49 protein-coding genes, 1 tRNA gene and 2 riboswitches are annotated in these 51,126 nt (G+C 63.6%); of the genes, 35 read left to right on the top strand and 15 right to left on the bottom strand.

Annotated features, from left to right (window positions below; all coding sequences use genetic code 11):
* Positions 1-452 (top strand): precorrin-6A/cobalt-precorrin-6A reductase (locus AC0L3D_RS15025; protein WP_473644794.1); only part of this gene is annotated, 452 nt, incomplete at its 5' end.
* On the opposite strand, the gene AC0L3D_RS15020 is transcribed toward AC0L3D_RS15025, so the two are convergent.
* The 8 genes from AC0L3D_RS15020 to AC0L3D_RS14985 all read right to left on the bottom strand — a co-directional run bounded on the left by AC0L3D_RS15020 (position 416) and on the right by AC0L3D_RS14985 (position 10,738).
* The gene (locus tag AC0L3D_RS15020; RefSeq protein WP_473644792.1) at positions 416-1,180 is read right to left on the bottom strand and encodes a precorrin-3B C(17)-methyltransferase; all 765 of its coding nucleotides are present in this window, start codon (positions 1,178-1,180) and stop codon (positions 416-418) included. The two genes, AC0L3D_RS15025 and AC0L3D_RS15020, sit on opposite strands and share 37 nt — an antisense overlap.
* Positions 1,177-1,935 (bottom strand): precorrin-2 C(20)-methyltransferase, encoded by a 759-nt coding sequence (locus AC0L3D_RS15015; protein WP_023798843.1) that lies wholly within the window; start codon positions 1,933-1,935, stop codon positions 1,177-1,179. The genes AC0L3D_RS15020 and AC0L3D_RS15015 overlap by 4 nt, the downstream gene beginning before the upstream one ends.
* A complete protein-coding gene (locus AC0L3D_RS15010) occupies positions 1,932-2,567 on the bottom strand; it encodes a precorrin-8X methylmutase (RefSeq protein WP_473644790.1) in 636 nt (211 codons plus the stop codon). The genes AC0L3D_RS15015 and AC0L3D_RS15010 overlap by 4 nt, the downstream gene beginning before the upstream one ends.
* Before the next feature lie 2 nt (positions 2,568-2,569).
* Complete coding sequence (gene cobG / locus AC0L3D_RS15005; protein WP_473644788.1) at positions 2,570-4,051, bottom strand: precorrin-3B synthase; 1,482 nt, start codon at positions 4,049-4,051, stop codon at positions 2,570-2,572.
* On the bottom strand, positions 4,048-7,539 hold the full coding sequence (locus AC0L3D_RS15000) for a cobaltochelatase subunit CobN (protein WP_473644786.1): 3,492 nt from the start codon (positions 7,537-7,539) through the stop codon (positions 4,048-4,050). Before AC0L3D_RS15000 ends, cobG begins: the two co-directional genes overlap by 4 nt.
* A gap of 18 nt (positions 7,540-7,557) precedes the next feature.
* Positions 7,558-8,595, bottom strand: a complete 1,038-nt coding sequence (gene cobW, locus AC0L3D_RS14995) for a cobalamin biosynthesis protein CobW (RefSeq protein ID WP_473644784.1) — start codon at positions 8,593-8,595, stop codon at positions 7,558-7,560.
* Entirely contained in the window at positions 8,592-9,026 is a 435-nt protein-coding gene (locus AC0L3D_RS14990) for a DUF1636 family protein (protein ID WP_287237307.1), read from the bottom strand. The genes cobW and AC0L3D_RS14990 overlap by 4 nt, the downstream gene beginning before the upstream one ends.
* Before the next feature lie 38 nt (positions 9,027-9,064).
* A riboswitch (cobalamin riboswitch) is annotated at positions 9,065-9,267 on the bottom strand.
* Between the two features lie 271 nt (positions 9,268-9,538).
* A complete protein-coding gene (locus AC0L3D_RS14985) occupies positions 9,539-10,738 on the bottom strand; it encodes a winged helix-turn-helix domain-containing protein (RefSeq protein WP_473644782.1) in 1,200 nt (399 codons plus the stop codon).
* A gap of 332 nt (positions 10,739-11,070) precedes the next feature.
* On the opposite strand from AC0L3D_RS14985, the gene AC0L3D_RS14980 reads away from it, so the two are divergent.
* From AC0L3D_RS14980 to AC0L3D_RS14865, 24 genes are all read left to right on the top strand, one after another.
* Positions 11,071-11,436 (top strand): NADH-quinone oxidoreductase subunit A, encoded by a 366-nt coding sequence (locus AC0L3D_RS14980; RefSeq protein ID WP_128166995.1) that lies wholly within the window; start codon positions 11,071-11,073, stop codon positions 11,434-11,436.
* Positions 11,427-12,008, top strand: a complete 582-nt coding sequence (locus tag AC0L3D_RS14975; RefSeq protein WP_027156092.1) for a NuoB/complex I 20 kDa subunit family protein — start codon at positions 11,427-11,429, stop codon at positions 12,006-12,008. The genes AC0L3D_RS14980 and AC0L3D_RS14975 overlap by 10 nt, the downstream gene beginning before the upstream one ends.
* 5 nt (positions 12,009-12,013) lie before the next feature.
* Positions 12,014-12,616, top strand: coding sequence for an NADH-quinone oxidoreductase subunit C (locus AC0L3D_RS14970; protein WP_473644780.1), 603 nt, complete (start codon positions 12,014-12,016; stop codon positions 12,614-12,616).
* Positions 12,617-12,625: 9 nt separating this feature from the next.
* A complete protein-coding gene (locus AC0L3D_RS14965; protein WP_128166991.1) occupies positions 12,626-13,816 on the top strand; it encodes an NADH-quinone oxidoreductase subunit D in 1,191 nt (396 codons plus the stop codon).
* Positions 13,817-15,148 (top strand): NADH-quinone oxidoreductase subunit E, encoded by a 1,332-nt coding sequence (locus AC0L3D_RS14960; protein ID WP_473644778.1) that lies wholly within the window; start codon positions 13,817-13,819, stop codon positions 15,146-15,148.
* A 10-nt stretch (positions 15,149-15,158) separates the two neighbouring features.
* The gene (nuoF, locus tag AC0L3D_RS14955) at positions 15,159-16,463 is read left to right on the top strand and encodes an NADH-quinone oxidoreductase subunit NuoF (protein WP_027156088.1); all 1,305 of its coding nucleotides are present in this window, start codon (positions 15,159-15,161) and stop codon (positions 16,461-16,463) included.
* Positions 16,464-16,566: 103 nt separating this feature from the next.
* Entirely contained in the window at positions 16,567-17,253 is a 687-nt protein-coding gene (locus AC0L3D_RS14950; protein WP_473644776.1) for an NADH-ubiquinone dehydrogenase, read from the top strand.
* Between the two features lie 8 nt (positions 17,254-17,261).
* Positions 17,262-17,573 carry a pentapeptide repeat-containing protein gene (locus AC0L3D_RS14945; protein ID WP_128180400.1) on the top strand — a complete coding sequence of 104 codons (312 nt, stop codon included), beginning with the start codon at positions 17,262-17,264 and terminating at the stop codon, positions 17,571-17,573.
* Positions 17,573-19,654 carry an NADH-quinone oxidoreductase subunit NuoG gene (gene nuoG, locus AC0L3D_RS14940; RefSeq protein ID WP_473644774.1) on the top strand — a complete coding sequence of 694 codons (2,082 nt, stop codon included), beginning with the start codon at positions 17,573-17,575 and terminating at the stop codon, positions 19,652-19,654. The genes AC0L3D_RS14945 and nuoG overlap by 1 nt, the downstream gene beginning before the upstream one ends.
* Position 19,655: 1 nt before the next feature.
* On the top strand, positions 19,656-20,699 hold the full coding sequence (gene nuoH / locus AC0L3D_RS14935) for an NADH-quinone oxidoreductase subunit NuoH (protein ID WP_473644772.1): 1,044 nt from the start codon (positions 19,656-19,658) through the stop codon (positions 20,697-20,699).
* Positions 20,699-20,950 carry a hypothetical protein gene (locus AC0L3D_RS14930; protein WP_091594332.1) on the top strand — a complete coding sequence of 84 codons (252 nt, stop codon included), beginning with the start codon at positions 20,699-20,701 and terminating at the stop codon, positions 20,948-20,950. Before nuoH ends, AC0L3D_RS14930 begins: the two co-directional genes overlap by 1 nt.
* A complete protein-coding gene (gene nuoI / locus AC0L3D_RS14925) occupies positions 20,947-21,438 on the top strand; it encodes an NADH-quinone oxidoreductase subunit NuoI (protein WP_091594334.1) in 492 nt (163 codons plus the stop codon). The genes AC0L3D_RS14930 and nuoI overlap by 4 nt, the downstream gene beginning before the upstream one ends.
* Before the next feature lie 126 nt (positions 21,439-21,564).
* On the top strand, positions 21,565-22,185 hold the full coding sequence (locus AC0L3D_RS14920) for an NADH-quinone oxidoreductase subunit J (protein ID WP_023798862.1): 621 nt from the start codon (positions 21,565-21,567) through the stop codon (positions 22,183-22,185).
* Between the two features lies 1 nt (position 22,186).
* Positions 22,187-22,495 (top strand): NADH-quinone oxidoreductase subunit NuoK, encoded by a 309-nt coding sequence (nuoK, locus tag AC0L3D_RS14915; protein WP_023798863.1) that lies wholly within the window; start codon positions 22,187-22,189, stop codon positions 22,493-22,495.
* An 11-nt stretch (positions 22,496-22,506) separates the two neighbouring features.
* Complete coding sequence (gene nuoL, locus AC0L3D_RS14910) at positions 22,507-24,480, top strand: NADH-quinone oxidoreductase subunit L (protein WP_473644770.1); 1,974 nt, start codon at positions 22,507-22,509, stop codon at positions 24,478-24,480.
* Positions 24,480-25,985 carry an NADH-quinone oxidoreductase subunit M gene (locus tag AC0L3D_RS14905; protein ID WP_473644768.1) on the top strand — a complete coding sequence of 502 codons (1,506 nt, stop codon included), beginning with the start codon at positions 24,480-24,482 and terminating at the stop codon, positions 25,983-25,985. Before nuoL ends, AC0L3D_RS14905 begins: the two co-directional genes overlap by 1 nt.
* 19 nt (positions 25,986-26,004) lie before the next feature.
* On the top strand, positions 26,005-27,441 hold the full coding sequence (gene nuoN / locus AC0L3D_RS14900; RefSeq protein ID WP_473644767.1) for an NADH-quinone oxidoreductase subunit NuoN: 1,437 nt from the start codon (positions 26,005-26,007) through the stop codon (positions 27,439-27,441).
* 4 nt (positions 27,442-27,445) lie between these two features.
* The gene (locus tag AC0L3D_RS14895) at positions 27,446-28,267 is read left to right on the top strand and encodes a biotin--[acetyl-CoA-carboxylase] ligase (protein ID WP_128173882.1); all 822 of its coding nucleotides are present in this window, start codon (positions 27,446-27,448) and stop codon (positions 28,265-28,267) included.
* A 116-nt stretch (positions 28,268-28,383) separates the two neighbouring features.
* Positions 28,384-30,054, top strand: a complete 1,671-nt coding sequence (locus AC0L3D_RS14890) for a ribonuclease J (RefSeq protein WP_128173881.1) — start codon at positions 28,384-28,386, stop codon at positions 30,052-30,054.
* A gap of 89 nt (positions 30,055-30,143) precedes the next feature.
* Positions 30,144-30,548 carry a methylmalonyl-CoA epimerase gene (gene mce / locus AC0L3D_RS14885; protein WP_473644765.1) on the top strand — a complete coding sequence of 135 codons (405 nt, stop codon included), beginning with the start codon at positions 30,144-30,146 and terminating at the stop codon, positions 30,546-30,548.
* Positions 30,545-30,829 (top strand): DUF1467 family protein, encoded by a 285-nt coding sequence (locus tag AC0L3D_RS14880; protein WP_023798870.1) that lies wholly within the window; start codon positions 30,545-30,547, stop codon positions 30,827-30,829. Before mce ends, AC0L3D_RS14880 begins: the two co-directional genes overlap by 4 nt.
* Before the next feature lie 562 nt (positions 30,830-31,391).
* Positions 31,392-32,720 carry a proline--tRNA ligase gene (proS, locus tag AC0L3D_RS14875; RefSeq protein WP_473644763.1) on the top strand — a complete coding sequence of 443 codons (1,329 nt, stop codon included), beginning with the start codon at positions 31,392-31,394 and terminating at the stop codon, positions 32,718-32,720.
* The gene (locus tag AC0L3D_RS14870; protein ID WP_473644761.1) at positions 32,717-34,003 is read left to right on the top strand and encodes a lipoprotein-releasing ABC transporter permease subunit; all 1,287 of its coding nucleotides are present in this window, start codon (positions 32,717-32,719) and stop codon (positions 34,001-34,003) included. The genes proS and AC0L3D_RS14870 overlap by 4 nt, the downstream gene beginning before the upstream one ends.
* Positions 34,003-34,683 (top strand): ABC transporter ATP-binding protein, encoded by a 681-nt coding sequence (locus AC0L3D_RS14865; protein WP_036269595.1) that lies wholly within the window; start codon positions 34,003-34,005, stop codon positions 34,681-34,683. Before AC0L3D_RS14870 ends, AC0L3D_RS14865 begins: the two co-directional genes overlap by 1 nt.
* A gap of 334 nt (positions 34,684-35,017) precedes the next feature.
* Here AC0L3D_RS14865 and lipB read toward each other — a convergent pair whose 3' ends face one another.
* Entirely contained in the window at positions 35,018-35,761 is a 744-nt protein-coding gene (gene lipB, locus AC0L3D_RS14860) for a lipoyl(octanoyl) transferase LipB (protein WP_023798874.1), read from the bottom strand.
* A gap of 180 nt (positions 35,762-35,941) precedes the next feature.
* On the opposite strand from lipB, the gene AC0L3D_RS14855 reads away from it, so the two are divergent.
* A tRNA-Leu gene (locus AC0L3D_RS14855) sits at positions 35,942-36,026 on the top strand.
* A gap of 281 nt (positions 36,027-36,307) precedes the next feature.
* Here the strand turns inward: AC0L3D_RS14855 and AC0L3D_RS14850 are convergent.
* Positions 36,308-37,237, bottom strand: a complete 930-nt coding sequence (locus AC0L3D_RS14850; RefSeq protein WP_128246485.1) for a dihydrodipicolinate synthase family protein — start codon at positions 37,235-37,237, stop codon at positions 36,308-36,310.
* 410 nt (positions 37,238-37,647) lie between these two features.
* On the opposite strand from AC0L3D_RS14850, the gene AC0L3D_RS14845 reads away from it, so the two are divergent.
* On the top strand, positions 37,648-39,360 hold the full coding sequence (locus AC0L3D_RS14845) for a GH32 C-terminal domain-containing protein (protein ID WP_023798876.1): 1,713 nt from the start codon (positions 37,648-37,650) through the stop codon (positions 39,358-39,360).
* A 22-nt stretch (positions 39,361-39,382) separates the two neighbouring features.
* On the opposite strand, the gene AC0L3D_RS14840 is transcribed toward AC0L3D_RS14845, so the two are convergent.
* Both AC0L3D_RS14840 and AC0L3D_RS14835 read right to left on the bottom strand, forming a co-directional pair.
* Positions 39,383-40,156, bottom strand: a complete 774-nt coding sequence (locus AC0L3D_RS14840; protein WP_473644758.1) for an HAD-IIB family hydrolase — start codon at positions 40,154-40,156, stop codon at positions 39,383-39,385.
* The gene (locus AC0L3D_RS14835) at positions 40,153-41,484 is read right to left on the bottom strand and encodes a glycosyltransferase (protein WP_023798878.1); all 1,332 of its coding nucleotides are present in this window, start codon (positions 41,482-41,484) and stop codon (positions 40,153-40,155) included. The genes AC0L3D_RS14840 and AC0L3D_RS14835 overlap by 4 nt, the downstream gene beginning before the upstream one ends.
* A gap of 397 nt (positions 41,485-41,881) precedes the next feature.
* Here AC0L3D_RS14835 and mgtE point away from each other — a divergent pair, with 397 nt between their 5' ends.
* Positions 41,882-43,294 (top strand): magnesium transporter, encoded by a 1,413-nt coding sequence (mgtE, locus tag AC0L3D_RS14830; RefSeq protein WP_023798879.1) that lies wholly within the window; start codon positions 41,882-41,884, stop codon positions 43,292-43,294.
* Between the two features lie 136 nt (positions 43,295-43,430).
* Positions 43,431-43,817 (top strand): MerR family transcriptional regulator, encoded by a 387-nt coding sequence (locus tag AC0L3D_RS14825; protein WP_023685221.1) that lies wholly within the window; start codon positions 43,431-43,433, stop codon positions 43,815-43,817.
* Positions 43,818-43,917: 100 nt separating this feature from the next.
* Here the strand turns inward: AC0L3D_RS14825 and AC0L3D_RS14820 are convergent, their stop codons facing one another.
* Positions 43,918-44,424 (bottom strand): methyltransferase family protein, encoded by a 507-nt coding sequence (locus AC0L3D_RS14820; RefSeq protein ID WP_051407790.1) that lies wholly within the window; start codon positions 44,422-44,424, stop codon positions 43,918-43,920.
* Complete coding sequence (locus tag AC0L3D_RS14815; protein WP_473627230.1) at positions 44,421-45,413, bottom strand: heparan-alpha-glucosaminide N-acetyltransferase; 993 nt, start codon at positions 45,411-45,413, stop codon at positions 44,421-44,423. Before AC0L3D_RS14815 ends, AC0L3D_RS14820 begins: the two co-directional genes overlap by 4 nt.
* 309 nt (positions 45,414-45,722) lie before the next feature.
* Positions 45,723-45,932, top strand: a riboswitch (cobalamin riboswitch).
* A gap of 37 nt (positions 45,933-45,969) precedes the next feature.
* Between AC0L3D_RS14815 and AC0L3D_RS14810 the strand changes: the two genes are divergently transcribed.
* From AC0L3D_RS14810 to cobO, 4 genes are read left to right on the top strand one after another with little or no spacing between them, the layout of a single operon-like run.
* Positions 45,970-46,149, top strand: coding sequence for a CbtB domain-containing protein (locus AC0L3D_RS14810; protein WP_473627232.1), 180 nt, complete (start codon positions 45,970-45,972; stop codon positions 46,147-46,149).
* Positions 46,150-46,178: 29 nt separating this feature from the next.
* Entirely contained in the window at positions 46,179-46,943 is a 765-nt protein-coding gene (locus AC0L3D_RS14805) for a CbtA family protein (RefSeq protein ID WP_287230283.1), read from the top strand.
* Between the two features lie 22 nt (positions 46,944-46,965).
* A complete protein-coding gene (gene cobU / locus AC0L3D_RS14800) occupies positions 46,966-47,463 on the top strand; it encodes a bifunctional adenosylcobinamide kinase/adenosylcobinamide-phosphate guanylyltransferase (RefSeq protein WP_473644798.1) in 498 nt (165 codons plus the stop codon).
* A gap of 1 nt (position 47,464) precedes the next feature.
* Entirely contained in the window at positions 47,465-48,079 is a 615-nt protein-coding gene (gene cobO / locus AC0L3D_RS14795; protein ID WP_023798885.1) for a cob(I)yrinic acid a,c-diamide adenosyltransferase, read from the top strand.
* A gap of 185 nt (positions 48,080-48,264) precedes the next feature.
* On the opposite strand, the gene cbiB is transcribed toward cobO, so the two are convergent.
* Positions 48,265-49,233, bottom strand: a complete 969-nt coding sequence (gene cbiB, locus AC0L3D_RS14790) for an adenosylcobinamide-phosphate synthase CbiB (RefSeq protein WP_473478096.1) — start codon at positions 49,231-49,233, stop codon at positions 48,265-48,267.
* Between cbiB and cobD the strand changes: the two genes are divergently transcribed.
* Both cobD and AC0L3D_RS14780 read left to right on the top strand, forming a co-directional pair.
* The gene (gene cobD / locus AC0L3D_RS14785; protein ID WP_287230275.1) at positions 49,232-50,272 is read left to right on the top strand and encodes a threonine-phosphate decarboxylase CobD; all 1,041 of its coding nucleotides are present in this window, start codon (positions 49,232-49,234) and stop codon (positions 50,270-50,272) included. The genes cbiB and cobD overlap by 2 nt on opposite strands.
* A gap of 115 nt (positions 50,273-50,387) precedes the next feature.
* The gene (locus AC0L3D_RS14780) at positions 50,388-50,897 is read left to right on the top strand and encodes a tyrosine phosphatase family protein (protein WP_287230272.1); all 510 of its coding nucleotides are present in this window, start codon (positions 50,388-50,390) and stop codon (positions 50,895-50,897) included.
* The last annotated feature ends 229 nt before the right edge of the window (positions 50,898-51,126 follow it).

Raw genomic sequence — 51,126 nt, 5'->3', positions numbered from 1 at the left:
TTCCCATCTATTGGGGGGGGGGGGGGGGGGCGGGCGCGGGCGGGGTCTGCGCGCAAAAAAAGCCCACCCCCCGGGGGCCCCCCTGGCCGGGGGGCGGGCCGGGGGCCGCCGCCTGGGCGGCGCCGCCCCAGCATCATTATCTCATCCGCAGCGTCGATCCGGTCGAGCCAAGGCTCGCTGTGCCCGACGCGACCTATCTCCTGGCGCGCGGGCCGTTCCGGGAAGCCGACGAACGCGCACTGCTTCTGGAACACCGCATCGATATCGTCGTGTCCAAGAACAGCGGCGGCGAGGCGACCTACGGCAAGATCGCCGCAGCGCGGGCGCTCGGCGTCGAGGTGGTCATGATCCGCAGGCCGACGCTGCCGGACGTTGCGTCGGCTGAAACCGTCGAAGCCCTTGCCGCGATGGTCGATCATTTTCTTGGGCCCGCCGCCGAACGCGGCGTGTAGACCAGCGCCGGTCTTTCGCCGCGCTTGATGATCCTGGTTTCCGGCGAGCCGATGATGATGCAGGTCGCCATGTCGGCCTTTTCCGCGTCGGCGGCCGCCAGCAGAAAAATCTCGATGCGCTCGTCGGGACGGCCGGCGGCACGGCCGAAGACGACCGGTGTGGTGCCCGGCAGGATCGCAGTCAGGCATTCGAAGGCGCGGCCAAGCTGCCAGGGGCGCACCTTGCTGATCGGATTGTAGAGCGCGATGACGAAGCCGGCGCCGGCCGCAGCCAGCAGCCGCAATTCGATGAGATCCCATGGTTTTAGATTGTCTGACAACGAGATGGCGCAGAAATCATGGCCGAGCGGCGCGCCGATGCGGGCCGCGACCGCGAGCATTGCGGTGATGCCGGGCAGCATCGAAACGTCAACGGCACGCCATTCGGCCGGGCCGGCCTCGATCGCCTCGCAGACGGCTGCCGCCATGGCAAAGACGCCGGGGTCGCCGCCCGAGACAACGGCGACATTGTGGCCCTGCGCAGCCATTGCCAGCGCGTCCTTGGCGCGGGACAGCTCCTCGCGATTGTCGGAGGCGACGCGGGTCTGGTCCGGGCGCAGGTCGAGCCGGTCGAGATACGGTTTGTAGCCGAAGAAGAATCTTGCCTCGGCGACGGCGCGGCTCGCTTCCGGCGTCACCTGGTCGGCATTGCCGGGCCCAAGGCCGATAACGGTCAGGCGGCCGCTCATGTTTCGGCTCCCAATGCGGCGGCCCGGCCTGACCAGCCGGCGACCAGCACGATGGCGAAGTAGGGCGCGTTGTGGTCCTGCTTGTCGGCCAGCCGCATCGAAACGCCGCCCGGCATGGTGCCGCGCTCGACATAGACGGCACGCGCCAGCTTGTCGGTCGCCTCCAGCGCGCGCCTGATCTTGGGCAGGTTGCGGCCAACCTTCATGATGACGGCAGCATCGGTGTCGGCGAGGCGGCGGGTCAGCTCGAATTCGCTCATCGTGCCCGGCAGCACGGTCAATACATCGTCGCCCTGGACGATCGGCGTTCCGGTGGCCGACCAGCAGCCGGACATGGCAGTGACGCCGGGAATGACCTCTGTTGGAAAGCGGTGCGCCAGCCTGACATGCAGGTGCATGTAGGAGCCGTAGAACAGCGGGTCGCCTTCCGAGAGCACCGCGACCATCCTGCCGGCGCTGAGATGCTCGGCGACCTTTTCGGCCGACTCCTCGTAGAAATCCGCTATCTGCGACCGATAATCGCTGTGATCCTTGTCGATTTCGGTGGTGACGGGATAGAGCAGCGGCAACTCGATCAAATCAGGACGAAAATGCGCGCCGACGATGGCGCGCGCGTTGCTGTTGTTGCCGCGCTTGGCGAAATGCGCCACCACGTCGGCCTCGGCCAGCGCGCGCACGGCCTTGAGCGTCAGCAGCTCGGGGTCGCCGGGACCGGTGCCGACGCCGACAAGCCTGCCTTTTACAATCGCGTTCACAGGCCCGGCCTCGCCAATGCGTTGAGCGCGGCGGCGGTCATGGCGCTGCCGCCCAGCCTGCCGCGCACGATGGCGTAAGGAACGCCGTAGGAATTCTCGGCTAGCGCGTCCTTCGATTCGGCAGCACCGACGAAACCGACTGGCATGCCGATGATGACAGCCGGTTTCGGCGCACCGTCGCGCAGTCTCTCCAGCAGGTAGAAAAGTGCGGTCGGCGCGTTGCCGATGGCGACGACCGAACCGGCTATGCGCTCGCCCCACAGGTCAATGGCTGCGGCCGAACGGGTGTTGCCGATCCTTTTCGCTATGTCGGACGTCCGCGGGTCGCGCAGCGTGCAGATCACCTCGTTGGCGGTCGGCAACCGGGCGCGGGTGATGCCGTGCGAGACCATCTCGGCGTCGCAGAAGATCGGCGCGCCGGCCGCCAGTGCCGCGCGGGCGGCGGCAACAAAAGCTTGCGAAAAAACAAAGTTCTGCGCGGCCTCGACCTGGCCGCAGGCATGGATCATGCGGATGGCAACATCGGCTTCGGCATCGGAAAACCGCGACAGGTCGGCCTCGGCGCGAATGATGGCGAAGGAGCGCTCATAGATCGCCGTGCCGTCATGGATGTAGTCGTAGGGGGCGGGCATGTTCAATCCTGTCGGTAGAGTTCGGTGACACCGGCCGCGCCAAGCCTTGTCAGGCAGGCGGCGGTGGTCTCACCTCGAAATCGTTCTTCGCGGATCGCTGCGGCAATGCGGCCAACGCCGCGCGCGGCGTCATAGCCTGGCCTGTATCCGGCGGGAAGGGCCTTCGCCGTCCCGTCCACGACAAGTCCGGCCCCGTTTTCGCCGCCGACCAGTGTCAGCGCCGCCCGGCCGGGATGGGCACAGCCCTTGGCGCAGCCGGAAATATGGAGGGTGACGGAGGCATCGAGAAGGTCGCGGTTTTCTGCGGCGATGGTCTCGGCGATGTCGCGCGTCGCGATCCGGCCGGAGGCGCAGGCCGGCGCACCGGGGCAAGCGGCGATCCTGGTGCGCGGATCGGCTGCGTCGGTGACGAAGCCGAGGGTGGTGGCGGCCTGCTGGAGCGAGCGGCAGGCGGTCGGGGAGAGGCCGATGAAAAGCAGCGCGCGGCCAGGGGCAAGGCGAATTTCGGCCGCGCCAAGGGTGAGGGCGTATTGGGTGAGTGCGATGATCTTCTCCGCCGGCATGCTGCCGAAGGGCAGGCCGATGCCGAGGGCGATGCCATCTGTCAGATCGAAAATTCCAATGGGGAAGCGAGCCGGCACAGGAAGGCGCTCCACGGTGCCCCCCTCTGTCCTGCCGGACATCTCCCCCTCAAGGGGGGAGATTGCGCTCTGATCTCTGTTTTCGCCAATCTCCGACGCTGCTGAGGAAGAGCCAACGACGAAACCGCCGATCTCCCCCCTTGAGGGGGAGATATCCGGCAGGATAGAGGGGGGTAAGACGCGCCAACTTGCGAGAGATCTTAGCTGCCGCCGCGACAAATCCCTTGCATGGGCTTCGCGGCCTTTTTCGGCAATCATCCTCAGAATTGCGACGGCGATATCGCGGGCAGCATCTTCCTCGACCATAACGAGTAGCGTTGCAGTCTGACTGTCGCCAGCGACAACCACCCGCCACTGCGTTCCGGCGTCAACCCGCACCGCAGCCAGCCGCACATCGGCTGTCACCACATCCATAGCCAACTGTCCACCGCCGTCGACGATCACCGAAACCTTCGGGCCAAGGCGCTGTGCCAGCCCAGCTTCAGCAATTGCCGCACGAATGCGCTCCGCCAACGGGCGCGGGTCGGCGATCTCCTGCGGATCCAGCGCCGCCAGCGGTCCGGTCTCGACCGGCACGCCGGTGCGCACTGCGATGCCGAGCGCGTCGACTTCCATTGCCAGCAGCCGGGCGCTGGCCGGCGTCAGGCCGCGGATCTGCAGGCTGCCACGCGCGGTCACCTCCATGATGCCGTTGCCATGCCGCGATGCGGCTTCACCGAGCCCGATCAAGGATTTCGGCAAGAGTCCTCCAGCGACCGGGTTGAGCCGCACCAGAAGCCCGTCGCCGGTCTGCATCGGCGCGGACAAGGCGGGGCAGGCGCCGCGTCGGGAGAAGGCGTTCATGCCGCCACGCCCAGCGCGCGGGCTTCGGCGATCAGGGCGGCGAGGTCGTCGTCGACAGAATTGCGCAGCGGGTGCCAGAGACCGCGCCGGCGCGCCGACAAAAAACGCTCGGCGATGATTTTCGCGGCCGCCGGGTTTTCGCGCAGGATGAAGGCGCGCACCTCGGGATCGCCGAGATAGGCGTCGTGCACGGCCTCGATCAGCGTGCCCGGTATGGCATGGGTGGTCTCGGTGAAACCGACGAGACGGTCGACCGTCTCGGCGAATTCCGAAGCGCCGCGCGGTCCGTGCCGCATCTGGCCGGCAATGAAGCGCGGGTTGACGGCGCGGGCGCGAACCACCCGAGATACGGCTTCTCCAAGCGAGCGCGGCTTCGGCTTTTGCGGATCCGTGGTGTCGAGGACGATGACGTCGGCGTTCTTGCCAAGCGCTGCAAGCGCCGCCGAAAAACCACCGATGAAAGCGACATCGGCAGAGCCTTCCAAAATGTCGCGGCCGGGGTCGTCTCCGGTATGGACGAGAAGGTCGGCCTCGGCGATACGATCCTCGAAGGCGCCGGGCGCTGAAATCGCTTCGCCCCCGGCGCCGCCATAGGCATGCGAGGTGGCGTCGAGATAGGCGCGACCGATTTCTTCGCGCTTGGCCCAGTCGCCGCTCGACAGCAACGCCTCGACACCGGCGCCGTAGGTACCGGGCGAGGTGCCGAAAATGCGCGGGCTGACCTTGCCATCGGCGCGGGTTTTTGCGGCGAGCGGGTTTTCCGTCGCGTCCTCGTCGCGGGCGGCGACGGCGTCGGCGGCCGCATCGATCAGGGCGATCTGGGTCGGGAACATGTCGCGGAACAGGCCTGAAATGCGCCAGGTGACATCGACGCGCGGGCGGCCAAGGGTGGCCGGCGGCAGCACCTCGATGCCGGTGACGCGGCCGGTGGCGCCGTCCCATTGCGGCCGGCAACCCATCAGCGCCAGGCCTTGCGCGATCTCTTCGCCGCCGGTGCGCAGCGAGGCCGAGCCCCAGAGGTCGATGACCAGCGAGCGCGGCCAGTCGCCATGCGATTGCATGTAGGTGCGCAAGACCTCGTCGGACGCCGCCCTGCCGAGATCGAAGGATGTCGGCGTCGGCATGGTGCGTGGATCCGATGTGAACAGGTTGCGGCCAGTCGGTAGGACATCGCGCCGGCCACGCGCCGGCGCGCCGGCAGGACCGGCAGCGACATGGCGGCCGTCGAGGGCCGCGATCAATGCTGATTTCTCGGCCGCCGCACTTTGCTGGCGCAGCTGATCGGCCTCGCCCTCGGCTGAGCGGCCGTAGATGTGCAGCCCGTCCTTGATGGCGAAGTCCTTGAGGTCGCAGAGCCAGGCGTCGATGCGGCGCAGCGCTTCGTCGGGCGCGTCGGTTCCGGCGACGCCGGCCTCGTAGGCGAGCCCGGTCTTTTTAGCGGTTTCGACAATCAGCCTCGCCAGGCGGTCGCGGCGGCGGCGGTCGAGCCCGTCGGCCTGGGCATATTCGTCGACCAGCCGCTCGAGCTGCTGCTGGTTCTCGTCCAGACCGGCGCCGGTCAAAGGCGGCGGCAGATGGCCGAGGGTGACGGCGGCAATGCGCCGCTTGGCCTGCGCTGCCTCTCCCGGGTTGGAGACGATGAAGGGATAGACGACGGGCAGGGGCCCGGTGACGATCTCGGGAAAACAGGATTCGCTAAGCGCCACTGTCTTGCCGGGCAGCCATTCCAGCGTGCCATGGGCGCCGACATGGACGAGGGCATGGACATCGAGCGCCTTGCGCAGCCACAGGCCAAAGGCGATCAGCGCATGGCGCGGCGGCAGCGTCGGGTCGTGGTAGTCGGCGCGGCGGTTCGTGGAACGCCCGCGGTCGGGGGCGAGTGCTACGGTGATGTTGCCGAAGGTCGCGGCGCGGAAGGGGAAATTTGCGGTGGTAGGCGCTTGAACACCCCCCTTTGTCCTGCCGGACATCTCCCCCTCAAGGGGAGAGATTGCGCTGTCGTCGCTGCTTTCGCCAATTACCGAGGATGTTAAGAAAGAGCCGTCGGCGGAACTGCCGATCTCCCCCCTTGAGGGGGAGATGTCCGGCAGGACAGAGGGGGGCGCCTCGCACCAACCTGTCTCATCTGCCGCATTCCCCCACGCGGCCTCTACCGCAGCGATGGCCGCCGGCGGCAATTCCTTCGACAAGGTCAGATAATCCTCCAACCTCAACCCTCCACCACCACGCTCCAGCATCTCCAGCAATGCACGCGGCGTTTGCGGAATCCCTTCAACGACATAGCCCTGTTCGCTCAGGTCGTGCAGCATCGCCAGCACGCTGGACGGCACGTCGAGGCCGACGGCGTAGCCGGTGCGGCCGGGGGCGCTCGGATAGTCGGGGATCAGGATGGCGAGCTTGCGCTTTTCGCGCGGCGTGCGCTGCAGGCGCACGAACGCCTCGACACGGTTCGCCACCTGGGCGACGCGGTCCGGCTCCGGCCGGTTTGCGAAGGCGCGGAAAGCCAATGCGGGATCGACCTCGCTTTCGCCCTTGAAGGAAACGGCGCCGGCGAGAATGCGGCCGTCGAGTTCCGGCAGGACGATATGCATGGCGAGGTCGGCGGGCGCCAGGCCGCGCTGATTGTCTTGCCAGATATCGCGGCGTGTCGTCGCGACGATGACCTGGAAGACAGGAACGCCGGCGCGGTCGAACGGGGTTTCGACGCCGGGCTCAGCACACGAGGCGAACGCGGTCGCGGTGATGATGGCGGCAGGGTGTAGCGTGGCAAGCGCGATTTCGACAAAGGCGAGCGAGGCCGGGTCCTTGAGGCTGGAGACGAAGATCGGCACGGGGGCCATGCCGCGCTGCCGCAGCGCTTCAAACAATGCGTCGATCGGCGCGACGTCGGCGGCGAGCAGCATCGAGCGGTAGAAGAGAATGGGCACGACGTCCCCCAGTCCCGGTTGATAGTAGCCGGCTTTTGGCACGCTGACAGGTTCAGCGACCGCCACATCTGATCCGGCGAGACTTGCCAGCCTCTGCACCAGCGCCGTCATATTCTCCGGGCCGCCTTCGCGAAAATAGCCGAGCAGGCCGTCGAGCTCCTGGCGCGGCAGCGTCGAGCCTTCGATCAGACGCAAATCCTCGTCGCGGCATTCGCCGGGCAGCAGCGCCAGTTTTATGCCGTGCGCGCGGGCGGTCGAGGCGAGCTGATCGCAGCCGTAGCGCCACCAGTCGTAACCGCCGAGGATGCGAACCAGAACAACCCTGGCGTGCCGGGCGACGCTGTCGATCCACAGATCGACAGACATCGGATGGCGCAGATCGCGCAAGGCGGCCAACCGCATCGACGGCAGGCGATCCGCGTCCGCCTGCCACGCCGCCGCCAGCCCGGCCAGATCGCTGTCGGTGAAGGACAGCGCCACGACATCCGCAGGCGTCTGCCTGAGATCGACAGGCTCGGCAAGATCGTCGAGCGAGGCGGATGTGGTGGTGAGGATGTGCATCGCGGCTCGTGCCTGAGGTCAGCCGGCGAGGATACGCTCGATCGCCGGGCGGTTCAGCCCTTTCAGGCCGATGACGACGAGGCGGGAGCGGCGATCGTCGGCGGCGGTCCAGGCGCGGTCGTAATAGTGGTTGACGCGCGGGCCGACTGCCTGCAGCAACAGCCGCATCGGCTTGCCGCCGACCTCGACGAAGCCTTTTACGCGCAGCACGTTTTCTTCTTCCGCCGCCGTGGCGACACGCAAAGCCAGCTCTTCGGGATTGGCAATCGGCGGAATGTCGATGACGAACGAGTCGAAATCGTCATGCTCGTGATCGAGCTCGTCATCGTGGTGGGTCTTGCGGTTCTCGATGTCGTCCTCTACGGCAAGGCAGAGGCCGAGCAGCACGGAGGGATCGACCTTGCCCTGCGAGGCCGGCACGATCTTCACCGCGCGGGCGGCGTGCTTGCCGATGACGGCATTGGCGCGGGCCGAGCCGGCGGCGTCCATCAGGTCGCTCTTCGACAATATGATCAGGTCGGCGCAGGCGAGCTGGTCCTCGAACACCTCCTCGACCGGATCGTCGTGGTCGAGCGTCTCGTCCTGCGCGCGCTGCGCCTGCAGGGCGTCCATGTCGTTGGCAACGCGGCCTTCGGCCAGCGCCGGTCCGTCGACCACGGCAATGACGCCGTCGACCGTCACCCGGCTCTTCACCGTCGGCCACTGGAAGGCCTGGACCAGCGGCTTGGGCAGGGCCAGCCCGGAGGTTTCGATCAGGATATGGTCGACCCTGGGCGTCAGCGACAGGATCTGGTCGAGCGCCGGGACGAAATCGTCGGCGACGGTGCAGCAGATGCAGCCATTGGCCAGCTCGACGATGTTTTCCTCAGGGCAGGTGTCGATGCCGCATCCCTTAAGAATCTCGCCGTCGATGCCGATGTCGCCGAACTCGTTGACGATGATGGCCAGCCGCTTGCCGCCGGCGTTTTCGAGCAGATGGCGGATCAGCGTCGTCTTGCCGGCTCCGAGGAAGCCGGTGACGACGGTGCAGGGCACGCGCGAGACGGAAGTGGTCATATCTGGTCCTTCAAAAGGTCGAGGGGAGGGATGCGGGCAACGAGGCCGCGCTTCAGGCAATCGGGGCGGCCGCGCCATGGCATGAGGCCGTCGGTCGAGGTGGCGAAGAGTCTTGCGCCGGTGATGAGATCGGCGCCGCTGGTCGCGGTCAAGTCGCCGAAGACATAGCTCCAGCAGCCGTCGCGCAGGATAGCGGCGCTGAGGCGGCGCTTGCAGTTGCCGAGGCATTCGACGCTGCGGATACGGATGTTTTCGCCCGAGGCGGCGCGGCGCGTATCTTCGGCCAACAATTCGCCGGCGCGGGGATGGCCGTCGGAGCCGGTCTCGTCACGGCAGGAGGCGCAGACGATCACGGTGACGTCGGCCAGAGCATCATCATCGCCGGACAATACGCCCGCTGTCTCAGCCGAAAAACTGCTGTCGCGTTCCAAATCAGGCTCCTTGCCCGGAAAACCCGCCAGGCGATCGGATTCTTATGTCCTAGACGGCAGGTCTCCTGGCTCGCGGGTCATCGCCTTGGTGCCGCCTTCCCGGGATTTTCCCAGTGGTTATCGGCCTTGGCTCGTCGCTTACAGTTGCGGGGACAGCCGCGGATTTGAAATCGGATTTCGCACCGCATTCCCTCTTGGCTCCTCCCTTTGCCGAGAGGAGACCGTCTGAACCGGATTTAGGCTTGTGGAGGCAGTCGTGTCAACGCATGCTTCCGACACGGCGATGGAAACGCTTCAGAGCAATTTTGGATGTCGGCGCTGCCCCTCATTGCCCTGCCGGGCATTTCTCCCCGTATAGTGACGGGGAGAAAGAACTGGCCGCAACGGCGGCGCCCCCTCCTGCAACGCTGGCGATTGGCGAAACCATCGATGACAGCGTCCCTCTCCCCGTCTCTATACGGGGAGAGGATGCCGGCAGGCAGGTGAGGGGCGGCGCCGACATCGGCAATCCCTTACGAAACCGCGACATCCGCCAGCGCATGGCCCAGATCCCCCGCAGGCGTCACCTCGATGCGTTCGAGCCCGAGCCAGCCCTGCATCAGCTGCAATTCCTCAAAAAGTTCGGCGGCGGTTTGCGGCGGCGCGCCGGGTTCGGCATAGGCGGCATGGACGCGCAGCACGCCGGCCGGGCGGTCGGCCTTAAGGTCGATGCGCGCCACGATCCTTTCGCCGAGCAGGAACGGCAGCACATAATAGCCGTATTGGCGCTTTTCGGCAGGGGTGTAGATCTCGATGCGATAGTGGAAGTCGAACAGTCTTTCCGTACGCGTCCGTTCGAAGACAACCGGATCGAAGGGAGCGAGCAAGGCGCGCGCCTCGATCTTGCGCGGAAAACGAGCGTCCTTGTGAAGATAAGCGGGCTTGCTCCAGCCTTCGACGGTCACCGGCAAGAGGTCGCCGGCGTCGACCAGTTCCTCGATGCGGCCTTTGATGTCAGCGGGAGAGAGGCGAAAATAGTCGCGCAGGTCGCCTGCTGTCGCGACGCCGTGGGCGCGGGCGGAGATGCGCAGCAATTCGCGGTGCGCATCCTCAGGCGAGGGCACCGGCAGGGCAAGTATTTCCGGCGGCAGCACGCGCTGCGGCAGATCATAAAGCCGCTCGAAGCCGCGACGTGACGCCGTGGTGATGCGGCCGGCCCAGAACAGCCATTCGAAAGCGTGCTTGGCGTCGCTCCAGCCCCACCAGCCGCCGGAGCCTTTCTGGCCTTCCAGGGCGGAAGCGGCGATCGGGCCGCGTTCGACGACCTCGCGATAAATGTCTTCAATGTAGGCGGCGCGCTCGCGGCCCCACTTGGCCAGCCCGTTATACATTTCCTCGCCACGTTCGGCCCGTTCCATGCGCCAGCGCATCAGCGGATAGGTCTCGACCGGCAGAAAGGAGGCTTCGTGCGCCCAATATTCGAAGACTTTGCGCTTGCGCGTCACGGCGGCGTTGTCGAGCAGGGCGAGCGGGTAGGGGCCAAGCCGCGAATAGAGCGGCATATAATGGGCACGCACCACCGCGCTGACGGAATCGATCTGCAGCAGACCGGTCCGGCCAAGCACACGGGCCAGATGGCGGCGATCGGGCGTGCCGTTAGGGCGAGGATCGGCAAACCCCTGTGCGGCAAGCGCGATGCGCCGGGCCATGGCGAGCGAGATTTTTTCCTTCATGCAGACGGCACTCTGTCGGCGTTCGACCAAAGGTGGGAGAGGTGATTCCGCCATGCTAGCAGGGTTTTGGCGGTATCCATGTCAGGAGAGAAAAGTGGAGTAAAAACAGAAGGAAATCAAACAGGAGCGGATCGGACCAGTTTATCCGGATATGCCGTCGAGCACCGTGTTTTGAACAAGGTTTGACTTGCTTCGCCGAAAGCCCTGCGCTAACCCTCGCCGCGTTGCAGCATAGAGCCCCTAAAACGGTTCAGTGGTTAAACTGTCACGCTTCCGCAAGTGGGTCCGGTGCTGTAATCAGAGTGGATTGGCCGCCAACGGAAAGCTGCAGCATGAACGCATTGTTGAGTTCGTACCTGCCCATCGTCCTGTTCATCGGCGTGGCGCTGGTCGTCGGCCTGGCGCTGCTTGCAGCACCCTTCCTGGTGGCCTACCGCAATCCCGATCCGGAAAAGCTTTCCGCTTATGAATGCGGCTTCAACTCGTTTGACGATGCCCGCATGAAGTTCGACATCCGCTTCTACCTGGTGTCGATCCTGTTCATCATCTTCGATCTGGAAGTGGCCTTCCTGTTTCCGTGGGCAGTGTCTTTCGGCCAGATCGGCATGCTCGGCTTCTGGTCGATGATGGTGTTTCTGGCGGTGCTGACCATCGGCTTTGCCTATGAATGGAAGAAAGGAGCGCTGGAATGGGATTGAGCGACAATTCCGGCACGCTCGTCGCGCCGAAGCCAAAAGGCATTCTCGACCCCAGCACCGGAAAGCCGGTGGGGGCGAATGATCCCTTCTTCCTCGAGATCAACAACGAGCTTGCCGACAAGGGCTTTCTCGTCACCTCGACCGAGGCGCTGATCACCTGGGCGCGCAGCGGCTCGCTGATGTTCATGACCTTCGGTCTTGCCTGCTGCGCGGTCGAGATGATCCATACCTCGATGCCGCGCTATGACTCGGAGAGGTTCGGCGTTGCGCCGCGCGCTTCGCCGCGCCAGTCCGATATCATGATCGTCGCCGGCACGCTGACCAACAAGATGGCGCCGGCGCTGCGCAAGGTCTACGACCAGATGCCGGAGCCGCGCTACGTCATCTCGATGGGCTCCTGCGCCAATGGCGGCGGCTACTACCACTATTCCTATTCGGTGGTGCGCGGCTGCGATCGCGTCGTGCCGGTCGACATCTATGTGCCCGGCTGTCCGCCGAGCGCGGAAGCGCTGCTCTACGGCATCCTTCTGTTGCAAAAGAAGATCCGCCGCACCGGCACGATCGAGCGGTGAGCGGGATGATGAGCCTGAATGAACTCTCGACCTATCTCGGCGAGAAGCTGAGCGGCCGGATCGCCGATGCGGTGCTTGCCTATGGCGAACTCACCATCTCGGTCGAGCCGCAGGATCTGATCGAGGTTGTGAGCTTCCTGCGCGACGATCCAAAATGCCAGTTCATCTCGATCATCGACGTCTGCGGCGCCGATTATCCATCGCGGGCCAAGCGCTTCGATGTCGTCTATCACCTGCTGTCGCCGAAGCAGAATATTCGCATCCGCATCAAGGTCCAGGCCGACGAGGAGACGGTGGTGCCGTCGATCACCGGTGTGTTTCCGGGCGCTGACTGGTTCGAACGCGAGACCTACGATCTCTATGGCGTGCTGTTCTCGGGCCACCCCGATTTGCGCAGGATCCTGACCGACTACGGCTTCGAAGGTCATCCGCTGCGCAAGGATTTCCCGCTGACCGGTTTCGTCGAGGTGCGCTACGACGACGAGGCCAAGCGGGTCATCTACGAGCCGGTGGAATTGAAACAGGAATTCCGCAATTTCGATTTTCTCAGCCCTTGGGAGGGGACGGATTACGTCCTTCCAGGCGACGAAAAAGCCAAGACGAATTGAGACGCCAGAATGGCTGAAACCTCCGTCCGCAATTTTAACATCAACTTTGGACCTCAACACCCTGCAGCGCATGGTGTTTTGAGGCTGGTTCTTGAGTTGGACGGCGAAGTCGTCGATCGCGTCGATCCGCATATCGGGCTGTTGCATCGCGGCACCGAGAAGCTGATCGAAGCCAAGACCTATTTGCAGGCCGTGCCCTATCTCGACCGGCTCGACTATTGCGCGCCGATGAACCAGGAGCATGCCTTTGCGCTGGCCGCCGAGCGGTTGCTCGGCATCGAGGTGCCAAAGCGCGGCCAGCTGATCCGCGTGCTCTATTGCGAGATCGGCCGCATCATGTCGCACATCCTCAATGTGACGACACAGGCAATGGATGTCGGCGCGCTGACGCCGCCGCTATGGGGTTTTGTCGAGCGCGAAAAGCTGATGGTGTTTTATGAGCGGGCCAGCGGCTCGCGCATGCATGCCGCCTATTTCCGGCCCGGCGGCGTCCACCAGGACCTGCCGCAGCAGCTGGTCGAGGATATCGGCACGTGGATCGACCCGTTCCTGAAATCGCTCGACGACCTCGACGCGTTGCTCACCGGCAACCGCATCTTCAAGCAGCGCAATGTCGACATCGGCACCGTCTCGCTGGCCGACGCCTGGGCCTGGGGCTTTTCCGGCGTCATGGTGCGCGGCTCCGGTGTCGCTTGGGATCTGCGCAAGTCGCAGCCCTACGAATGCTATGCCGAGATGGATTTCGACATTCCGATCGGCAAGAACGGCGACTGCTACGACCGTTATCTCGTGCGCATGGAAGAGATGCGCCAGTCGGCGAAAATCATGCGCCAGTGCGTCGACCTGCTGCTCGGCAAGGAGGGCACGGGACCGGTGTCGAACCTCGACGGCAAGGTGGTGCCGCCGAAGCGCGCGGCGATGAAGCGCTCGATGGAAGCGCTGATCCATCACTTCAAGCTCTACACCGAGGGCTATCGCGTGCCGGCCGGCGAGGTCTATGCGGCGGTGGAAGCGCCGAAAGGCGAGTTTGGCGTCTACCTGGTCTCGGACGGCACCAACAAGCCCTATCGCTGCAAGCTGCGCGCGCCCGGCTTCGCGCATCTGCAAGCCATGGACTTTTTGTGCCGCGGCCACATGCTGGCCGACGTCACCGCCGTTCTCGGCTCCCTCGACATCGTGTTTGGTGAGGTCGATCGATAAATGTCAGTCCGCCGTCTCGCAGAAGCCAGCCTCCAGCCAGCCTCCTTCGCCTTCAACCGGGCGAATGCGGCGGCGGCGAAGCAATGGATCAACAAATATCCGAAGGGCCGCGAGCAGTCGGCGATCATCCCGTTGCTGATGCTTGCGCAGGAGCAGGAAGGCTGGGTGACCAAGGCTGCGATCGAGACGATCTCCGACATGCTCGGCATGCCCTACATCAGAGGGCTCGAAGTCGCGACCTTCTACACGCAGTACCAGCTCAATCCGGTCGGCACCCGCGCGCATATCCAGGTCTGTGGCACCACGCCCTGCATGCTGCGCGGCTCGGAAGCGCTGATGGACGTGTGCCGTTCGAAAATCCATCACGACCAGTTCCACACCAACGACAAGGGCACGCTGTCGTGGGAAGAGGTCGAATGCCTTGGCGCCTGCGTCAACGCGCCGATGGTGATGATTTTCAAGGACACTTTCGAGGATCTGACGCCGGAGCGGCTTGCCGAGATCATCGACCTCTATGATGCCGGCAAGGGCGCCTCGGTGAAGCCGGGGCCGCAGAACGGCCGCATCACCTCCGAGCCGATCACCGGCCTGACGACGCTGAAGAGCGAAAAGGCAATCCTGAAGACCACCCGCGACAGGGAAGCCAAGGCGGCTGCCAAGGCCGCCAGGGCGGCTGCACCAGCGGCAATTGTCGCTACGCCAGCGGCTCCGGCCGTACAGGCACCGGCGGCCCCCGTTGCGCCGTCGAAAGCCAGCAAGCCGAAGACCGATGCGCCCGAAACCAGCCCGGCGCTGGAGACGCCTTCCCCGGCAAAGGTCGCACCGGAGACGGAAAAGGCGGCGAGCGTCAGAGCACCGCGGCATTCGGCGGCCAATGCCAACAAGGCCGCGCCGCAAGTCGAAAAAGTTTTGAAACAGCGCAGCGGTCCCAAGACCAAGGCTGAGCCGACGGCTGCTTTCAAGGCGCCGGAGTTGAAGGAAGCGCCGATCGGCGCTGCCGGCAAAAAACCCGTCAAGACGACCAGTGCCAAGACGGGCAAACCTTCGCTCGAGGACAAGAACCGTCCGGCCGGCATCGCCAGGCCGGCATTGGTCGACGATCTCAAGCTGATCTCGGGCGTCGGCCCGAATATCGAAGGCACCCTGCATTCACTTGGTATCTTCACCTACGCGCAAGTCGCGTCTTGGAAGAAGGCCGAGCGCGAGTGGGTCGATGGCTATCTCGGTTTCCACGGCCGCATCGAGCGCGAAGACTGGGTCAAGCAGGCCAAGGCGCTGGCCAAGGGCGGGGTCGCCGAATATATCCGCGTTTTCGGCAAGAAACCGGTCTGAGGGACGAACAATGCTTCAGGACAGAGACCGCATCTTCAACAACATCTACGGCCGCTTCGACAAGTCGCTGGCCGGTGCGATGGCGCGCGGCGCCTGGGACAACACGCCCGGCATCATCGCCAAGGGGCGCGACTGGATCGTCAACGAGATGAAGGCGTCAGGCCTGCGCGGCCGCGGCGGCGCCGGCTTCCCGACCGGGCTGAAGTGGTCGTTCATGCCCAAGCAGAGCGACGGCCGGCCGAGCTATCTCGTCGTCAACGCCGACGAATCCGAGCCCGGCACCTGCAAGGACCGCGATATATTGCGCCACGATCCGCATACGCTGGTCGAGGGCTGCCTGATCGCCGGCTTCGCCATGGGCGCGATCGCCGCCTACATCTATGTGCGCGGCGAGTTCATCCGCGAGCGCGAGGCGCTGCAGCGCGCCATCGACGAGGCCTATGCGGCCAAGCTGATCGGCAAGAACAACACGTCCGGCTACGATTTCGACATCTACATGCATCATGGCGCCGGCGCCTATATCTGCGGCGAGGAAACGGCGCTGCTCGAAAGCCTCGAAGGCAAGAAGGGCCAGCCGCGGCTGAAGCCGCCGTTTCCGGCCAATGTCGGCCTCTATGGCTGCCCGACGACGGTCAACAATGTCGAGTCCATCGCGGTGGCGCCGACCATTTTGCGGCGTGGCGCTGCCTGGTTCTCGTCCATTGGCCGGCCCAACAATGTCGGCACCAAGCTGTTCTGCGTTTCGGGCCACGTCAACACGCCGTGCACCGTCGAAGAGGCGATGTCGATCCCGTTCCGCGAGCTGATCGAGACGCATTGCGGCGGCATTCGCGGCGGCTGGGACAATCTGCTGGCGGTCATTCCGGGCGGCGCTTCGGTGCCGCTGGTGCCGGCGGAGCAGATCATCGATGCGCCGATGGATTTCGATGCGCTGCGCGACCTGAAATCGGGTCTCGGCACGGCGGCTGTCATCGTCATGGACAAATCGACCGATATCGTGAAGGCGATCGCCCGGCTTTCCTACTTCTACAAGCACGAGAGCTGCGGCCAGTGCACACCGTGCCGCGAAGGCACCGGCTGGATGTGGCGGGTGATGGAGCGGCTGGTGCGCGGCGAGGCGCAGAAGCGCGAGATCGACATGCTGCTCGACGTGACCAAACAGGTCGAAGGCCACACGATCTGCGCGCTGGGCGATGCGGCGGCGTGGCCGATCCAGGGCCTGATGCGGCATTTCCGCGGCGAGGTGGAGCGGCGTATCGACGAGTTTTCGCGCAATGCGCACCGGGCAGAGCCGGTGATGGTGGCGGCGGAATAGAGAAGAATTTGAAGCGGGCGATTGCCCGATCTGAAGTACGGGCAAGAGCCCGATCTGAGGAAACAGGCCGGGGCATACGGAAGAAACGACCAGGAGACTACCTATGTCGCTGAATTCGAGACCCGAACATTTGATGCCAGATTTGGACCCGTTCGAGAAGATGAACCAGGACCTGACCAGGATGATGCCGATGGCCAGCGCCGTCAATCTCCTGGCGCACCCTGTCGCGGGTGCGGCAGCGATGTCGGCGCTCGGCATCGGGCTTGCCAATCATGCCTTTGGGTTGTGGATGGGCGTGCTCTCGGGCGCCGCCGAGGCCTCGCAGCGGCTCTTGCAGCCGATCGTCGACGATTTCGATGCCAGGGTAGAACGCTTTTCGCAGACAGGGACAAACTCCTCGACCAAGGCGCGCGCGGCGACGAAAACCTTGATCGCCGAGGCGCAGTCCTTCGCCAGGAACGTGAATGACATAGCCGCGAACAGCATGGATGATGCACGCAGCGTGGTGGATGCGGCTGCCGCACCGGCCGGGTTGATGCCGGAGGATTTCAAGCAGCCCAAGGCAATGGATCGTCCGGAAAACCCGGCAGACCTCAAGGCAATATCGGGCATCGGGCCGAAGCTGGAACAGGTGCTGAACGGCTTGGGCATCTGGACCTACGGCCAGATCGCGACATGGACGCCGGAAGAGATCGCCTGGGTCGACGATTATCTGTCGTTCAAGGGCCGCATCGGTCGCGACAACTGGCTTGGCCAGGCAGCGGCGCTGGCCGCAAAGGCCGAGAGGTAGGCGACGCGATGGAGGTCCACGACAGGCGCGATGTTCTCGACGTGCGCAACGCCATCGTCAGCAATTCCAGTTTCGATGACGTCAACATGTCGAACACCCGGTTTCACGACGTCAACCTGTCGGCGGCCAGGATCCACCGCACCAACCTGAGCAACACCAAGGTGGAAGACGCCAATCTTTCGAACGCGTATTTCACCAACGTAAACATGAGCAACGTGAAGATAGAAAACGCGCAGGTTGCGGGCATGATGATCAACGGCATCAGCCTTGAAGACCTGTTCCAGGCATATGAGACGGCGAAGACCGCCGGGGGCAATTGATGGCAAAGCTCAAGGTCGACGGGAAAGAGATTACTGTACCCGACCACTACACGCTGCTGCAGGCAGCCGAGGACGCCGGCGCCGAAGTGCCGCGCTTCTGCTTCCATGAGCGGCTGTCGATCGCCGGCAATTGTCGCATGTGCCTGATCGAGGTGAAGGGTGGGCCGCCCAAGCCGCAGGCGTCCTGCGCCATGGGCGTGCGCGATCTGCGTCCGGGGCCAAATGGCGAAACGCCGGAAATTTTCACCAACACGCCGATGGTCAAGAAGGCCCGGGAAGGCGTGATGGAATTCCTGCTGATCAACCATCCGCTCGATTGCCCGATCTGCGACCAGGGCGGCGAGTGCGACCTGCAGGATCAGGCGATGGCGTTCGGCGTCGATTCCTCGCGCTATCACGAGAACAAGCGGGCGGTCGAAGACAAGTATATCGGGCCGCTGGTCAAGACGATCATGAACCGCTGCATCCATTGCACGCGCTGCGTCCGCTTCACCACCGAAATTGCCGGCATTTCCGAGCTCGGCCTGATCGGCCGCGGCGAGGACGCCGAAATCACCACCTATCTCGAAAGCGCGATGACATCGGAACTGCAGGGCAACGTCATCGACCTTTGCCCGGTCGGCGCGCTGACCTCCAAGCCCTACGCCTTCCAGGCGCGGCCGTGGGAACTGACCAAGACCGAATCCATCGACGTGATGGACGCAGTCGGCTCGGCGATCCGCGTCGATTCCAGAGGCCGCGAGGTGATGCGCATCCTGCCGCGCACCAACGAGGCGGTGAACGAGGAGTGGATTTCCGACAAGACCCGCTTCATCTGGGACGGCTTGCGCACCCAGCGCCTCGACCGGCCATATGTCCGCAAGAACGGCAAGCTGGCCCCGGCAAGCTGGGCCGAGGCTTTTTCCGCGATCAAGGAAGCGGTGTCGAGCACCGCGCCTGACAAGATCGGCGCCATATCAGGCGATCTCGCCGCCGTCGAGGAGATCTATGCGCTGAAGCTGCTGATGGCCTCGCTCGGCTCGAAGAACACCGACTGCCGCCAGGATGGCGCCGCGCTCGATCCGTCGCTCGGCCGGGCAAGCTATCTCTTCAACCCGACCATCGAGGGCATCGAGCAGGCCGACGCGGTGCTGATCATCGGCGCCAATCCGCGCTTCGAGGCGTCCTTGCTCAACGCCCGCATCCGCAAGCGCTGGCGGCTCGGCAACCTGCCGGTCGGCGTCATCGGCGATGTCGGCGATACGCGCTACGACTATGAGCAGCTCGGCGCCGGACCGGAATCGCTGAAGGATTTGGCCGACGGCAACGGCAAATTCTTCCAGGTGCTGAAGCAGGCGACGCATCCGCTTGTCATCGTCGGTCAGGGCGCGCTGTCGCGCTCGGACGGCGCGGCCGTGCTCGGCCAGGCGGCGAAGCTCAGCCTGGCCGTCAATGCCGCGAGAGCCGACTGGAACGGCTTTGCCGTGCTGCACACTGCGGCGGCGCGTATCGGCGGTCTCGATGTCGGCTTCGTGCCGGGCGAGGGCGGCAAGAACGTCGCCGGCATGCTGGGCGATATGGAGGTGCTGTTCCTGCTCGGCGCCGACGAGATCGACATGACCAGGACCGGCGGCGCCTTCGTCGTCTATATCGGCACGCATGGCGACCACGGCGCGCACCGCGCCGACGTCATCCTGCCGGGCGCCGCCTATACCGAAAAATCGGGCACCTACGTCAACACCGAGGGCCGGGTGCAGCAGACCAACCGCGCCGGCTTCGCGCCGGGCGATGCGCGCGAGGACTGGGCGATCCTGCGGGCGCTGTCGGATGTGCTGGGCAAGAGATTGTCGTTCGATTCGCTGCCGCAGCTGCGTGCAAAGCTTTATGGCGAATACCCGCATCTTGCCCGCATCGACCAGGTCGCGGCCGGCAATGCCGACGATATCGCCAAGGTGGCGAAGCTTGGCGGGCGGCTTGGCAAGGGCAGCTTCACCTCGCCGGTCAAGGATTTCTACCTGACCAACCCGATCGCGCGGGCTTCCGCAGTGATGGCGGAGTGCTCGGCGCTGGCGAAAAACGGTTTTAGGCAGGCGGCGGAATAGCATGGACACCTTCTTCTCCTTCTACGTGCTGCCGGCGCTGCTCATCCTGCTGAAGTCGGTCGTGCTGATCGTCGTGCTGTTGATCTTCGTCGCCTACATCCTGTACGCGGACCGCAAGATCTGGGCGGCGGTGCAGTTGCGCCGCGGCCCGAACGTCGTCGGCCCATGGGGCACGCTGCAGGCTTTCGCCGACCTTCTGAAGTTCGTGTTCAAGGAGCCGGTGATTCCGTCCGGCGCCAACAAGGGCGTTTTTCTGCTGGCGCCCTTGGTTTCGGCGGTGCTGGCGATCTCGGCCTGGGCAGTGATCCCGGTCAACGAGGGCTGGGCGATCGCCAACGTCAATGTCGGCATCCTCTACGTCTTCGCCATCTCCTCGCTCGAGGTCTATGGTGTGATCATGGGCGGCTGGGCGTCCAATTCGAAATATCCGTTCCTCGGCGCGCTGCGCTCGGCGGCGCAGATGGTGTCCTACGAGGTCTCGATCGGCTTCGTCATCGTCACAGTGCTGCTTTGCGTCGGCTCGCTCAACCTGTCCGACATCGTGCTGTCGCAGGCGGACGGGCTGGGAACTCGGGTTGGCCTGCCCAACACCTTCCTCGATTGGCATTGGCTGTCGCTGTTCCCGATGTTCGTCATCTTCTTCATCTCGGCGCTGGCCGAAACCAACCGCCCGCCCTTCGACCTTGTGGAAGCCGAATCGGAACTCGTCGCCGGCCATATGGTCGAATATTCGTCGACGCCGTTCCTGCTGTTCTTCCTCGGCGAATATGTCGCCATCGTGCTGATGTGCGCGCTGGCCACCATCCTGTTCCTCGGCGGCTGGCTGCCTCCGTTCGACTTCGCTCCCTTCACCTGGGTGCCGGGGCTGGTCTGGTTCGTGCTCAAGGTCTGCCTGGTGTTCTTCATGATCTCGATGGTGAAGGCTTTTGTGCCGCGCTACCGCTACGACCAGCTGATGCGGCTCGGCTGGAAGGTCTTCCTGCCGATCTCGCTGGCGATGGTGGTGATTGTCGCCGCGTTCCTCAAGATCACGGGGTTTGCGTGATGGGCGATCCGGCAATCCTGGTGCTTGGCGCCGCTGCTGGCGCCTTGGTGGCATGGCTGACGTCTGTTTTCGCGTTGCCGACTGCGCTGCACATGTTTGGGCGTTCAAAAGGGCTCGGCCTGCCCGTTTCCGTCGAGGAAAAGCAAATGCGCGAGCATTTGATCCGTAGACTCTACCTTGTGGTTTCTCCGCTTGCGTGTGGCGTCATGGGCGCCGCGGTCGCGTTGCAAATGTTTGGGGGTGCTGAATGAGCACGCTGTATCAAGCCGCAAAATCGCTGCTGCTGCAGGATTTCGTCAGCGCGTTCTTCCTGTCGATGCGCCAGTTCTTCGCGCCGAAGGAGACGATCAACTATCCGCACGAAAAGGGGCCGACCAGCCCGCGCTTTCGCGGCGAGCATGCGCTGCGCCGCTATCCGAACGGCGAGGAACGCTGCATCGCCTGCAAATTGTGCGAGGCGATCTGCCCGGCGCAGGCGATCACCATCGAGGCCGGCCCGCGCCGCAATGACGGCACCCGCCGCACCGTGCGCTACGACATCGATATGGTGAAGTGCATCTATTGCGGCTTCTGCCAGGAAGCCTGCCCGGTCGACGCAATCGTCGAGGGACCGAATTTCGAGTTCGCGACCGAGACGCGCGAGGAACTTTATTACGACAAGGACAAGCTCTTGGCCAATGGCGACCGCTGGGAGCGCGAACTGGCGCGCAACATCTCGCTGGACGCGCCGTACCGCTGACATTTGACGCATGGACGGGGCGAGAGGCCTCGTTTAAGGAACACGCGGCTTCGGCACCGGAGGCGGAGCCAAGCCACACACCGAACAGGACGAACGTCCTGTTCGGACAGGAACCCGGGGGAACCCATGCTGAATGGACTAGAGGCGGCCTTTTTCTACCTCTTCGCCTTTGTCGCGGTGGCGTCGGCGTTCATGGTCATTTCGGCGCGTAATCCCGTGCATTCTGTGCTGTTCCTGATCCTGACCTTCTTCAATGCCGCTGGCCTGTTCATGCTGACCGGCGCCGAGTTCCTGGCGATGATCCTGCTCGTCGTCTATGTCGGCGCGGTCATGGTGCTGTTCCTGTTCGTCGTCATGATGCTCGACGTCGATTTCGCCGAGATGAAGGAAGGCGCCCTGCAATACGCGCCGATCGGCGCGCTGGTCGGGCTGATCCTGGCGGCTGAGCTGATCGTCGTGCTTGGCGGCTATACGTTCGCGCCGCAACTGGCGGCGACGGTTGCAAAACCCACTCCGGACCTTGCCGCCCGCTCGAACACGGCAGCGCTCGGCGACATCCTCTATACCGACTACCTCTATTATTTCCAGATTGCCGGCCTTGTGCTGCTGGTCGCCATGATCGGCGCCATCGTGCTGACGCTGCGCCACAAGCCGGGCATCAAGCGGCAGTCGATCGCCGCCCAGGTCGGCCGCACGCCGGCAACGGGAATGGAAATCCGCAAGGTCAAGACGGGCGAAGGAATCTGAGATGGTCGTCGGCATCGCACATTATCTGACCGTATCGGCGATCCTGTTCACGCTCGGCGTGTTCGGCATTTTTCTCAACCGCAGGAACATCATCGTCATCCTGATGTCGATCGAGCTGATCCTGCTTGCGGTCAACATCAATTTCGTCGCCTTCTCGGCAGCGCTAGGCGATCTCGTCGGACAGGTGTTCGCGCTGTTCGTGCTGACGGTCGCAGCGGCTGAAGCGGCGATCGGCCTCGCCATTCTCGTCGTCTTCTTCCGCAACCGCGGCTCGATCGCGGTCGAAGACGTGAACATGATGAAGGGTTGACGGAAACCACCATGTATCAGGCCATCGTCTTCCTTCCTCTGCTCGGCTTCCTGATCGTCGGCCTGTTCGGCACGTCGCTCGGCGCCAAGGCGTCCGAATACATCACCTCCGGCTTCCTGGTGATATCAGCCGTGCTGTCGTGGGTCGCCTTCTTCGCCGTCGGCTTCGGCGAGGGCGAGGTGTTCACCGTGCCGGTGCTGCGCTGGATCCAGTCGGGCGGGTTGGAAGCCGCATGGGCACTGCGCATCGACACGCTGACGGTGGTGATGCTGGTCGTCGTCAACACGGTGTCGGCGCTGGTCCACATCTACTCCATCGGCTACATGCATCACGACCCGAACCGGCCGCGCTTCTTCGCCTATCTGTCGCTGTTCACCTTCGCCATGCTGATGCTGGTGACGGCCGACAACCTCGTGCAGATGTTCTTCGGCTGGGAAGGCGTCGGCCTCGCCTCCTATCTGCTGATCGGCTTCTGGTACAAGAAGCCGTCGGCCAATGCCGCCGCGATCAAGGCCTTCGTCGTCAACCGCGTCGGCGATTTCGGTTTCGCGCTCGGCATCTTCGGCGTGTTCGTGCTGTTCGGCTCGGTCAATCTCGGCACCATCTTCGCCAATGCGGCGACGTTCATTCCGGCCGAAGGCGCGCCGGAGGGCGCTGCCGTGCTGACCTTCCTCGGCTATGCGCTCGACAAGCAGGCTGCGATGACCGTCGTCTGCCTCTTGCTGTTCATGGGCGCCATGGGCAAGTCGGCGCAGGTGCCGCTGCACACCTGGCTGCCGGACGCCATGGAAGGCCCGACGCCGGTCTCGGCGCTCATCCATGCCGCCACCATGGTGACGGCCGGCGTGTTCATGCTGGCGCGGCTGTCGCCGCTGTTCGAGCTGTCGCATTCGGCGCTGATCGTGGTCACCTTCATCGGCGCTTTCACCGCCTTCTTCGCGGCGACCGTCGGCCTCGTCCAGAACGACATCAAGCGCGTCATCGCCTATTCGACCTGCTCGCAGCTCGGCTACATGTTCGTGGCGCTCGGCGTCGGCGCCTATGGCGCGGCGATCTTCCATCTGTTCACGCATGCCTTCTTCAAGGCGCTGCTGTTTCTTGGCTCCGGCTCGGTGATCCACGCCGTCTCCGATGAACAGGACATGCGCAGGATGGGCGGCCTCAGAACGCTCATTCCGAAGACCTACTGGATGATGGTGATCGGCACGCTGGCGCTGACCGGCGTCGGCATTCCGGTGACGGTCATCGGCACCGCCGGCTTCTTCTCCAAGGACGCGATCATCGAAAGCGCCTTTGCCGCGCACAATCCGGTCGCCGGCCTTGCCTTCGTGCTGCTGGTCGTCGCTGCCTGCTTCACCAGCTTCTATTCCTGGCGGCTGATCTTCATGACCTTCCACGGCCAGCCGCGGGCGAGCCACGAGGTTATGCACCATGTCCATGAATCGCCGCCGGTCATGCTGGTGCCGCTGTACATCCTGGCGGCGGGCGCGCTGTTCGCCGGCGTGATCTTCCATGGCGCCTTCATCGGCGAGGGCTATGCCGAGTTCTGGAAGGCGTCGCTGTTCACGCTGCCGGACAACCACATCCTGCACGACATCCACGAAGTGCCGTTTTGGGTGAAGCTGTCGCCGTTCGTCGCCATGCTGATCGGCTTTGCGATTGCCTGGCAATTCTACATCCGCGCGCCGGAGATGCCGAAGAACCTGGCGGCGCAGCATCGCGGGCTCTACGCCTTCCTGCTCAACAAGTGGTATTTCGACGAGCTCTTCGATTTCCTGTTCGTGCGGCCGGCAAAACGCCTCGGCCACTTCCTGTGGAAGACCGGTGACGGCACCGTGATCGACGGACTTGGTCCTGACGGGGTTTCGGCGCGCGTCGTCGACGTCACCAACCGGGTCGTCAAACTGCAGACCGGCTACCTCTATCACTATGCCTTCGCCATGCTGATCGGCGTTGCCGCATTCGTCACCTGGATGATGCTCTGATGACCGCCTGGCCGATCCTCTCGCTGGTCACCTTCCTGCCGCTGGTTGGTGTGCTGTTCATTCTGCTGATCAACGACGACAGCGAGAATGCCCGCCGCAACATCCGCGCCATAGCGTTGTGGACGACTGGTATCACCTTCATCATCTCGCTGTTCATCTGGACCGGCTTCGACAATGCGGAGCCCGGCTTCCAGTTCGTCGAGAAGTTTGCCTGGCTGGATTCCGGCATCTCCTACCATATCGGCGTCGACGGCATCTCCATGCTGTTCGTCATCCTGACCACCTTCCTGATGCCGCTCTGCATCCTGGCTTCGTGGGAATCAATCGAGAAGCGCGTCAAGGCCTACATGATCGCCTTCCTGCTGCTGGAGACGCTGATGATCGGCGTGTTCTGCGCGCTCGACATCGTCTTGTTCTACGTCTTCTTCGAGGCCGGCCTGATCCCGATGTTCATCATCATCGGCGTGTGGGGCGGCAAGCGGCGCGTCTACGCCTCGTTCAAGTTCTTTCTCTATACGCTGGCCGGCTCGGTGCTGATGCTGCTTGCCATCATGGCGATGTTCTTCCAGTCCGGCACCACCGACATCCCGACGCTCCTGACGCACAACTTCCCGGCCTCCATGCAGACCTGGCTATGGCTCGCCTTCTTCGCGTCTTTCGCCGTGAAGATGCCGATGTGGCCGGTGCACACCTGGCTGCCGGACGCGCATGTCGAGGCGCCGACGGCCGGTTCGGTGATCCTGGCCGCCATCCTGCTTAAGATGGGCGGATATGGCTTCCTGCGCTTCTCCCTGCCGATGTTTCCGATCGCCTCGGAGATGTTTGCGCCGCTGGTCTTCGCGCTGTCCGTCGTCGCCATCATCTACACCTCGCTGGTGGCGCTGATGCAGGAGGACATGAAGAAGCTGATCGCCTATTCGTCGGTCGCCCATATGGGCTTCGTCACCATGGGCATCTTCGCGATGAACCAGGAAGGCGTCCAGGGGGCGATCTTCCAGATGCTGTCGCACGGCCTGGTCTCCGGCGCGCTGTTCCTGTGCGTCGGCGTCATCTACGACCGCATGCACACGCGCGACATCGACGCCTATGGCGGGCTGGTCAACAACATGCCGAAATACGCCACCGTGTTCATGATCTTCACCATGGCCAATGTCGGCCTGCCCGGCACCAGCGGCTTCGTCGGCGAGTTCCTGACCATGCTCGGCGTGTTCCGGGTCAACACCTGGGTGGCGTTCTTCGCCGCCACCGGCGTCATCCTGTCGGCGGCCTATGCGCTGTGGCTGTATCGCCGGGTGATCTTCGGCGCGCTGACCAAGGACAGCCTGAAAGGCCTGCTCGACCTGTCGACGCGCGAGAAGGTGATCATCTACCCGCTGGCCGTGCTGGTCATCTTCTTCGGCGTCTACCCGGCGCCGGTCTTCGACGCGACCGCCGCATCGGTCAAGGCGCTCGTCACCAATGTCACCGCATCCATCGACACCGCGCAGACCGCGGCGGCGAACTGACCCGAGAGGTTTGCGAACCATGACGCCGGACCTTCTCTCCAGCCTGTCGCTGTCGACGCCAGAGCTGATCCTCGCCGTCGGCGCCCTGGCGCTGCTGATGCTCGGCGCCTATTCGCGCGCCAACACCACCACCACGGTCAGCGGCCTTGCCGTCGCCGTCCTGGTGGTTGCCGGCCTCTGGACGATCCTTTCCACCGGGCAGGGCAACGCTTACGGCGAAGCCTTCGTCCAGGATCCCTTCGCCCGCTTCATGAAGGTGCTGGCGCTGATCGGGTCGGCGGTGACGCTGGTCATGTCGATGCGCTTCGCCAAGGCGGAGCATTTCGACAAGTTCGAGTATCCGGTGCTGATCCTGCTGTGCACGCTCGGCATGATGCTGATGATCTCTGCCAACGGCATGATCGGGCTTTATCTCGGCCTCGAACTGCAGTCGCTGGCGATCTACGTGCTGGCGGCGATCAACCGGGACAATCTGCGCTCGACCGAGGCGGGACTCAAGTACTTCGTACTTGGGGCGCTGTCGTCGGGCATGCTGCTCTACGGCATCAGCCTCGTCTACGGCTACACCGGCAACACCGGCTTCCAGGAGATCGCCGCAGCACTTGGCGGCGGCGAGCGGCAGCTTGGCCTGGTCTTCGGCCTGGTCTTCGTGCTGGCCGGCCTTGCCTTCAAGATATCGGCGGTGCCGTTCCACATGTGGACGCCCGACGTCTATGAAGGCGCGCCGACGCCGGTGACGGCCTTCCTCGCTGCGGCGCCGAAGATGGCGGCGATGGCGCTGATCGTGCGCGTCACCATGGACGCCTTCCAGCCGATCGCCGCCGACTGGCAGCAGATCATCGTCTTCATCTCGATCGCCTCGATGCTGCTCGGCGCCTTTGCGGCTATCGGCCAGACCAACATCAAGCGGCTGATGGCCTATTCCTCGATCGGCCATATGGGCTACGCCCTGGTCGGCCTCGCCGCCAACAGCCAGGCCGGCGTGCGCGGCGTCGCCATCTACATGCTGATCTATCTGGTGATGACGCTCGGCACCTTCGCCTTCATCCTCGCCATGCGGCGCAAGGAAGGCAATGTCGAACAGATCGGCGATCTCGCCGGGCTGTCATCGACCAATCCGATCATGGCGACGATCCTGACCATCCTGATGTTCTCGCTGGCCGGCATTCCGCCGCTCGCCGGCTTCTGGGGGAAATGGTACGTGTTCCTTGCCGCCATCCACGCCAACCTCTACGCGCTGGCGATCATCGGCGTGCTGGCCTCGGTGGTGGGCGCTTATTATTATCTGCGGATCATCAAGATCATGTGGTTCGACGAACCGGTCGGCGGCTTCGTGCCGATGGCGACCGAGCTTCGCATCGTGCTTGGCGTCTGCGGCGCCTTCGTGCTGTTCTATGTGCTGATCGGCGGGCCGATCGGCACCTATGCCGAAGCCGCCGCCAAGACATTCTTCTGACGGGATGGCGTTTCGGCTGGCTCCAACAGCGGCCTCGGAAGGGTTCCGGCTCGAGGCACATGACACGGTCGGTTCGACCAATGCGCTGGCGCTCGACCGTGCGCGGGCGGGAGATCCGGGCAAGCTCTGGGTCGTTTCGAAAAAACAGGAAAGCGGGCGTGGCCGGCGCGGCCGGGTCTGGGCGACGCCCGAGGGCAATCTGGCGGCGACCCTGCTGGTGGTCACCAATGCCGAGCTTCGCTTGGCCGCGACGCTCGGCTTCGTCGCCGGGCTGGCGCTGGCCGATGCGCTCGACGCCGTCGTGCCGAAGGGCAGGATCGCAATCGGCCTCGACGGCGGCAGCGATGGAAAAAACCGTTTCGAGCTGAAATGGCCGAACGATGTGCTTGCCTCCGGCGCCAAGCTTGCCGGCATCCTGCTGGAATCGGCGATACTCGAAGGCGATCGCTTTGCGGTGGCGGTCGGCATCGGTGTCAATGTGGTGGCATACCCCAAGGATTTGCCTTATCCCGCGACATCGCTTGGCGCGCTGGGCGCTGCTTGCGATGCCGAGACATTGTTTCTGGCGCTGTCGGATGCCTGGAGCGAGAATGCGCGGCTGTGGAACGATGGGCGCGGGCTGGCCGCCGTCAGGCGGCGCTGGCTGGCGCGTGCGGCAGGGCTTGGCGGGCAGGTTGCTGTCAGAATTGACGGTAATGTGGTGCGCGGCACGTTCGAGACCATTGACGAGGACTGCCGTTTCGTGATCCGCGACGATGAGGGTTCGGTTCTGACGATCGCCGCCGGCGACGTGCATTTCGGTGCGGTCGCGTCGGCCCAGGTTTGACAGGCCCCCAGGTTTGGCAGGCCAAGGTTTTGACAGGCCAAGTTTTTTACGGGCTCAGGTTTGACTGGCCCCAGAGTTTGACGGGCTTGGGTTGACCGGCCAGGAAAGGAATGATCATGGCGACAGCGGAAAACGCCGAACTCGTCTTCGTGCCGCTTGGCGGCGTCGGCGAGATCGGCATGAACTTCGCCCTCTATGGCTACGGGCCGGCCAATGCGCGCGACTGGATCGTCGTCGATGTCGGCGTGACCTTTCCCGATGCCAGCCTGCCTGGCGTCGACCTGGTGCTGCCTGACACGCGCTTCATCGAGGAGAACATCGCCAATCTGCGTGGCATCGTCATCACGCACGCGCATGAGGACCACTACGGCGCGCTGCTCGACACATGGCCGAAGCTCAAGGCGCCGGTCTGGATGACGCCGTTCGGCGCTGGATTGCTGGAAGCCAAGCGGCAGGGCGAGCAGGGCGCACCAAAGATCCCGGTGACGATCTACCGCGCCGGTGAAAAGTTCAGCGTCGGCCCGTTCGAGATCGAGGCCATCCCGGTCGCGCATTCGATTCCCGAGCCGATGTCGCTGGCGATCACCTCGCCGGCCGGCACCGTCATCCACACCGGTGATTGGAAGATCGATCCGGCGCCGACGATTGGTCCGCTGACCGACGAGGCGCGCTTTCGCGCCTATGGCGACAAGGGCGTGCTGGCGTTGATCTGTGATTCCACCAATGCGCTGCGGGAAGGGGTGTCGCCGTCGGAAGTCGCGGTTGGCGAGGGCCTCAAGGGCGTCATCCAGAGCGCCAAGGGCCGCGTTGCGGTCACCACCTTTTCCTCCAATGTCGGACGCATCGTCTCCATTGCCAAGGCGGCACGCGATGCCGGCCGGCAGTGCCTGGTGCTCGGCCGCTCGCTGAAGCGGGTCATCGATGTTGCCGGCGAACTCGGCTACATGGATGGGCTGCCCGAATTCATCGCCGAGGAGGACTTTGGCTTCATCCCGCGCGAAAACCTCGTCATCATCTGCACCGGCAGCCAGGGCGAGCCGCTTGCGGCGCTGGCGAAACTGTCGCGCGAGGAGATGAAATCGGTGTCGCTGACGGCAGGCGATACGGTGGTGTTTTCCTCGCGTACCATTCCCGGCAACGAGAAGGGTATCCTTGAGATCAAGAACCGTCTGATCGATCTCGGTGTCAAGATCATCGAGGACGGTGATGCGCTGGTGCATGTCTCGGGCCATCCGCGCCGCAGCGAGCTGCGCAAGATGTATGAATGGGTGCGGCCGCAGATCGGCGTTCCCGTGCATGGCGAGGCGGCGCATCTGGTGGCGCAGGGATCGCTGATGTCGGTGTCCGGCATCGGCCAGGTGGCGCAGGTGCGCAACGGCGACATGCTGCGGCTCTATCCCGGTGCGGCGGCGATCATCGACCAGGTGCCGTTCGGCCGCATCTACAAGGACGGCAGGCTGATCGGCACCGACCAGGCGATGGGCATTCGCGACCGGCGCAAGCTGTCTTTCGCCGGCCATGTCGCGGTCAATGTCGTGCTCGACGACAAATATGAGCTCGCCGGCGATCCCGATCTGGTCGCCATCGGCGTCGCCGAGGCCGATGGCCGCGGCGAGAGCCTGGAGGACCTGATGATCGATGCGGCAATCGGCGCCGTGGACTCCATCCCCCGTCAGCGCCGAAGAGATCTCGACCTCGTGCAGGAGGCAGTGCGCCGCGCCGTCCGTGGCGCCGCCAATGAAGCCTGGGGCAAGAAGCCGCTGGTGACGGTGTTCGTCACAAGGTAAGGGAATAGGGGAGTAGGGCAGTACGGCAGTAGGGGGAGAAAGTCGTTTTTCCCTACTCCCATATTGCCTTACTGCCCTGAGGAAAACCAATGCTTGGACGCCTGAACCATGTCGCGCTTGCCGTGCCGGATCTGGCTGCGGCGACAGCGGCTTATCGCGACACGCTCGGCGCCCGGGTGACCGCGCCGCAGGCGCTGCCGGAGCATGGCGTGACGGTGGTGTTCGTCGATGTCGGCAATACCAAGATCGAATTGCTGGAGCCGCTTGGTGAGGGTTCGCCGATCGCGGCATTCCTCGAGAAGAACCCAACGGGCGGCATGCATCATCTGTGCTATGAGGTCGACGACATTCTTGCCGCGCGAGATCACCTCAAGGCCAGCGGCGCCCGTGTCCTCGGCGACGGCAACCCGAAGACCGGCGCGCATGGCAAGCCGGTGCTGTTCCTGCATCCCAAGGATTTCTTCGGCACGCTGGTCGAACTGGAGCAAGCATGAGCTGGGTTTCATTTCTCGCCCTGTTCTTCATCACATGGTGGGTGGTGCTGTTCGCCATCCTGCCGTTCAGCCTGAGGACGCAGGACGAGGATGAGGACGTGACGCTGGGCACGGTATCCAGCGCGCCGCGCGGACCGCATATGCTGCGCGCGGTGCTGCGGACGACGATCGTCACGCTGGTTCTACTTGGCATCTTTTATGGCATGACGCGGGGGCTCGGCCTCGGCATCGACGACATCCCGCACATCGTGCCGGATTTCAGCCGGAGTCCCGAAAACTAGACCGCCGGGTACGGCTGGCCACATCTTGCATGCGAGCACCAATCCGGGCTGGAAGCCGATGCAGGTTCCGAACCGGCTGTGCTGGCGCCAGGTAAAGCGGTTTAGCAATTTGTCGTGCTAACCAAATGATTGCACAAAAAAAATGCAAGGCACGAGGCCTTGCAATTAAACGCGTCCGATCTGTTTCCGGTATCCGGCGGCAGCGAGTAACCGCGCCTAGATCGCATCCTCCCAAGACTTTGACCGCGTAGGAGAGCAGATTTCTTTCCGCCCTCTCGTTTATCGGCGCACATTAGACCAAGCCGGGTGAAAATGTCACGCAGAATTTTGCCCGGAAATAAGCAATCTCGTGCTGCACTGCACAATAGTATGGCAGGCGTTGCTTGCGAAACGACCAGCAAGGCGAACGCGGCACTGCGGCGCCTTTGCGACGCCCCATCGGGCGCCCAGTTGGCGCGGGGGCGGGTTTCCATTCCGTCATGAAATGGCTATGAAGCCGGGGCAAGCAAGCCTGCGCTGCGCCGATTCCGGTGCGGCAATCCTCTCTCTCACGGACCGGTCCATGCGTTTGTCGCGCTATTTCCTGCCTATCCTTAAAGAAAATCCGCGCGAGGCCGAAATCGTCTCGCACCGGCTGATGCTGCGCGCCGGCATGATCCGCCAGCAGGGGCAAGGCAGTTTTTCCTGGCTGCCGCTCGGCAAGAGGGTGCTGGACAAGGTCTGCCGGATCGTTCGCGAGGAGCAGGACCGGGCCGGCGCGCTTGAGATCCTGATGCCGACCATCCAGTCGGCCGAGCTGTGGCGCGAAAGCGGCCGCTATGACGATTATGGCAAGGAGATGCTGCGCATCAAGGACCGGCAGGATCGGGACATGCTCTATGGACCGACCAACGAGGAGGTGGTCACCGAGATTTTCCGCGCCTATGTGAAGTCCTACAAGGATCTGCCGCTCAATCTCTATCACATCCAGTGGAAATTCCGCGACGAGGTGCGGCCGCGCTTCGGCGTCATGCGCAGCAGAGAGTTCCTGATGAAGGACGCCTATTCCTTCGATCTCGACTTCGAAAGCGCCAGGGCGGCCTATAACAGGATGTTCGTGTCCTATCTCAGGACGTTCACGCGCATGGGGCTGCAGGCAATCCCGATGCGTGCCGATACCGGGCCGATCGGCGGCGACCTCAGCCACGAATTCATCATCCTGGCCGAAACCGGCGAGAGCCAGGTCTATTGCCATCGCGACTATCTCGCACTTGATGTGCCGGGGGCGGACACGGACTTCTCCAACGATGCCGAGATCGGCGACATCGTCAAGAAATGGACGACGCCTTATGCGGCGACCGACGAGATGCACGACGAGGCGGCGTGGGAGAAGGTCGCGACAAGCGACCGGGTCTCGGCGCGCGGCATCGAGGTCGGCCATATCTTCCATTTCGGCGACAAATATTCGAAGCCGATGGGCGCCAAGGTGACCGGGCCCGACGGCAAGGATCATTTTGCTTCCGGAGGTTCCTACGGCATCGGCCCGACGCGGCTGGTCGCGGCGATCATCGAGGCCAGCCACGACGACAACGGCATCATCTGGCCGGAGGCGGTGGCGCCTTTCGACGTCGGCCTGATCAATATGAAAGCCGGCGACGCCGACTGCGACCGCATCTGCGATGAACTCTATGCAGCGTTTGTCGCCGTCGGCAAGGACGTGCTTTACGACGACACCGATCAGCGGCCGGGCGGCAAGTTCGCCACAGCCGACCTGATCGGGCTGCCGTGGCAGGTGATCGTCGGGCCGCGCGGCGTGGCCGCCGGCGAGGTCGAGATCAAGAACCGCAGGAACGGCGAGCGTGAGACGCTGCCGATCGAAGACGTGAAGAAACGCTTCGGTTTTGCCGGATGAGTGGAGCGGCAGCAGCTAAACCCATGGCCGCCGGAGCTTTTTCCGTGTTTGAACGCATGGTCGCGTGGCGCTATCTGCGCTCGCGCCGCAAGGAGACGGTGATCTCCGTCATTGCCTCGATCTCGTTCCTCGGCATCATGCTGGGCGTCGCCACGCTGATCGTCGTGATGGCTGTCATGAACGGCTTTCGCGCCGAGCTTCTGACGCGCATCCTCGGCGTCAACGGCCATCTGATCGTGCAGCCGCTCGACATGCCGCTGGAGGACTATGCGCAGATCGCCGGCCGCATCAACGGCGTGCCCGGCGTCCAATACGCCATTCCGCTGATCGACGGCCAGGTGCTGGCGCAAGGCAATGTTGGCGGCGGGTCGGGGGCGCTGGTGCGCGGCATACGCGGCGAGGACCTGGGCAAGATTTCAATCGTCGCCAACAATATCCAGCAGGGCTCGATCGCCGGCTTCGACACAGGCGAGGGCGTCGCCATCGGCAGCCGCATGGCCGACAATCTTGGTCTTGTGCTCGGCGACACCATCACGCTTATCGCCCCCGACGGCGATGTCACGCCGCTCGGCACGACACCGCGCATGAAGGGTTACCCGATCACGGCGATCTTCGAGGTCGGCATGTCGGAATATGACAGCTCCATCGTCTACATGCCGTTTTCGGAAGCGCAGCTCTATTTCAACATGGATGGCCGGGCCCAGGCGATCGAGATCTATGTCGACAATCCCGACAATGTCGAGGCGCTGAAGCCGAAGGTCGAGGAGGCATCGCAGCGGCCGATAACCATGGTCGACTGGCGAGAACGAAACCGGACATTCTTCGATGCGCTGCAAGTGGAGCGCAACGTCATGTTCATGATCCTGACGCTGATCGTGCTGGTTGCCGCGCTCAACATCATTTCGGGGCTGATCATGCTGGTCAAGGACAAGGGCCACGATATCGCCATCCTGCGCACCATGGGCGCCACGCGCGGCGCGATCCTGCGCATCTTCCTGATGACGGGGGCGGCGATAGGCGTGGTGGGCACCCTCGCCGGCGTCCTGCTCGGCGTCGTCATCTGCCTGAACGTCGAGCGCATTCGCCAGTTCTTCTCCTGGCTGGCCGGCGAAAGGCTGTTCAATCCCGAGCTCTATTTCCTGAGCCAGTTGCCTGCCCGCATGGACGCCAGCGAGACGATCTCGGTGGTGCTGATGGCGCTGGTGCTGTCGTTCCTGGCGACGCTGTTTCCGGCATGGCGCGCGGCCAGGCTCGATCCGGTCGAAGCGCTGAGGTACGAATGATGGCCGATGCCATTATCGAGCTGAAGAGCGTCGAGCGGCATTATGTCCAGGGGCCGCGCAAGCTGACCATCCTCAACGGCGCCGATTTTTCGTTGAAGCGCGGGGAGATCGTGGCGCTGGTGGCGCCTTCGGGCACCGGCAAATCGACGCTGTTGCACACCGCCGGACTGCTGGAGCGGCCGGACGCCGGCGATGTCATTCTGGCCGGCCGCGCCTGCGGGCGGCTTTCCGACGACGAGCGAACGGCGATCCGCCGCAACGATGTCGGCTTCGTCTATCAGTTCCATCACCTGCTGCCCGAGTTCACGGCGCTGGAAAACATCATGATGCCGCAACTGATAAAAGGGCTGACGCGCAAGGAGGCTGCCGAGCGGTCGGCGCAACTGCTCGACTACATGCAGATCGGCAAACGCGCGCAGCACCGGCCGTCCGAACTGTCCGGCGGCGAGCAACAGCGCGTCGCCATCGCCCGCGCCGTCGCCAATGCGCCGCTGGTGCTGCTGGCCGACGAGCCGACCGGCAACCTCGACCCGGTCACCGCCTCCTATGTGTTCGAGGCACTGGGGGCGCTGGTCCGGCAATCGGGCCTGGCGGCGCTGATCGCCACCCACAATCACGAGCTTGCCTCGCGCATGGACCGTCGCGTCACGCTCGCCGACGGCAAGGTTGTTCCGCTCTAGGTGTGCTGTCTGGCTGCATCTCCCCACGCGCAGCCAGCGCGGAAACAGTGAAATCCGATCTCAACCTTTCCTTAACCGTGCCGAACTGAGCGCCCGAATTTCGCGACACGCTCTGACTGAGGCCGTTGACTTTCGAACAAAATCAGAACAAAATGGGAACATACTGAAAACAGGAGAGCGTTATGACCGGTCTTGTTCAGGATGTCGTGTCACTGGTGTGCATGAGCACGTTTCTCATTTCCATGGCGATCTGGATCGGAGCGATGTGAGGCAGCGCGCCCGTTCTTCACGGGTGAGGGGCGGCGTCGGAGCTCTGCGGTTCAGCGCCGCCTTGTCAGCCGGCCTTGCGGGCTGTTTCGACAAGCGGAGCTGCGGTGGGTCCGAAGACATCCTCGAAGGCGGATTTCAGCGCGAGATCAAGATCGGCCATTGCCAGGGGAAGGCCGAGGTCGACGAGGCTGGTGACGCCGTGGTCCTGCACACCGCACGGCACGATGCCGCTGAAGTGGCTGAGATCCGGCTCGACATTGATGGCGATGCCGTGAAAGCTCACCCAGCGCCTCAGCCTGATGCCGATGGCGGCGATCTTGTCCTCGGCGAGCGATCCGTCGGGCAGGGCGGGGCGATCCGGCCGCACCACCCAGACGCCGACACGGTTCTCGCGCCGTTCGCCGCGCACGTTGAAAGCGGCCAGCGTGCCGATGATCCATTGTTCAAGTGCCGCGACGAAGGCGCGGACATCCTCGCGCCGCCGCTTCAGGTCGAGCATCACATAAGCGACCCGCTGGCCCGGCCCATGATAGGTATATTCGCCGCCGCGTCCCGCCGCGAACACCGGAAAACGTTCGGGCTCGATCAGGTCCTCGATGCGGGCGCTGGTGCCGGCGGTGTAGAGCGGCGGGTGCTCGACCAGCCAGACCATCTCGCCGGCGGCGCCGCCTCGGATCGCTTCGGCACGCGCCTCCATCACGGCAAGCGCATCCGGATAGGCGGTGAGGCCGGGTTCGATCCGCCATTCGACCGGCGCCGAACCGGGCAGGGGCAGGAACGACGTGGCGATCTGGCTGCGTTCTGTCATGGTGTGTCTCGTGTCGCCTCACATATGGCGGCAATCGGGTGAAACGTCCAGTTGCGAGCGCGTTTCAGCTCTTTGGAGGGTTATGCCGAAGCCCGGGCAATTATTGCGCGACGCGCCCTTGTTTCGCTGGAAACGATTTGCTACACGCCGCGAGCCGGTTCGTTCCGGCTCCTACCACGTGCGGTCGTGGCGGAATTGGTAGACGCGCAGCGTTGAGGTCGCTGTGGGGCAACCCGTGGAAGTTCGAGTCTTCTCGACCGCACCAGCTTTATCCAATAAGCTGTTATTTTTATTGTGCGTTTTTTGTTTCCCTGCAGTCCTTCCAAGACTGCTTGTGCAAACTGAACACTGCGCGAACCCGTTGCTGTTTGGATGCGGAATGCCGCGCCCTGACCGCGTGGTTTGACCCGCCATCATATGCCAGCTGCTTCAAAGACCGAACCGTGCCGCGAAACGGACACGTGGGAATGCTCGGCGAAAAATGCGCTTTCCACGCAAGCGGCTGTATATTGATGTGATTGCGCGGCAAAATAGCCCGCTAGTGCATTATCTCAAGGCTTGTTTGCGGACGCGACTTTCCAGCCGCATGAGCAAATAATCGACCTCTTGTCTGGCCGCCGCCGACAATGCACTGCCCGGCTTGCGCTGGGCGTCCGACGCGATGGCGCCGCGCTTCATCATCACATATTTTCGTACCGCAAGCCCCACGCCGGGTTGCTGCTCATAGCGCAGATAGGGCAGGTGGGCGTCGAAAAGATCGTGCGCCTTGTCGCGCTCGCCGGCGGCGGACAGTTTCACCATGTCGACCAGCATGTCGGGGAAGGCATAGCCGGTCATCGCGCCGTCGGCGCCGCGCTCCATCTCGAAGTCGAGAAAGAGGCCGCCATTACCGGTAAGGATCGACAGCGGCCGCAGCGAGCCGTCCTTCTGGAAGTCGCGCAGCGCGCTGATCTTCTCCAGGCCCGGCCAGTCCTCGTGCTTGAGCATGAAGCAGGCCGGGTTGTCGGTGACGATGCGGCGGATGACGGCCGGCGTCATGATCACCGAGAGGGTCAGCGGATAATCCTGCAGGACGAAAGGAACATCCTCGCCGACCGCTTCGGATGCGTTGCGGAAGTAGGTGACGATCTGGTCGTCGGTGCGCAGCGCCGGCGGCGGCGCGATCATCACGCCCTGCGCGCCAAGCTCCATCGCGGCGCGCGCAAGGCTGCGCATGGCGGCGAAGCCAGGGGCGGAGACGCCGACGATGACCGGCAGCCTAGTGCGCGCCACGACACGTTTGACGATCTCGATCGATTCGCCGGCGTCGAGCTTCGGGGCCTCACCCATGATGCCGAGGATTGTCATCCCATCGACGCCGCAGCGCTCGTAGAAATCGACCATCGAATCAAGCGATTCCCAGTCGATCTTGCCATCCGCCTCGAACGGCGTCGGGGCAATGGTGTAGACGCCTTTGGTGTCAGCGCCGATGGCCATGAGCTCCTCCTAAATCCAGCTTTCAATCATAGCGCAGGACCGACGGTCCGATCCAACCCGGCAGTCGGTCCGGACGGGCGGGGTCCCGTTCGTCGTTCCATCGTATGCGGACAACTGGTTGGCCGATCTGGACAATGGCTGCACGGGATTGCGCCGCGGGTCGAAACCCGCGGAAAAGAGAAGGTCTTGCGCCGTCGGACAATGCAATCATGCTCTGCGAGCCGTCAACCTTATTACGCCGCGAGTTCAGCAGTTGCAGGCGGCGATCCGTGCGGCGATTGACCTCAAGGACTGTCGATCCTGGGGAATGACTTTGCCAAAGTCAAAATCCAGCCTTAACCTTCTGCAATGCATTCCAGGTCGAGCATCCGGTTTTGCCTGGGAAAGCCGCACGCAACGGAGCCCTATTTATGAGTGACAGCCAGGTAAGGATTGCGGCCGGGAACACCATTCGAAGCCTGCATGCCGATCTGCCGGTCAACGCCACCTTCCATATCTGGCTCAAGGCGACCAGGCCGGACGTTCCAGGCTCGCTGTCGTTTTCCAACGTTCGCGGCAAGTTCGGCGAGGTGAGCGTCGCGAACGCCGAAGAGCATGAATTCAGAATTTTTCACGTCTTCGGCGGCGGCAGTGTCGAACTGGATTACGATGCGGATCAGACCTCGGTTTCGGTTGCCTACTGGTTCGCATTGGCCGACGTGCTGGAGACAGGCATTACAGTTCTCCACACCAATCCGGGAAATGCCCCACCGAACATCCCCGACAGCTATCATTTTCGTCCGCCGTTCGGCTGGATGAACGATCCGAACGGATTTGGCCGGTTTGGAGGCCGCCCACATCTGTTCTATCAGCATTATTCGCATGGCCTTCGCTGGAACACGATGCATTGGGGGCACGCCGTCTCTTCGGATTATTTGCGGTGGCGTCACATGCCAATCTTCCTGTTTCCGTCGGAAGATCTCACCGCCAGGCCCGACAAACGGGGCGGCGCCTATTCCGGCTCGGCCATCCCGCTTGCCGATGGCCCGGGCATTCGCGTCTTTTTCACCGAGCAGGTACAGGACCGTATCCCGGAACAGCAGATCCAACTCACGGCCACTTCCAGCGACCTCATCATGGCGGGAGACGCGCACGTCATCCTGCCATACCGCCCGCTTGACCAGGGATTGACAGCGGATTTTCGTGACCCATACGTCTTCAGGGGACCGGATGGCCTTTGGAAAATGCTGCTGGGCAGCCAGAGCGATGAAGGCGGCGTTGTCCTGCTCTACGAAACCCGTGACCATACGGCCGCCACCGGCTGGACGTATGTCGGCAAGCTTCTGGTCGAGAAACACTATCGGACGACGGCGATCGAATGTCCCTGTCTGCTGCCGCTCGACGGGCCTGCGACCGACCCAGCGACGCGCTGGGTCCTGATTCTCGGGCTGATGAACAGTGAAGACCAGTCGACCCGGCGCAAGAACCTGACAATGGCCATTGTCGGCTGGTTCGATGGTCGGACCTTTGCCAAGGAATTCGAACAGGAACTGGACTTCGGGACGGATAATTACGCCTTCCAGGCCTTCGCCGACGGCGATGCCATTGTTGGTATAGGCTGGCTTGCCAACTGGGCCGACACCGGGCCGGCGATCGATTTCCCCACAGCCATGACGTTGCCTCGCAATATCCATCTGTCTGCAGGCGAGTTGCACACCCCGCCCATCGGCGCTGCCGAGAGCCTGCGGAGCCATATTCTGGACCGGACACGCCTCGCAGCCGGAGAGCAGGTAAGCTTTATCAACGGCGCCGTCGAAATCCTGTTCGAGCTGGAAAAGCCGGGTGCCCATTTCCACTTGAAGCTGCAACATCCAACTGTCCGCCTCGAGGTTGTCGTCGACGACGAGGGACTTGCCATTCGTCATGGAGACGACGCAGTGGAATCCCCTCACTATATTGCCAAGGGAGCCCGTCCAAAACGGCTGCGGATATTCCTCGACTACGGATCGATCGAGGTTTTTGCGGATCGCGGTCGTTGGGCCGGCACGAAGCGGATCAGCGGTTTTGAGCCGGTGCAATCGGCACGTCTCATCGCCGAAACGGGCGCCGTACTACACGCGACGGTATGGGCGCTCAAACCGTGACAACCAGATAAATATTTCCAGTTCAGTTTCGGGCGTCCGCAAACACCGACCAATGAACGAGGCCTTCGACGACGCCGAGGGCGAACGGTTCCTTCGCGCTGTAGATCAGCCGGTTGTTCCGCGCCATGTCAAGCAGTTCGGGAAGGGCATTGGCGACGACAATTCCACGCGCCCCCGGCAGCTCGAACATGCTGCGGTCGTTGTTGGTATCGCCGGCGACGACCACCTCATCCAGGCCGATGCCGAGCTCATTGCAGAGCCAGGCCAGCGCCTGACCCTTGTCTGCTGAACGCGGCAGGATGTCGAGATCGCGTCCGCTCGAATAAACCATCGTCACCGACAGGCCGGCCTCGGCCAAAGCGCGCTCGATGCTGGCAAGGGCTTCCGGACTGGCGTCGAGCAGGTACCAGCTCGATTTGAAAGCGTGCTGATAGCCGTCGGGCTGGCGGACGGTGTCTTTGAGCGGCCCGAGCACCGCATCGACCTTTTCAAGCGACCAGCCTTCCGAAAATCTTTGGGTAAAATGCCCCAAATCAGTAAAGTGTGTGGGGCGCGAGGTGTGCCGCGGACCGGCGAGCATCGTGCCGACACCGCCGATCACATAGTCCGGCGCCGGCAGGGCGACTTCGTCGACGAAGTTCAAGATATCGTCGGCCAGGCGACCGCTGTTGTAGACGAGAACCGGCCGGTGCTCGGGATCGAGCGCTTCCCATTTCAACCGAAAGCGTGACGTCGCCGGCGCATCGCCAGCCAGGGTACCGTCGAGATCACTCGACAAAAGCGCGATCGGTTTCAATCGCCGTCGTTCCACGGCTCGTCCCAGTCATGATCGTCGACCGCTTTCAGCACCGGACGGCCTTCGACAAGGCTGACCAGCTGCTGCGCGATGCCTGTCCAGGTGAACAGGCTGCGCGCCTTGTGCGCGCCCATGCGGCCCAGACGGCCGTAGAGGCGCTGGTGCTTCATCGGCTTGACGATGGTGATGCCGAGATCTTCCTTGTCGAACGGATCGCCAAAAAGCGCGTGCCGGCCATAGCTGATCCCGCGATAGAGGCCGCCATGGATCGTAACCACGGTCGGCGTTCCGCAGGCCATTGCCTCGATCGCGGTCATGCCGAACGGCTCGTAGCGGCTCGACAGGACGAACATGTCCGCCGCCCGATAGGTGTCGGCCAGGTCCTCGTCGGCAACATAGCCGGAGAAGACGACACGATCCTGCAAGCCTAGCTGTTCGACCTGTTGCTTGAGCTGGTTGAGGATCTTCTGTTCCTGCTCGTCCATGTTCTCGCCGCCGACAGCGAGCCTCAGGACCGCATCCGGCACACGCGGCGCCACCACGGAAAACGCATCGATCAGCAGGTCGTAGCCCTTATTGGTGGCCAGCCGGCCGAGCGCCAGGACCGTTCGCCCTTCGAAGCCGAGCCGATGGCGGATCAACCGGCGAGACGCCTCGCTGACGGGGAAGAACCGGTTGTCGTCGTAACCGGGCGGGATCATGTGCACGCGGTCGCGCTCGAGGCTGTAGTCCTCGACCAGCATGTCGACCTGCGGCGGCGTTGTTGCGATCACCATGGCGCAGCTTCGATAGATGATCGTCTCGTGCTTGATGCGCTCGGTGAAATTGAACTCGGCCTCGAAAGTATCGGCCTTGTCAGGGTAGTCCGTCTTCATCTGGCGCTGCTTCCAGATGCCGAGCGAATGCGGCGTATGGATGTGCGGGACAGTGAGCGCTTCCGACAGTCGCTGCCCCGCCACGCCCGCATCCCAGTAGTGACTGTTGATGAAGTCGTAGGAGAGATTTTCCCGGCGAATCAGCCGCAGCGCGTTTTCACACCACTCGAGAAGGTGGCGGTGGAGATATTCCTTCGGAATAAAATCGGGTCCGCCACAGGCGACACGCAGGACGCGAACCCCGTCGGCCACTTCATCGACAGGAGGCTGGTCTTCAAATCGTCGCGTCCAGATATCGACGGCATAACCCAACTGGGCCAGCTTTTTGGCAAGTTCCAGGACATAGACCACCTGTCCGCCGGTATCGGCCGCGCCCAGTGGCGGGTTGGCTGCTACGTAGCCGTGGGTTGAAATGAGAGCAATTCGAGGTATCGCCGCATCCGAGTCCGGCATCTGTATCCTTCTCTACGATTGATCTGTGCACGCCGCAGCATGCACAAGTTGGGTTATATAAGGTTTCCAGCCGCCATCCGCAAATGTCGAAAGCGCCAGGCGGCCGCCAGGCTGGTGGCACGTCGGTGGGAATATTGACTCCGCCCGCAATGATAGCCCCCAGAGACGCCGATAGGGAACATACCGAGGAGCCTCGGCGCGACGCTTATGGGAGAGCCGAAGACGTTGTGCGATTGGTGGATGATTGCGCCGGCTGACATCGACTTCGAAATCTGACAGACGCTGTAGCAATTTGACGCTGCTCATGATCCTTTCTGGAAATCGATTCCGATTTTCATGGTCATGCGCTAGACCTGACACGCAGCTTTTCCGGAATTCTGAATGGCGGGAGGCGCTTGTGGAAGGCCAGGACGAACAGACGACCGGCGCCAGGACCGCTGAGGACAGCGCCGACATCTATGGCGAGGATGGCGCCATTCTGTCGTCGTTCCTTGCCCAGATCGGCGCCGCGATCGCCGATCGCGACACGCTGACGCTAAAGCGTGAAGTCGACGACCTGCACCAATCGGAACTCGGCGACCTGATCGAGGCGCTTCATCCAGAACAGCGCCGCGCGCTGGTCGAATTGTTGGGCGCCGACTTCGATTTTTCCGCGCTGACCGAGGTCGACGAGGCTATCCGCCGCGACATCGTCGACAGCCTGCCCAACGCCCAGATTGCCCAGGGGGTCCAGGACCTCGATTCCGACGACGCGGTCTACATTCTCGAGGATCTCGAAAAGGAAGACCAGGACGAGATCCTGTCGCAACTGCCGTTCACCGAGCGGATCAGGCTGCGCCGCTCGCTCGACTATCCCGAAGAGACTGCCGGTCGCCGCATGCAGACCGAGTTCGTCGCGGTGCCGCCATTCTGGACGATCGGCCAGACCATCGACTACATGCGCGAGGACAACAACCTTCCCGACCGCTTCAGCCAAATTTTCGTCATCGATCCGAGCTTTAAGCTGCTCGGCGCCATCGACCTCGACCAGATCCTGCGCACCAAGCGCTCGATCAAGGTCGAAGAGGTCATGCATGAGACCAGGCACGCCATTCCGGCGACGATGGACCAGGAGGAGGCGGCGCGCGAATTCGAACAATACGACCTTCTCTCCGCTGCCGTCGTCGACGAGAACGAGCGGCTGGTCGGCGTGCTGACCATCGACGACGTGGTCGACGTCATCCAGCAGGAAGCCGAGGAGGATCTGCTGCGCATGGGCGGTGTCGGCGACGAAGAATTGTCGGACAGCATCCTTTCGACCTCGCGCTCGCGCGTTCCGTGGCTGCTCGTCAACCTTTTGACGGCGTTCCTGGCGGCCTCGGTGATCGGCCTGTTCGACCGCACGATCGAGCACATCGTGGCGCTGGCCGTGCTGATGCCGATCGTGGCGGGCATGGGCGGCAATGCCGGCTCGCAGACCATGACGGTCACGGTGCGGGCGCTGGCGACCAGGGACCTCGACATCTACAATGCCGGCCGCATCATTCGCCGCGAGATGGGGGTGGGCTTCATCAACGGCATCATCTTCGCCATCCTGATCGGCATCGTCGCCGCCGCCTGGTTCCGCGATCCCAACCTGGGCGGCATCATCGCCGCGGCGATGATCATCAACATGTTCGTGGCCGCACTTGCCGGCATCCTGATCCCGCTGCTGCTCGACCGGTTCAAGATCGACCCGGCCGTGGCTTCGGCGGTTTTCGTCACGACGGTCACCGACGTCGTCGGCTTCTTTGCCTTTCTCGGCCTCGCCACATGGTGGTTCGGCGTGTGAGCGACGCCCGCTCAATTGACTTTTACGTAAATGCCATGCGAGATTTTGGAACAGCCTCTGGCCGATTCTGACACACGTGCGGATAGCGAGGCCGCATGGTTGGAACTCGCAGCGCGGCCGGGCATTTGGAGTGATGATGCGGGAATATTATTCGATAACCGAACTGACCCGCGAATTCGATGTTTCGACGCGGACGCTGCGCTTCTACGAGGACGAGGGGCTGGTGCAGCCGGTGAGGCGCGGCCGCACGCGGCTGTTTCGCCCGTCGGACCGGCATCTCATCCGCCAGATCATGCGCGGCAAGAGGCTCGGCTTTTCGATCAACGAGATCCGCGAAATCATCCAGATGTACAAGGAGCCGCCCGGCGAGGTCGGTCAGCTCAATCTGATGATCAAGCGCATCGAGGAAAAGCGCGAGGATCTGCGCCAGAAGCGCCGCGATCTCGAAGAGACCCTGGCCGAACTCGACCAGGCCGAAGAGTCCTGCGTCGAGCGGCTGGTGGAGCTTGGCGTCAACACCTGATCGGCCTTTTTGATAATTCTACTCTGGCGGCCAGCCAGCGTGGCTTTCTGCGCTTCCGATGCTCACCTACTCAAATGTACGCTCCGCTCCGGTTGCCGCCTCAAATCCAGCGGCGCACCCTTTTTGCGTAATCCCGGTATTTCTTGCCGAATTTCGTTGCCAGAACTTTTTCCTCGCCCTCGATCGCCATTTTCTGCGTTGCGAAGGCGGCGATGATCGCCAGCGGCAGGAACCATACGTTCCCCGAGATAAGGGCAACGCCGATCATCAGCAGCGTGTTGGCCAGATAGATCGGATTGCGGCTGACGGCGAAGGGGCCCGATGTAACCAGATGGTCCGGCACGGCGTTCGGGTGGAGCGTCGTCTTTGCCCGGATCATGATGCGGATCGCCGTGAACCAGAGTGCGACGACGCCGAACAATGCCACCCAGCCGGCCGCGAACAGGATGTCGCCCAAAAGGCCGCCGATCCATGGCAGCGGATAAAGCAAGCCAAGCGCGATGCTGACGGCGATGGCCGCGACATAGATCAGCGGCGGCCACGGTATAAACCCCGGTTTTTGCTGTCCCGGTTTCTGTTGGCCCGGTTTCTGCTGATGGTCGGTCATTGTGCTCCTCCCTCCATCAAAGTGCCGTCGGCCTTGGCAGTGCAGGCGCCGGCGAGCTCGTCGAGATGCGCCTTCCATTCCGCAGCCTGGTCGTTGCGGTAGAGCCGATCAAGCGTGGCCTCGCCCTCGAGCGTATCGAGCATGCAGACACAATAGCTGCTGCAGAACTCCGTGTCGCGCGATTGCTCGCACGATGCCTGGCATTCTTTCAGGAAGGTGACCTGCCTGGTTTCGACGGCTGCCGGCATGACTTGCGAAATCAGCCAGACCGAGCCGATCAGCACCGGCTGGTGGATCAGATAGAAGGCGAGGCTGTGCCGGCCGATAAAGACCAGCGGATTAGTCCAGCGGCCGGGCGTTAGGCCCGCCAGCCGCGTCAGCATGCCGGAGGCGAAGGCAAGCTTTGCCGCTGCGATGCCGGCAAGCACAGCGCCGAACCATGGAAACAGCGGGACATAATCGTTGGAGCGCGGGTTGGTTGCCGACAGGCCGACCCACCACAGGGCCGGATGATCGAAGATCTCGGACCTGAGGTAGAGCGGCGCGGTGATGACGAAAGCTGCGACAACCAGCGTCAGCAGCGCCGGCAGCCGCAGAAACGCCAGGCCGAGCAGGCTGGCGAGCGCGATCTCGTGCAGGATGCCGAAGAAGATGAAACTGTCGGGTGTGGCAAGCCTGGTGGCGGCCGATATGGCGAGCGCCGCCCCGCCGACCATGGCGAAGCGTTTCCAGAAGCCGTTCCAGCGGATTTGCTTGCCATGGGCGAGGAACAGGCTGACGCCGACCAGGAACAGGAAGGTCGAAGCGATGCAGCGCGCGTAGAATTTCCACCAGCCAAAGGCGGTCAGGCCGGGATCGGTGTAGCCGAAGAATTCGAGATCCCAGGTGAGATGGTAGCTCGCCATGGCAAGCAAAGCGATGCCGCGGGCGACGTCGATGGCGATGATGCGCCTGGATCGGTCCTGAACGGCCGGCGTAGGAATGGTCATGGTCTCGCAATTCTGATTCAGTGCTGCAAGACGACTATCATGGTTGCCCCGGACAAAAGAAGACAGGCGCCGCCCTTCCTTCTCCCTTGTGGGAGAAGGTGGATTGGCGCGCAGCGCCAAGACGGAAGAGGGGTGTTGGACGGAGCGCGGCTTTTGCCAAGCTGGAACACCCCTCATCCGACCTCGCTTCGCGAGGCCACCTTCTCCCACAAGGGGAGAAGGAAGAGCCCCCGAGAAACGATTACCTTGACGGCGCATTCGCGCTGCTAGCTGGCGGAATTTGGTTTGCCGGGCGCGGCGATTCTGCCTATAGTCGCAGCCGTCGTCGGTTCCGTTTTGGAACCAAGAGGGAATGCGGTAGGGGCAAAATTCGCCCGATGCCGTGGCTGCCCCCGCAACTGTGTGCGGTAGTCCTCTCCATATGCCACTGAAGATTTTCTTCGGGAAGAGCTTCTTCGGGAAGGTGGGGAAGGGCGCTGATCCGCGAGCCAGGAGACCTGCCGGCGACAGGAGAACTGACTTCTATGCCCTCGGGTGGAGGGCGAAAGGACAAGACATGAATACCGCTTCCGTCTCGCTCGGCGCTTCCGTCTCCTCGCAGTCGCGCTTTGGGCAGTTGGCGCTTGCTGCATTTCTCGGCGTTTTCGTCATGGGCTTTGTCGGCTTCTCGCATATCGATGCGGTCCACAATGCCGCTCACGACTATCGCCATTCGATGGGCTTTCCATGCCACTGACGGGGGGCCACTGACGAGGGGCTGACACCATGACACTGTTTCGCAACGTCGTGTTCATCGCGGCGATCGCAGGGCTAGTGGCCGGCGTCGTTCTGGCCTGCATGCAGGCCTACGCCACCGTGCCACTCATCCTCAAGGCAGAAGTCTACGAACAGGCCGGCGGTGGTCACACGCATGACCATGGTTTGTCGCCGGCCGCAGCAGGCAGCAATGCCATGAGCAGCGCCGTGCCGGCTGAAGCAGCCACCGCGGAAGAGGAAGGCTGGGCGCCGGCCGATGGCTTCGAGCGCTTCGCTTTCAACGTCGTTGCCAACGTCGTCACCGGCATCGGCTTTGCGCTGATCCTGGTCGCCGCTTCGGAATTCGCCGGCGGCATCGGCAATTGGCGACAGGGCCTGTTCTGGGGCCTTGCCGGCTTCGCGGTGTTCACGCTGGCCCCGAACCTCGGCCTGCCGCCCGAACTGCCGGCGATGCCGGCGGCCGATTTCGCCCAGCGCCAGATCTGGTGGACGGCGACCGTGGTGGCGACGGCTGCCGGTCTCGGGCTGCTCGCCTTTCGCAAATCGCTGCCGCTGGCCCTTCTTGCCGTAGCGTTGATCGTCGCGCCGCATATTGTCGGCGCGCCGCAGCCCGAAAGTTTCGAATCGCCGATCCCGGAAGGCCTGCACCACCAGTTCGTGGTGGCGGTGACGCTGACCAATCTGGTGTTCTGGCTGGTGCTCGGCGCTGTCGTCGGCGTGGTGCGCGGCCGCTTGACCGGCGCCGCAACCGGCCTGCGCGACAGCCTTGCCTGATCGCGCTGCTCCAGGCAGCAAGCTGACCCTGGTCGTCGGCGGTGCACGCTCGGGCAAGAGCGCGCATGCCGAAAGCCTGGTGACGGCCTGTCCAGCGCCGTGGACCTACATCGCCACGGCGCAAGCCTATGACGACGAGATGCACGAACGCATCGCGCTGCACCGAGCGCGGCGTCGCGACGGTTGGACGACGATCGATGCGCCGCTCGATCTCGTCGGCGCGATCGGGGCGCTGCCTGACGGCCGGCCTGTCCTGATCGACTGCCTGACGCTGTGGCTGTCCAACCATATGCTGGCCGAACGCGACATTGAGGCCGAATGCCGAGGGCTGGCGGATGTGCTGTCGCGGCCGCGCGGGCCGTGGTTCGTGGTTTCCAACGAGGTCGGCCAGGGCATCGTGCCTGACAATGCGCTTGCCCGCCGGTTTCGCGATGCCGCCGGCCGGCTCAACCAGCAGGTCGCCGCCGTCGCCGGCACGGTGCTGCTGATGGTGACGGGACTGCCGCTCAAGGTGAAGTGATATGACCGATATCGATGACAGGGACGAGCAACGCCACCGCGCCAAGATGGCCAAGCGCAAGGCGGTGCAGGACGCCGAGGTCGCGGCCAAGACGGTCGAGAAGGGACTGCTGATCGTCAACACCGGGCCCGGCAAGGGCAAGACCACTGCCGCCTTCGGGCTGGCGCTGAGGATGCTCGGCTACGGCAGGCGCGTCGGCGTCGTCCAGTTCATCAAGGGCAAATGGCATACCGGCGAGAAGGACGCCTTTGCCGCTTTCGGCGACCGGGTCGTCTGGCACACGATGGGCGAGGGTTTTACCTGGGAAACGCAGGATTTGAAGCGCGACATCGCCGCCGCCGAGGCTGCCTGGGCCAAGGTGCTCGAGCTAATGGCCGATCCATCGATTAGCCTTCTGGTGCTCGACGAGTTGAACATCGCGCTGCGCTACGACTATCTCGATCTCGACACGGTGGTGGCGGCGCTGAAGGGCCGGCGCGAAAACCTGCATATCGTCGTCACCGGCCGCAACGCCAAGCCGGCGCTGGTCGAGGCGGCCGATTTGGTCACCGAGATGGGAGTTACGAAGCATCACTTTTCCGCCGGCGTGAAAGCGCAGCAAGGCATAGAGTTTTGAGGTTTCGTTCGCCTCTTCTTCCTTCTCCCCTTGTGGGAGAAGGTGGCCTCTCGCGAAGCGAGGTCGGATGAGGGGTGTTCTAGCTTGGCACCGACAGCACTCCGTCCAACACCCCAACCGTCTCGGCGCTGCGCGCCGATCCACCTTCTCCCACAAGGGGAGAAGGAAAGGCCGCACAGTGGACGTCACGCAACGATGACGATCACCGACAGCAAGCCGAACAGTCCCATCAGCAGAAAGTCGGCAACCTGATAGAGTCTTAGCGCTCGTCTGATGTCCACGCTCTCGACATCGCGGCGGCCGCCTTCGCCCATGAACGCGTCGTCGACCATGACGCCGTCGTAGGAGCGCGGCCCGGCCAGCGCCAGGCCGAGCGCGCCGGCCATCGCCGCCTCAGGCCAGCCGGCATTGGGCGAGCGGTGCTTTTTCGCGTCGCGCCGCACGGTGCGCCAGGCGTTGCCGGCATCGGCGTCTTTGACGAGGAAGGCGGCCAGCACGATAAGCAGTGCGGTCAGCCGCGACGCCGGCAGGTTGATCAGATCGTCGAAGCGCGCCGCCGCCCGGCCGAAAGCCTCATGGCGCGGCGTGCGGTGGCCGATCATCGAATCGGCGGTGTTGGCGGCCTTGTAGGCGACGCCGCCGGCCAGCCCGCCGACGCCGATCCAGAAGACCGGCGCGACCACGCCGTCGGAAAAATTCTCGGCCAGGCTTTCGATCGCCGCGCGGCAGACACCGGCTCTGTCGAGCTTTTCCGGATCGCGGCCGACGATCTGCGAGACGGCAACACGACCGATGTCGAGTCCGCCATTGTCGAGTCCGTCGGCCACCGCCTCGACATGCTCGGCCAGGCTCTTCTGCGACAGCAGCGATGTCGCCAGGAGCGCGGTGAGGATCAATCCGGCTGGAATGCCCGCAAGCATGGTTTCCACAGCGAAAGCGATGGTGGCCGGCACCAGCACGATGATCAGCAGCGCATGAACACCGCGCCGGCGGCGCAGGGCGTCGGAATCAGTATCGCGGTTGAGCCTGCGGTCGAGAAAGGATATCAGCCTGCCGAACCAGGTGACGGGGTGGCCGATCGCGCCGAGCAGCCAGCTGGGATAGCCGACAGCGAATTCAACAAGCAGTGACAGGAAAGCGATCAGGATCGACATGAAGTCTCTTGATAGAGCGGCGGCAGTGGTGGATCACGGCGGAAGCCTTGGCCGGGCGAGGGCGCTTTTTCCGCATGCGCCGCAGCCCTTCGTCGACCTCTCGACCGGTATCAATCCGCACTCCTATCCGTTTTTCGAGCTGCCCGCCACCGCCCTGTCGAGATTGCCGGAAGCTGCGCGGGTCCGTGATCTTGCCGATGTCGCGGCGAGCGCCTATGGCGCACCATCGGCGGCCAATGTGGTGGCAGCGCCGGGCACGCAGATCCTGTTGCCGCGCGTCGCTTCGCTGGTCAGCCCCGGCAAGGCGCTGGTGCTCGGGCCGACCTATGCCGAGCATCAGCGGGCAGCGGCCATCGCCGGCCATGCGGCGATGGAGGTCGACGATTTCGATGCCCTGGCAGGAGCCGACCTTGCCATCGTCGTCAACCCCAACAATCCGGACGGTCGCATCGTCGAGCGCGAGAAGCTGCTTGCGCTTGCCGAACGATTGCGCGCCAGAGGCGGGCTGCTGGTCGTCGACGAGGCGTTCATGGATGTCGGCCCGCTTGGCGAGAGCCTGGCCGGCGATGTCGAGCATGGCGGCATCGTCGTGCTGCGCTCCTTCGGCAAGTTTTTTGGCCTTGCCGGCCTGCGGCTCGGCTTTGCATTGGCCGACGCACTGACGGTCGAACGGCTGGAGGCGCAGTTCGGGCCGTGGGCGGTTGCCGGTCCGGCGCTCGAATATGGCATCCGTGCGATTGCCGACAGCGGCTGGCAGGCCGAGATGCGGCACCGTCTGGCCAGGGATGCAGCGCGGCTCGATGCGCTGTTCGGCCGCTTCGGCGTTGCTGTTGCCGGCGGCACCACCCTGTTCCGCTATGTCAGGCTGGCGGACGCCGCCGGTCTGTTTTCGGCGCTTGGCGAGCGCGGCATCCTGCTTCGGCATTTTCCCGGCCGGCCGGAGGTGCTGCGCGCCGGGCTGCCGGGACCTGACGAGGAATGGCGGCGGCTCGAATCGGCTCTTGCCGACTGGTCGCAACAGCGCGACGATGGGGCCTAAAGCGCGTCACAATTGAACGGACTCATGCGACGCGCTTTAAGTTCTTCTTTTTATGCATGTCGTTATCGCAAAACCACTGCGCACTTTTGCGCGACATGCACTGGGAGCTCAACCAATGATCCATGTCTGTTCGCTGTCGAAAATCGAGGAAACCGTCGCGAAGACCGGGGCCGAGCGGCTGCTTTCGCTGCTGGCTGCCGGCACCGAGGTGACGCGGCCGGCGTCGATCGCCCGGGAGAACCATCTGCACCTGGTCATGCACGATATCGCGGTGGCGCAGGAGGGCATGACCATGCCGGGTGAGGAGCATGTTCGCAACCTGCTCGATTTCGCGCGCCGATGGGATCGTGCAAGGCCGCTGGTCGTGCATTGCTATGCCGGTATCAGCCGGTCGACGGCCTCGGCCTACATCATCGCGGCGGCATTGGCGCCGCAGCGCTGCGAGGTCGAGTTGGCTGAGACGCTGCGTGCACTGTCGCCCACGGCGACACCCAACCCGCGGCTGATCGCGGTCGCCGACGCGCTGCTCGATCGCAACGGCCGCATGACCCGTGCGATCCAGGCGATCGGGCGCGGCGCCGAGGCCTTCGAAGGCACGCCTTTCGAGCTGAAGATCGACGGCTGATTTCCTAGTCTTGAGGACAGTTGTTTGAGCCATCAAGCCACCAAGCAACCTACTCGTGCTTTGATCGCTGCAGGTATTGGCGACGTCGGCGCTGCCCCTCATCTGCCTGCCGGCATCTTCTCCCCGTATAGTGACGGGGAGAAGGGGCTGGCCGCAGCGCTGGCGCCTTTTTTGCAATGCCGGCGATTGGCGAAAACATTGATGAGGGCGCCCTCGCCCCGTTTACGGG

The sequence above is a fragment of the Mesorhizobium sp. WSM4837 genome (assembly GCF_055811435.1).
This window is presented reverse-complemented; position numbering and strand designations above follow the sequence as displayed.

Bases quoted from the DNA above. Each gene is read 5' to 3' on its own strand.
- AC0L3D_RS14815 (WP_473627230.1), bottom strand. From the start codon at position 45,413: ATGACCATTCCTACGCCGGCCGTTCAGGACCGATCCAGGCGCATCATC.
- nuoF (WP_027156088.1), top strand. From the start codon at position 15,159: ATGCTTCAGGACAGAGACCGCATCTTCAACAACATCTACGGCCGCTTC.
- AC0L3D_RS15010 (WP_473644790.1), bottom strand. From the start codon at position 2,567: ATGCCCGCCCCCTACGACTACATCCATGACGGCACGGCGATCTATGAG.
- nuoN (WP_473644767.1), top strand. From the start codon at position 26,005: ATGACGCCGGACCTTCTCTCCAGCCTGTCGCTGTCGACGCCAGAGCTG.
- cbiB (WP_473478096.1), bottom strand. From the start codon at position 49,233: ATGTCGATCCTGATCGCTTTCCTGTCACTGCTTGTTGAATTCGCTGTC.
- AC0L3D_RS14835 (WP_023798878.1), bottom strand. From the start codon at position 41,484: ATGCCGGACTCGGATGCGGCGATACCTCGAATTGCTCTCATTTCAACC.
- mce (WP_473644765.1), top strand. From the start codon at position 30,144: ATGCTTGGACGCCTGAACCATGTCGCGCTTGCCGTGCCGGATCTGGCT.
- nuoK (WP_023798863.1), top strand. From the start codon at position 22,187: ATGGTCGTCGGCATCGCACATTATCTGACCGTATCGGCGATCCTGTTC.
- AC0L3D_RS14930 (WP_091594332.1), top strand. From the start codon at position 20,699: ATGGGCGATCCGGCAATCCTGGTGCTTGGCGCCGCTGCTGGCGCCTTG.
- AC0L3D_RS14975 (WP_027156092.1), top strand. From the start codon at position 11,427: ATGGGATTGAGCGACAATTCCGGCACGCTCGTCGCGCCGAAGCCAAAA.
- AC0L3D_RS14920 (WP_023798862.1), top strand. From the start codon at position 21,565: ATGCTGAATGGACTAGAGGCGGCCTTTTTCTACCTCTTCGCCTTTGTC.
- AC0L3D_RS14880 (WP_023798870.1), top strand. From the start codon at position 30,545: ATGAGCTGGGTTTCATTTCTCGCCCTGTTCTTCATCACATGGTGGGTG.
- AC0L3D_RS14810 (WP_473627232.1), top strand. From the start codon at position 45,970: ATGAATACCGCTTCCGTCTCGCTCGGCGCTTCCGTCTCCTCGCAGTCG.
- cobD (WP_287230275.1), top strand. From the start codon at position 49,232: ATGAAGTCTCTTGATAGAGCGGCGGCAGTGGTGGATCACGGCGGAAGC.
- AC0L3D_RS14905 (WP_473644768.1), top strand. From the start codon at position 24,480: ATGACCGCCTGGCCGATCCTCTCGCTGGTCACCTTCCTGCCGCTGGTT.
- nuoH (WP_473644772.1), top strand. From the start codon at position 19,656: ATGGACACCTTCTTCTCCTTCTACGTGCTGCCGGCGCTGCTCATCCTG.
- AC0L3D_RS14870 (WP_473644761.1), top strand. From the start codon at position 32,717: ATGAGTGGAGCGGCAGCAGCTAAACCCATGGCCGCCGGAGCTTTTTCC.
- AC0L3D_RS14805 (WP_287230283.1), top strand. From the start codon at position 46,179: ATGACACTGTTTCGCAACGTCGTGTTCATCGCGGCGATCGCAGGGCTA.
- AC0L3D_RS14950 (WP_473644776.1), top strand. From the start codon at position 16,567: ATGTCGCTGAATTCGAGACCCGAACATTTGATGCCAGATTTGGACCCG.
- nuoG (WP_473644774.1), top strand. From the start codon at position 17,573: ATGGCAAAGCTCAAGGTCGACGGGAAAGAGATTACTGTACCCGACCAC.
- AC0L3D_RS15000 (WP_473644786.1), bottom strand. From the start codon at position 7,539: ATGCACATCCTCACCACCACATCCGCCTCGCTCGACGATCTTGCCGAG.
- AC0L3D_RS14825 (WP_023685221.1), top strand. From the start codon at position 43,431: ATGCGGGAATATTATTCGATAACCGAACTGACCCGCGAATTCGATGTT.
- AC0L3D_RS14850 (WP_128246485.1), bottom strand. From the start codon at position 37,237: ATGGCCATCGGCGCTGACACCAAAGGCGTCTACACCATTGCCCCGACG.
- AC0L3D_RS14985 (WP_473644782.1), bottom strand. From the start codon at position 10,738: ATGAAGGAAAAAATCTCGCTCGCCATGGCCCGGCGCATCGCGCTTGCC.
- nuoI (WP_091594334.1), top strand. From the start codon at position 20,947: ATGAGCACGCTGTATCAAGCCGCAAAATCGCTGCTGCTGCAGGATTTC.
- AC0L3D_RS14820 (WP_051407790.1), bottom strand. From the start codon at position 44,424: ATGACCGACCATCAGCAGAAACCGGGCCAACAGAAACCGGGACAGCAA.
- lipB (WP_023798874.1), bottom strand. From the start codon at position 35,761: ATGACAGAACGCAGCCAGATCGCCACGTCGTTCCTGCCCCTGCCCGGT.
- AC0L3D_RS14780 (WP_287230272.1), top strand. From the start codon at position 50,388: ATGATCCATGTCTGTTCGCTGTCGAAAATCGAGGAAACCGTCGCGAAG.
- AC0L3D_RS15020 (WP_473644792.1), bottom strand. From the start codon at position 1,180: ATGAGCGGCCGCCTGACCGTTATCGGCCTTGGGCCCGGCAATGCCGAC.
- AC0L3D_RS14960 (WP_473644778.1), top strand. From the start codon at position 13,817: ATGTCAGTCCGCCGTCTCGCAGAAGCCAGCCTCCAGCCAGCCTCCTTC.
- AC0L3D_RS14895 (WP_128173882.1), top strand. From the start codon at position 27,446: ATGGCGTTTCGGCTGGCTCCAACAGCGGCCTCGGAAGGGTTCCGGCTC.
- nuoL (WP_473644770.1), top strand. From the start codon at position 22,507: ATGTATCAGGCCATCGTCTTCCTTCCTCTGCTCGGCTTCCTGATCGTC.
- AC0L3D_RS14965 (WP_128166991.1), top strand. From the start codon at position 12,626: ATGGCTGAAACCTCCGTCCGCAATTTTAACATCAACTTTGGACCTCAA.
- proS (WP_473644763.1), top strand. From the start codon at position 31,392: ATGCGTTTGTCGCGCTATTTCCTGCCTATCCTTAAAGAAAATCCGCGC.
- AC0L3D_RS14865 (WP_036269595.1), top strand. From the start codon at position 34,003: ATGGCCGATGCCATTATCGAGCTGAAGAGCGTCGAGCGGCATTATGTC.
- AC0L3D_RS14890 (WP_128173881.1), top strand. From the start codon at position 28,384: ATGGCGACAGCGGAAAACGCCGAACTCGTCTTCGTGCCGCTTGGCGGC.
- AC0L3D_RS14970 (WP_473644780.1), top strand. From the start codon at position 12,014: ATGATGAGCCTGAATGAACTCTCGACCTATCTCGGCGAGAAGCTGAGC.
- AC0L3D_RS14845 (WP_023798876.1), top strand. From the start codon at position 37,648: ATGAGTGACAGCCAGGTAAGGATTGCGGCCGGGAACACCATTCGAAGC.
- cobW (WP_473644784.1), bottom strand. From the start codon at position 8,595: ATGACCACTTCCGTCTCGCGCGTGCCCTGCACCGTCGTCACCGGCTTC.
- AC0L3D_RS14945 (WP_128180400.1), top strand. From the start codon at position 17,262: ATGGAGGTCCACGACAGGCGCGATGTTCTCGACGTGCGCAACGCCATC.
- cobG (WP_473644788.1), bottom strand. From the start codon at position 4,051: ATGAACGCCTTCTCCCGACGCGGCGCCTGCCCCGCCTTGTCCGCGCCG.
- cobO (WP_023798885.1), top strand. From the start codon at position 47,465: ATGACCGATATCGATGACAGGGACGAGCAACGCCACCGCGCCAAGATG.
- AC0L3D_RS14980 (WP_128166995.1), top strand. From the start codon at position 11,071: ATGAACGCATTGTTGAGTTCGTACCTGCCCATCGTCCTGTTCATCGGC.